At 68.5% G+C, this 57,671-nt stretch carries 42 protein-coding genes and 3 pseudogenes (1 of these 45 running past the window's edge); 35 read left to right on the top strand and 10 right to left on the bottom strand.

What is annotated here, in order from left to right; genetic code table 11:
- Positions 1-845, top strand: the 3' portion of a protein-coding gene (locus tag QHF83_RS32280) for a helix-turn-helix domain-containing protein (protein ID WP_282421848.1). Its footprint begins 16 nt before the window's first position; the window shows 845 of its 861 coding nt (coding positions 17-861); the start codon falls outside the window, past its left edge; its stop codon occupies positions 843-845.
- 371 nt (positions 846-1,216) lie between these two features.
- Here QHF83_RS32280 and QHF83_RS32275 read toward each other — a convergent pair whose 3' ends face one another.
- Positions 1,217-2,413 carry a ferritin-like domain-containing protein gene (locus QHF83_RS32275; protein WP_282421847.1) on the bottom strand — a complete coding sequence of 399 codons (1,197 nt, stop codon included), beginning with the start codon at positions 2,411-2,413 and terminating at the stop codon, positions 1,217-1,219.
- Positions 2,414-2,440: 27 nt separating this feature from the next.
- On the opposite strand from QHF83_RS32275, the gene QHF83_RS32270 reads away from it, so the two are divergent.
- The 7 genes from QHF83_RS32270 (at position 2,441) to QHF83_RS32240 (ending at position 12,515) form a co-directional block, all read left to right on the top strand.
- The gene (locus tag QHF83_RS32270; protein ID WP_282421846.1) at positions 2,441-3,205 is read left to right on the top strand and encodes a glutathione S-transferase; all 765 of its coding nucleotides are present in this window, start codon (positions 2,441-2,443) and stop codon (positions 3,203-3,205) included.
- Positions 3,206-3,417: 212 nt separating this feature from the next.
- Positions 3,418-4,764: a restriction endonuclease gene (locus QHF83_RS32265; protein ID WP_282421845.1), complete on the top strand. Its 1,347-nt coding sequence runs from the start codon at positions 3,418-3,420 to the stop codon at positions 4,762-4,764.
- A 476-nt stretch (positions 4,765-5,240) separates the two neighbouring features.
- A complete protein-coding gene (locus tag QHF83_RS32260; RefSeq protein ID WP_282421844.1) occupies positions 5,241-7,964 on the top strand; it encodes a bifunctional serine/threonine-protein kinase/ABC transporter substrate-binding protein in 2,724 nt (907 codons plus the stop codon).
- A 63-nt stretch (positions 7,965-8,027) separates the two neighbouring features.
- On the top strand, positions 8,028-9,695 hold the full coding sequence (locus tag QHF83_RS32255) for a hypothetical protein (protein ID WP_282421843.1): 1,668 nt from the start codon (positions 8,028-8,030) through the stop codon (positions 9,693-9,695).
- Between the two features lie 18 nt (positions 9,696-9,713).
- Positions 9,714-10,778, top strand: coding sequence for an Ig-like domain-containing protein (locus tag QHF83_RS32250; RefSeq protein WP_282421842.1), 1,065 nt, complete (start codon positions 9,714-9,716; stop codon positions 10,776-10,778).
- An 80-nt stretch (positions 10,779-10,858) separates the two neighbouring features.
- Positions 10,859-11,743 carry a phytanoyl-CoA dioxygenase family protein gene (locus QHF83_RS32245; protein WP_282421841.1) on the top strand — a complete coding sequence of 295 codons (885 nt, stop codon included), beginning with the start codon at positions 10,859-10,861 and terminating at the stop codon, positions 11,741-11,743.
- A 7-nt stretch (positions 11,744-11,750) separates the two neighbouring features.
- Positions 11,751-12,515 (top strand): hypothetical protein, encoded by a 765-nt coding sequence (locus tag QHF83_RS32240; protein WP_282421840.1) that lies wholly within the window; start codon positions 11,751-11,753, stop codon positions 12,513-12,515.
- A gap of 3 nt (positions 12,516-12,518) precedes the next feature.
- Here QHF83_RS32240 and QHF83_RS32235 read toward each other — a convergent pair whose 3' ends face one another.
- The 6 genes and pseudogenes from QHF83_RS32235 to QHF83_RS32210 all read right to left on the bottom strand — a co-directional run bounded on the left by QHF83_RS32235 (position 12,519) and on the right by QHF83_RS32210 (position 18,966).
- Positions 12,519-13,094: a cytochrome C gene (locus QHF83_RS32235; protein ID WP_282421839.1), complete on the bottom strand. Its 576-nt coding sequence runs from the start codon at positions 13,092-13,094 to the stop codon at positions 12,519-12,521.
- A 468-nt stretch (positions 13,095-13,562) separates the two neighbouring features.
- Positions 13,563-14,825 carry a c-type cytochrome gene (locus QHF83_RS32230; RefSeq protein WP_282421838.1) on the bottom strand — a complete coding sequence of 421 codons (1,263 nt, stop codon included), beginning with the start codon at positions 14,823-14,825 and terminating at the stop codon, positions 13,563-13,565.
- A gap of 21 nt (positions 14,826-14,846) precedes the next feature.
- Complete coding sequence (locus tag QHF83_RS32225; protein ID WP_282421837.1) at positions 14,847-15,506, bottom strand: hypothetical protein; 660 nt, start codon at positions 15,504-15,506, stop codon at positions 14,847-14,849.
- Positions 15,507-15,690: 184 nt separating this feature from the next.
- Complete coding sequence (locus tag QHF83_RS32220; protein WP_282421836.1) at positions 15,691-17,109, bottom strand: tetratricopeptide repeat protein; 1,419 nt, start codon at positions 17,107-17,109, stop codon at positions 15,691-15,693.
- 83 nt (positions 17,110-17,192) lie between these two features.
- A pseudogene (locus QHF83_RS32215) lies at positions 17,193-17,420 on the bottom strand (SDR family NAD(P)-dependent oxidoreductase); the annotation flags it as partial.
- Positions 17,421-17,448: 28 nt separating this feature from the next.
- Positions 17,449-18,966 (bottom strand): NAD(P)/FAD-dependent oxidoreductase, encoded by a 1,518-nt coding sequence (locus QHF83_RS32210; RefSeq protein WP_282421834.1) that lies wholly within the window; start codon positions 18,964-18,966, stop codon positions 17,449-17,451.
- Positions 18,967-19,101: 135 nt separating this feature from the next.
- Here QHF83_RS32210 and QHF83_RS32205 point away from each other — a divergent pair, with 135 nt between their 5' ends.
- The 12 genes and pseudogenes from QHF83_RS32205 (at position 19,102) to QHF83_RS32155 (ending at position 31,477) form a co-directional block, all read left to right on the top strand.
- Complete coding sequence (locus QHF83_RS32205; protein ID WP_348980488.1) at positions 19,102-20,373, top strand: PucR family transcriptional regulator; 1,272 nt, start codon at positions 19,102-19,104, stop codon at positions 20,371-20,373.
- 824 nt (positions 20,374-21,197) lie between these two features.
- On the top strand, positions 21,198-22,394 hold the full coding sequence (locus QHF83_RS32200; RefSeq protein WP_282421832.1) for an efflux RND transporter periplasmic adaptor subunit: 1,197 nt from the start codon (positions 21,198-21,200) through the stop codon (positions 22,392-22,394).
- A 35-nt stretch (positions 22,395-22,429) separates the two neighbouring features.
- On the top strand, positions 22,430-25,573 hold the full coding sequence (locus tag QHF83_RS32195; RefSeq protein WP_282421831.1) for a multidrug efflux RND transporter permease subunit: 3,144 nt from the start codon (positions 22,430-22,432) through the stop codon (positions 25,571-25,573).
- 292 nt (positions 25,574-25,865) lie between these two features.
- A complete protein-coding gene (locus tag QHF83_RS32190; protein WP_282421830.1) occupies positions 25,866-26,135 on the top strand; it encodes a response regulator transcription factor in 270 nt (89 codons plus the stop codon).
- Positions 26,096-26,179, top strand: a pseudogene (locus QHF83_RS53550) (DNA-binding response regulator); the annotation flags it as partial. The gene QHF83_RS32190 and the pseudogene QHF83_RS53550, both read left to right, overlap by 40 nt.
- 84 nt (positions 26,180-26,263) lie before the next feature.
- The gene (locus QHF83_RS32185; protein WP_282421829.1) at positions 26,264-26,506 is read left to right on the top strand and encodes a response regulator transcription factor; all 243 of its coding nucleotides are present in this window, start codon (positions 26,264-26,266) and stop codon (positions 26,504-26,506) included.
- 29 nt (positions 26,507-26,535) lie between these two features.
- Positions 26,536-27,501 carry a two-component regulator propeller domain-containing protein gene (locus tag QHF83_RS32180; protein ID WP_282421828.1) on the top strand — a complete coding sequence of 322 codons (966 nt, stop codon included), beginning with the start codon at positions 26,536-26,538 and terminating at the stop codon, positions 27,499-27,501.
- Positions 27,502-28,392, top strand: coding sequence for a hypothetical protein (locus QHF83_RS32175; RefSeq protein ID WP_282421827.1), 891 nt, complete (start codon positions 27,502-27,504; stop codon positions 28,390-28,392). It begins immediately after the preceding gene.
- A gap of 47 nt (positions 28,393-28,439) precedes the next feature.
- Positions 28,440-29,567, top strand: coding sequence for a triple tyrosine motif-containing protein (locus QHF83_RS32170; RefSeq protein WP_282421826.1), 1,128 nt, complete (start codon positions 28,440-28,442; stop codon positions 29,565-29,567).
- A 92-nt stretch (positions 29,568-29,659) separates the two neighbouring features.
- Complete coding sequence (locus QHF83_RS32165; RefSeq protein ID WP_282421825.1) at positions 29,660-30,076, top strand: heme-binding protein; 417 nt, start codon at positions 29,660-29,662, stop codon at positions 30,074-30,076.
- Between the two features lie 61 nt (positions 30,077-30,137).
- A complete protein-coding gene (locus QHF83_RS32160; RefSeq protein ID WP_282421824.1) occupies positions 30,138-30,941 on the top strand; it encodes an SDR family oxidoreductase in 804 nt (267 codons plus the stop codon).
- A gap of 83 nt (positions 30,942-31,024) precedes the next feature.
- Positions 31,025-31,477 carry a nuclear transport factor 2 family protein gene (locus QHF83_RS32155; RefSeq protein ID WP_348980491.1) on the top strand — a complete coding sequence of 151 codons (453 nt, stop codon included), beginning with the start codon at positions 31,025-31,027 and terminating at the stop codon, positions 31,475-31,477.
- A gap of 249 nt (positions 31,478-31,726) precedes the next feature.
- Here the strand turns inward: QHF83_RS32155 and QHF83_RS32150 are convergent, their stop codons facing one another.
- Positions 31,727-32,695, bottom strand: a complete 969-nt coding sequence (locus tag QHF83_RS32150) for a YegS/Rv2252/BmrU family lipid kinase (protein WP_282421822.1) — start codon at positions 32,693-32,695, stop codon at positions 31,727-31,729.
- 499 nt (positions 32,696-33,194) lie between these two features.
- Here QHF83_RS32150 and QHF83_RS32145 point away from each other — a divergent pair, with 499 nt between their 5' ends.
- The 6 genes and pseudogenes from QHF83_RS32145 (at position 33,195) to QHF83_RS32125 (ending at position 43,858) form a co-directional block, all read left to right on the top strand.
- Positions 33,195-33,623, top strand: coding sequence for a hypothetical protein (locus QHF83_RS32145; RefSeq protein WP_282421821.1), 429 nt, complete (start codon positions 33,195-33,197; stop codon positions 33,621-33,623).
- A 774-nt stretch (positions 33,624-34,397) separates the two neighbouring features.
- The gene (locus QHF83_RS32140) at positions 34,398-36,755 is read left to right on the top strand and encodes a hypothetical protein (protein WP_282421820.1); all 2,358 of its coding nucleotides are present in this window, start codon (positions 34,398-34,400) and stop codon (positions 36,753-36,755) included.
- Positions 36,756-37,033: 278 nt separating this feature from the next.
- On the top strand, positions 37,034-37,348 hold the full coding sequence (locus tag QHF83_RS32135) for a hypothetical protein (RefSeq protein WP_282421819.1): 315 nt from the start codon (positions 37,034-37,036) through the stop codon (positions 37,346-37,348).
- Positions 37,349-37,594: 246 nt separating this feature from the next.
- Positions 37,595-42,334: a protein kinase gene (locus tag QHF83_RS32130; RefSeq protein WP_282421818.1), complete on the top strand. Its 4,740-nt coding sequence runs from the start codon at positions 37,595-37,597 to the stop codon at positions 42,332-42,334.
- 313 nt (positions 42,335-42,647) lie between these two features.
- Positions 42,648-42,890, top strand: a pseudogene (locus QHF83_RS53545) (S8 family serine peptidase); the annotation flags it as partial.
- A 65-nt stretch (positions 42,891-42,955) separates the two neighbouring features.
- Positions 42,956-43,858, top strand: coding sequence for a S8 family serine peptidase (locus QHF83_RS32125; protein WP_282421817.1), 903 nt, complete (start codon positions 42,956-42,958; stop codon positions 43,856-43,858).
- A gap of 339 nt (positions 43,859-44,197) precedes the next feature.
- On the opposite strand, the gene QHF83_RS32120 is transcribed toward QHF83_RS32125, so the two are convergent.
- Both QHF83_RS32120 and QHF83_RS32115 read right to left on the bottom strand, forming a co-directional pair.
- Positions 44,198-44,584, bottom strand: a complete 387-nt coding sequence (locus QHF83_RS32120) for a hypothetical protein (protein ID WP_282421816.1) — start codon at positions 44,582-44,584, stop codon at positions 44,198-44,200.
- Between the two features lie 1,011 nt (positions 44,585-45,595).
- Positions 45,596-47,524: a potassium transporter Kup gene (locus QHF83_RS32115; RefSeq protein WP_282421815.1), complete on the bottom strand. Its 1,929-nt coding sequence runs from the start codon at positions 47,522-47,524 to the stop codon at positions 45,596-45,598.
- Positions 47,525-47,648: 124 nt separating this feature from the next.
- Here QHF83_RS32115 and QHF83_RS32110 point away from each other — a divergent pair, with 124 nt between their 5' ends.
- The 9 genes from QHF83_RS32110 (at position 47,649) to QHF83_RS32070 (ending at position 57,535) form a co-directional block, all read left to right on the top strand.
- Positions 47,649-48,830, top strand: coding sequence for an outer membrane beta-barrel protein (locus QHF83_RS32110; RefSeq protein WP_282421814.1), 1,182 nt, complete (start codon positions 47,649-47,651; stop codon positions 48,828-48,830).
- 2 nt (positions 48,831-48,832) lie between these two features.
- On the top strand, positions 48,833-49,081 hold the full coding sequence (locus QHF83_RS32105) for a hypothetical protein (protein WP_282421813.1): 249 nt from the start codon (positions 48,833-48,835) through the stop codon (positions 49,079-49,081).
- A gap of 88 nt (positions 49,082-49,169) precedes the next feature.
- Positions 49,170-49,262, top strand: coding sequence for a K(+)-transporting ATPase subunit F (gene kdpF, locus QHF83_RS32100; RefSeq protein WP_282421812.1), 93 nt, complete (start codon positions 49,170-49,172; stop codon positions 49,260-49,262).
- Positions 49,259-51,004: a potassium-transporting ATPase subunit KdpA gene (gene kdpA / locus QHF83_RS32095; RefSeq protein ID WP_282421811.1), complete on the top strand. Its 1,746-nt coding sequence runs from the start codon at positions 49,259-49,261 to the stop codon at positions 51,002-51,004. Before kdpF ends, kdpA begins: the two co-directional genes overlap by 4 nt.
- Positions 51,005-51,017: 13 nt before the next feature.
- Positions 51,018-53,093 (top strand): potassium-transporting ATPase subunit KdpB, encoded by a 2,076-nt coding sequence (gene kdpB / locus QHF83_RS32090; RefSeq protein WP_282421810.1) that lies wholly within the window; start codon positions 51,018-51,020, stop codon positions 53,091-53,093.
- 12 nt (positions 53,094-53,105) lie between these two features.
- Positions 53,106-53,687 carry a potassium-transporting ATPase subunit KdpC gene (gene kdpC / locus QHF83_RS32085; protein WP_282421809.1) on the top strand — a complete coding sequence of 194 codons (582 nt, stop codon included), beginning with the start codon at positions 53,106-53,108 and terminating at the stop codon, positions 53,685-53,687.
- On the top strand, positions 53,684-56,389 hold the full coding sequence (locus QHF83_RS32080) for a sensor histidine kinase KdpD (protein WP_282421808.1): 2,706 nt from the start codon (positions 53,684-53,686) through the stop codon (positions 56,387-56,389). The genes kdpC and QHF83_RS32080 overlap by 4 nt, the downstream gene beginning before the upstream one ends.
- The gene (locus QHF83_RS32075) at positions 56,386-57,105 is read left to right on the top strand and encodes a response regulator (protein ID WP_282421807.1); all 720 of its coding nucleotides are present in this window, start codon (positions 56,386-56,388) and stop codon (positions 57,103-57,105) included. Before QHF83_RS32080 ends, QHF83_RS32075 begins: the two co-directional genes overlap by 4 nt.
- Positions 57,106-57,244: 139 nt before the next feature.
- The gene (locus QHF83_RS32070) at positions 57,245-57,535 is read left to right on the top strand and encodes a hypothetical protein (RefSeq protein WP_282421806.1); all 291 of its coding nucleotides are present in this window, start codon (positions 57,245-57,247) and stop codon (positions 57,533-57,535) included.
- The last annotated feature ends 136 nt before the right edge of the window (positions 57,536-57,671 follow it).

Genomic DNA, 57,671 nt, shown 5'->3' with positions numbered 1-57,671 from the left:
GGGAGGTTACGGGGCACGGCGGCGCGTTCGTCGCCCATCGGGCCGTCACCTGCGCCGAGAAGGCCCCGTCACGGCCCGCCACGCACGAGCATGCCGTCCTCTGCTTTTACGTCGGTGGCTCGGCGATCGTGGAGCAACGCGGGCGCCACACGCTCGGCGCAGGGGACGTGCTCGTGATCCCCGCGGGCGAGCCGCATCGCGTGCTCACCACCGAGAGCGCGGAGCTCTGGGGGCTCGGTCTCTGCGTTCCTTGCCTGCCTTCGCAAGAGCTCAAGCCGCTCCTCGCGCCGTTCGAGCGCGTGCGCGGCGGCGGGTCCGCCGTCGTGACCGTCCCTTCGGACCGGCACGAGCACCTCGTCGGTCTCTTCCGCGAGCTCGGCCGAGAGACGAGCGCCCCCCCGAGCCCCGCAGGCAAGCTCGTCGTGCAGAGCCTCGTCGCGCTCATCCTGGCCGAGGTGTTACGCGCGCAGCCGTTTCCCTCGCCCGGGACCACGTCCTCGAACCCGCCGCTCGTGGCAGAGGCGCTCGATTACATCGAGAAGCATTGCATGCAGCCGATCTCGCTCGCGGATGTGGCCGCGGCCGTGCGGCGCTCGCCCGCGCACGTGACGACGGCGCTCCGGCGCGCGACGGGAAAGACGGCGGGCGAGTGGATCGCAGCAGGTCGCGTCGCCGAGGCCGAGCGGCTGCTCATCTCGTCGGACGAGCGAATCGACATCGTCGCCGAGCGAGTCGGTTATGCAGACCCGACTCATTTCATCCGCGTCTTTCGCCGCGCGCGCGGCATGACGCCCGCGGCCTTCCGGGCGGCGCATCGCCGGGGTTTCACCCCGGACCCCGTCTGATTAACGATGGGGCTACGCTCGGCAAGCCGAGCTACGCCCCAAACCCCGGGGTTGTCCACCCCTGGACCCGGACCAGCGCAAGCGCTGGACCCGGGGTCGATGAACTGCGCAATGCGCAGTTCATCGAACGGGCCAGGTCAAGACCGGCGACGGGCTTGCCAGTCGAAACCGCAGCGTTGACGTGTCTGCTCGCGGGTAGGGCAGCGCTGCGGTCTTGGCTGGCAACGCGGCTTCGGGTCTTGCCCCGGGCCCGTCCGAGAAACCGCGCATCGCGCGGTTTCTCGGCCTTCGGTCCAGGCCGTGCCTGGTCCGGGGTGCAGGGGGCGGACAGCCCCCTGCTGGGGTGCGGGGCAACGCCCCGCTCTCCCCTCTCAGGCCGCTTCCACGAGCGCGCGGCCGAGCGGCAACACGACGTCGTCCATGGCGCGGACGAACGCGGCGCGGGCGTCGCCTCGCGGGACGTGGCCGTGCGCTGCGGCCACGTCGGCTGGGAGCGGCGGCTCTGGGGGCGGCGGAGGCAGACGGGCTGCGGCGTCGTGGAAGGCTTGCGCGACGGCGTCACGTACGGGTGCTCCGCCTGCGGCGATCGCGAAGGCGAGGACCCGGAACGCGAGTTCTGCGTGGCGCGACTCGTCCTCTGCGATGCCTGTGAGCACCTGACGCACGGCTGGGTCCGATGCGCGCTCGGCTTGCTCGGATGCGAGTACCGCTGCGAGCGTCTCGCCCACTGCGCCCTCGACCACCGTCGACACGGCGAGCTCCACGAGGCCCTCGCCCAGCGGCAACGACAGCGCCTCGGGCAACCCTCGCGGCGCGAGGGGAGCGCCTCGATAGGCTGCTGCGAGCGAAAGCGACAGCCGCGCGTGACGCACTTCGTCGAGGGCTGCCTCGTGCGCGGCTCGGACGAGTGATTCGTCGGCACCGTGTGCGAGCAACGCCAGGGCGAGACGCGAGAACGCGGCGACCGAGGCGTGCTCGAACAGACCGTCTCGGATCCAGCGCTCTGCGAGGGCCTCGCGTGCGTCGGCCGAGAGGCCTTCGACGTTCGGCGCGAGGGGCTCCTCGGACCAACCACGCCGCGCGGCCTCGACGGGCGCGATGGCGGGACCGTCTTCGGCGAGGAGCGGCCTGCCGACGGCACACACGAGCTCGATCGTGACATCGTAGCAACAGAGGCCATTGCCGCTCGGATCGGGCTTCGGGCCGACGTCGACCGAGTGCAGGCAGGAGCAGAAATCGAGGCTCTGCGCGATGGAGGGGTACGCCCCCTCCGCCGTCGGGCACGACGGGCTCACGTCCGACGGGATGCACGCGAGGAACGATGTGACCTCCCCCGTGCCGCCCTCGCATGCTGCGGGGCCCGTCGAGCTCGACGTCTCGGGGCCCGTCGACGAACTCACGTCCGACGACGAACCCGTGCCGCCCGCGCCGCCCGTTCCTGTGGTCTCGCTGTCGACGACCACCTTCGCGCCGCAGCCGACGAACGCGACGGGCGCGGCGAGCGTGACACCGAGCGCGGCTGCGACGCGCTGCGCGAGCTTCTTCCGAAAGATAAGCGAAACGTCCATCGCTGCATGATACATGACGAGGACCAGATGCCATCCCCTCTGCTCGTCACGATCACGTTCAGCCACTACTGCGAGAAGGCTCGGTGGACGCTCGATCGCGCGGGCATCACGTACCGCGAATCGGGCCACCTTCCCGCGTTCCACATGCTCGCCGTGCGCCGCGCGGGCGGTCGTCGCAGCGCGCCCGCGCTCATCACGGACGAGGGCGCGCTCAACGACTCGACGGACATCGCCAGGTGGGCCGATCGCCGCGCGCCCGGCGCGCATCTGTACGGGAAAAACGACGCCGAGCGCCGGGAGATCGAGGCGCTCGAGGACCACTTCGACGAGAACTTCGGGCCGCACACCCGGCGCTTCATGTACTTCCACATGCTGCGCGACCGCGACCTCGTGCTCCGCCTCTCGGCCATGCAACCTGCGCCTGCGCTGGAGAAACGCCTGCTCCCGATCGTCTTCCCGGTCGTCCGCCCCGCGATGCGCCGGGCCATGCGCATCACGCCCGAGGGCGCCGAGCGCTCGCTCCGCAAAGTCGAGGCGGCGTTCGCCGAGGTCGGCAAGAAGCTCGAGGACGGTCGCCGTTACCTGGTCGGCGACGCGCTCACCATGGCGGACATCACGTTCGCGAGCCTCGCGGCGGTGGTCCTCGCCCCTCCGCAGTACGGCGCCCCCCTCTGCTCGATCGACGATCTCCCCCGGGAGCCCGTGGCCCACATGCGCGCCTGGCAGGAGCTGCCCGCGGGGAAGTTCGTCGCGAGGCTGTTCCGGGAAGACCGGGCCCCGCCGCGCCCTTGAACCGCGAATAGACGCGCGTCCGTATTCTCGGGACGAAATACTCCGATATCGTCATTCCCGTGTTGCGCGACGCGTTAGTCCCGCGTGCGTCGGAGTGGCAAAAATGCGCGCTCGTTCGTCGGATCCCGGACCGTCCTGACTGACAATCCGCACCACCCGTACCGGCGGGCATGGTAACGTCCGAATGCAAACGCTCTCTGGGGGGAGCTTTCATGCCACGCCGTTACCTCGTCATCCGCACCGATCGCACCCAGCGCGCATTCCTCACCCGCGAGCTCGAACAGGGCCGCCTGCGCCAGGGTTTTGGCTGGCGACGCGAGCACGATTTGCGGCTGCTGCGTGATCAAGTGCGCGCGGGAAAAAAGCTCACCGAGGAGGAGGCGAGCGTCTGGCGAAACAGGCGCCTGCTCGACACCGAGCCCGACGGCCTGAAGCCGGGCAACGTGCTCATCCTGCCGAACCTGCCCGAGCCAGGCCGCTGGGTGCTCGCGCGCGTGAAAGGCGGATACGATTTCGCGCCGATCGTCGCGCCGGGGCGAGAAGGCCCGGATTACGGTCATATCGTCGCCGTGGATCCGATCCGCACGCCGGGCGGGAAGATCGGCAGCATCGACGCGGAGAACACGCACGTCGACGCAGAGCTCCGCGCGACGATGCGAAACCTGTCGAGGATGTGGTCGATCGACGCGCTCGGCACCGCCGTGGAAGCGCTCGTCCACGCGATCGAGTCCGGCAAGGATACGTGGACGCCCGAGCCGGAGACCCAAAAAGCCGAAGGGTTCTTCACGGCCGTACGCGACGCGGCGTGGAAGCACATCCAGACGAAATACAAGGGCGCAGAGCTCGAGCACCTCGTGCACCACCTGTTCGTGTGCATCTACGAGGGCGGGCGCGTCGAGCAGTGGGGCGGGGCCGGGGAGAGGGGCACGGATCTCATCGTCTACACGCGGGATCCGCTGGGGATCGAATACAAGGTCGCCGTGCAGATCAAGCAAAACGACGGGCTCCACGACGACGAGCGCGCGCTCCGTCAGATCGAGCAAGCCAAGGAGCTGCACAAGATCGACGCCGGCGTCATCGTGACGACCGCCGAGGTGACGAGCGGAGCATTCGAGGAAAAATGCGCCGCACTCGAAGGCAGGCTCGGCATCGACATTCGCGTGATCGCGAGGGGCGAGCTCATCGAGCTCGTGATGAAGTACCTCGGGAAGGCCCAGATGACGGTCCGCGAGGCACTCAGCGATCTCCTCCGCGCGAGCACGGAGACGCCCGAGCCGCGAGAACACACGCCGGTCACGGATCGAGTCTACGACGAGCTGCAACGTCTACCCGAGCTCGAACGCCAGATCGCCGGGACGAAGGTGGCGCACCAGAACCGCGGCGGCGGCGTTCATTTGATCCGGATCGAATTGCCCCAGGAAATGCTGAGCGCCGTGGTCGAGCCCATCGCGCAGAGCATCGTGTCCTGTCTGCGCCGCATGGTCCCGAGCGCGAAATGTCAGCGAGGCAAATCCGGCACGAAATGGATGGTCGTGGATACCCTCCTCGAGCTCGCTTGACCGCAGCGTAGCGCCGGGGTTTCACCCCGGACCCCGACCAGGGGTTGTCCACCCCTGGACCCGGACCAGCGCAAGCGCTGGACTCGGGGTGGAAGAACTGCGCGATGCGCAGTTCTTCCAACGGGCCGGTTGGACCGCGTCGCCCATCGAAAGGGCAGCGCGGCTGTCTTGTCTTGCCTCGGCCTGTTCGATGAACTGCGCATCGCGCAGTTCATCGACAAACGGTCCAGCGCTTGCGCTGGTCCGGGTCCAGGGGCGGATAGCCCCGGTGGGGCCTGGGGCAACGCCCCAGCGAAACGGCTCCCAGATGAAAACCGCTGCCGCCAGGCGGTAACATTCCGCTGTTCACGTTCGTACACTTTTGAGGACCAAGGTCCTCCCTCCCCCGTGGATCCGACCGCGACCGACTCGACGTAGCGCATCGCGGCGAACCCCCCGTTCCGGAAATTCCCTGATCGGGTATCCTCCTTTCCGCCATGCCCCCGCCCTCTGCCCGCGAGCACGCCGCACGTCGTGTCGGCAAAACGCTCCGGGAGAAGTACCGCATCGAGCGCGTGCTCGGCGTGGGCGGCATGGCCACGGTCTACCTCGCCGTTCACCGCAACGGTCACCGGGTCGCCGTCAAGATCCTCCACCCCGAACTCTCCGCCAGCGTCACCCAGCGCGACCGCTTCGTCCGCGAAGGCTACGTCGCGAACCGGATCGAGCACCCCGGCGCCGTGCGCGTCCTCGACGACGACGTCTCCGACGACGGATGCCCGTTCCTCGTGATGGAGCTGCTCGAAGGCGAGACCCTCGACCAGCGGCGGAGGCGCGCAGGCGGGAAGCTCGCTTGCCGCGAGGTCCTCGTCATCGGCCACGCGCTCTGCGACGCGCTCGCGGCCGCGCACGACAAGGGCATCGTGCATCGCGACATCAAGCCGGAAAACGTGTTCATCACGTCCGACGGCATCCTCAAGATCCTCGACTTCGGCATCGCGCGCGTCGCCGACGAGGAAGGGGGCCCCGGCGGCGGCGTCGCCGGCACCCCCGCGTACATGCCGCCCGAGCAGGCCCTCGGGGATCGAGGCGCCATCGACGCGCGCACCGACCTCTGGGCCGCGGGCGCGACGATGTTCACGCTCATCACGGGCAGGCTCGTGCACGACGCGAGCCGCGCGACGGAGCTGCTCACGAGCACCGCGACCAAGCCCGCGCCGCGCCTCATCGACGTCGCGCCCGAGGTCCCGCGCGAGATCGCACGCGTCATCGACGAAGCCCTCGCGTACTCGCGGCACGACAGGTTCGAGGACGCGCGCGAGATGCGCGACGCGATCGGCATGGCCCACATGGCGGAGTACGGCGAGCCGCTCTCCGTCGTCGGACCTCGCAACAGCGGCAGCTCCCTCGCGTTCGCGCCGTCGTCGTCGAAGCGCATCTCGCTCCAGCCCGCCTCGGGACGCGTCGTCACGTCGCGGCCGCGGGCCGAGCTCGTGGAGACCGTGCTCGACGTACCCCCGCCGAACGAAGGCTCGCCGCGCCCGCCCTCGCTCGCGCCGGCGGCCGCGCCCGTCGACGGCGCGCCGCAGAACACGGTGAGCGAGCCTCTCTCCTCGCGGCCCACCGAGCAGCACCCTTCCCGGGCGCGCGCCGTGCTCATGATGTCGGCGGGCCTCGGCATGATCGCCACGCTCCTCGTGCTCTTCGTGGCCCGCGCGAAACACCTCGTGCTGACCGACGTGCCGCCGAGCCCTCCGAACCCCGCGCCGCGCCCCGCGTGCGTGACGAACGCCGACTGCGCGATCCCGGGCGGCGACAAGCACGCGATCTGCCGCAAGGACCGCGGCGCCTGCGTCACGCTCGAGACCGATCAGTGCCGCGTCCTCGCCGACGACCGCGACGTCGGGAACGACGCCACGATCTGGATCGGCGCGATGTACCCGCACGACGAGAAGAAGGGCACGCCGTACGGCCGGCAAGCCGCGCGCGCCGTGGACCTCGCCCGGCGCGATTTCGCGAGCCTCACCGGCGGCCTGCCGCCCGCGAGCGGCGCGGGAAAACCTCGCCCGATCGGCATCGTCCTCTGCGACGACACCGAGGCGGCCGAGCGCGCGGCCTCGCACCTCGTCGACGACATCGGCGTGCCCGCGGTCCTCGGCTTCGCGCGCAGCAAGGAGGTCCTCGACCTCGCGAGCTCCCACTTCCTGCCGAAGGGCGTGCTCGCGCTCGCCTCGAACACGGCCTCGATGCTCACGGAGATCTCGCACGCGCCGGACGAAGCGCGCCTCGTCTTGCGCGTGACCACGAGCGCGACCATGTCCACGCCCGCGAAGGCCGCGTTCCTCGAGAACGTGCTCGAGCCGGAGATCCGCAAGCGCCCCGGGATCCTTCGCCCGGACGAGGCCTTACGCGTCGCCATCGTCCGCGTCGACAACGCCTCCGGCGTGAGCCACGCGGACAAACTCGTCTCGGCCTTGCGCTGGAACGGCAAGAGCGCCCATGAGAACGGCGACGATCTGCGCCAGTTCGTGGTGAAGGACGAGCTCTCCGGATCGCAGACGGGCGACGCGGTCGCGCCCTTGATCGAGTCGATCGGCGCGTTCGCGCCGCACGTCGTCTTCGAGGCCGGCGCGGGCGCGCAGTTCTTCGTCGAGCTCGAGCGACGCTGGCCGAAGAACCTCCGCTTCCGGCCGCATTACGTCATGTCGGGTTCGCTCGCCTCGGACGACTTCTTGAAGCTCGTCGCCGAGCGCCCGGACGCCTCGCGGAGGCTGCTCAGCGTCGACGCCGCGATGAACCCCGCGCTCGCGAAGTTCGTCGTGCACCACAACGAAATCTTCCCCGACAAGGTCACGCCGTACGACTCGACGAGCGCGCCGTACGACGCGTTTTACGCCGTCGCGTACGCCGCGCTCGCGCTGGGCGACGAGCCCATCACGGGCCGGGGGCTCGCGCGCGCCGTGCGCCGCCTCGTGCCCCCGGGCGAGCCGGTCGAGGTCGGCCAGGGCGGGATCTACACGGCGCTCAAGGTCCTACGCGGCGGTAAAAATATCGACCTGACGGGCGCGCAGACCTCGCTCGACTTCGATCCGGAGACCGGCGACGCGACCGTTGATTTCGCCGTGTATTGCCTCGATCCGAAGCGCCGCGTCGCGGCCGAGTCGGGCCTCGTCTACCGCGCGAAGACCGGCAAGCTCGAAGGCGCGATGCGCTGTCCTTGACGGATGCGGCAAGGCGTTGCGCCTGTGGGCCGAGTGCGGATACCGTGCGGATCTCCCCGCACCATGCGAACGCCCGCCGCCCTCTTCGCCTCGCTCCCTTCGGCCCTCGCCCTCTCGCTCGCGCTCTTCTCGGGCGACGCGCACGCGCAAACCACCGAGGCGTGGACGGATCCGGACCCGAAGGGCCAGGGGACGCGATACGCGCTCGACAAGTTCGGCTTCCGCGCCGGCGCCGAGTATCGCGCGAACCTGCTCTACGTGAACCCGATCGCGCTGAACAGCGAGTCGAACCGGCGCGTGAGCTGGATCGAGCACCGCCTGCGCCTCGACGTCGGCGTCGACTACCTCGACAAGGTGCGCCTCTACGCCTCGGCCGACATGCTCGACGGCGTGCTCTGGGGCGACAACGGCACGCTCGCCGACGGCCCCAAGCCGAACTTCGGGACGAACATCAACGCCCGGAGCCCCAACGTCACCACGCCCTGCGTCGGCCTGCGCGGGTCCGACCCTTTGAACGCCGACGATTACGGCTACACGCTCTGCTCGCAGGAGCAGATCCGCTTCCGCAAGGCCTACGGCGACGTCGTGCTCCCGATCGGGCTGCTCCGCGTGGGCCGCCAGTCCGCGAACAACGGCATGGGCATCCAGGCCGCGGACGGCGACGGCAGGACGAACCGCTTCGGCTTCAGCCGGCAAGGCAACCTCGTCGATCGTGTCCTCTTCGCGACCAAGCCCCTCGAGGCCTTCAAGCCCAAGGAGGAGCGCGACACCTCGGAGAACCGCGGGGTCATCCTCGCGCTCGCCTACGATCGCTGGGTCACCGACAGCGTGCAGCTCTTCGCCGACGATGTGCAGCAGGTCGACGTCGCCGTCCGTTACCTCGCGCCGAACCTCGGCCCCGCCCGCGACGTCTTCGTCGGCGGCTACTACGTGCATCGCTGGGACGACGCGAACAGCTCCAGCATCAACAGCTTCGGCCTGAAGGCGATGGGGCGCATCGGCGACTTCCACCTCACCGCCGAGGGCGCGATGAACGTCGGCTCGACCCGCGAGATCGCCCTGGCGAACAGCTACATCTCGAACGATCCCGTCGTCGATCAGCGCATCCTCCAGGGCGGCGCGCGCGCGGTCGTCCGCTACGACAAGCCCCTCTACACCGCGTACCTCGAGTTCGATTACGCCTCGGGTGACGCCGATCCGAACAACCGCACGCCGCTCACGCAGTTCGTCTTCGCCGAGGACGCGAACGTGGGCCTCTTGCTCTTCGAGCACGTCCTCGCCTTCCAGACCGCGCGCGTCGCGGCCGCGGGCACCGAGCTCTTGAATCGCCTCGGCGCCCCGAGTTTTCCCTCGGACTCGGTGTACAACCGCGGCGCCTTCACGAACGCGATCGCGATCTTCCCGCAGTTCGACATCCGCCCGATCCGCGGCCTCACGCTGCGCGGCGGCGCGCTCTTCGCGTTCGCGGCCGAGCCCGTCGTCGATCCGGTGAACTCGCTCCTCGCCCGCGACGGCCTCACGATCGAGGACGACCTCGTCAACTTCGCCGGCGGCAAGCCCGGCCGTTACTACGGCACCGAGCTCGACGGGCGCATCTCCTACCGCTACCTCGATCACTTCCTCTTCGACTTCGAGGCCGCGGTGCTCTTCCCCGGCGACGCCCTCCGGAACGAGGACGGCTACGCGGTGCGCAGCGTCCTCCTCCAGGGTCGCACCACGTTTTTCTTCTAGATCGCGCGGAGCACGGACATGCGACGTCTTCCTCTCTCGCTCCTCTTGCTCTCGCTCGTGGCCCCGCTCGGCGCCGGCTGCGAGCTCTACGATGGTCCCCCGCAGCCGCGCATCGTGGGCGCCGAAGACGGCGTGCTCGAAGACGCGACGGCGCCGATCGTCCTCGCGTTCTCCGAGCCCGTCGATCCCGCGACGCTCCACGTCTCCATCGTTCGCCTCGAGACCGACGTGGAGGGCAACCTCCTCGACGAGGACACCGATCCCGAGAGCACGCCCGAGGAGTTCTTCTCGTTCTCGACGGCCCTCACCACGGGCGGCACGGCCGAGCTCGTGGACGCGAACGCGACGCTCGTGATCAAGCCGAGCGCGCCCTTGCCCGTCGGACCCAAGCTCGCGCTCGTGATCGAGGACGGCCTCAGCGACGTCGCGGGCAACCTCACGACGGTCCGCAAGCGCCTGCTCTTCGGCTATTCGTTCAAGCTCGAGTGCGACAAACCCTCGACGATCTTCCCGACCGGAAAGTACTTCCTGCTCGCGGACATCGAGAAGCCGCTGCAGACGCAGGTCCAGCTCTGGGCCTCGTTCCACGTCGACCCCGCGACGGGGCGCGTGCGCGGGCAAGCCACGAACGCCGATCGCGACAAGACCCAGGTTTGTCCGATGTCGTGCAAGAGCAGCGAGGTCTGCCGACTCCTGCCCGAGCCCCAGTGCGTCGCGCCCTCCGAGCGCGCGGGCACGCCGGACGAGCACTCGGATTACGTGCCGTATGGCACGCCGCCGACCGGATATTCGTTCACGATCGACGGCTGCGCCGTGGACCAGCCCGGGGGCAAGGTCGTGTTCGCCACCGCGCCCACGGACGTCGTGGTGCAGGTCCCGCCGGTCACCCTGCGCAACGTCACGCTCACGGCCGAGTTCGCCCCGGACGCGAACGGCGTGCTCCGCGGCACGGGCACGCTGGCGGCGGACACGGTGCTCATCGGCACGACGGCGAGCGGCAAGGGCGAAGGAAACCTCTTCGGCCGGCTCGTCTCCGCGGACGAGGCGCCCCCGGACATCCCGGAGCCGCCGCCCGCCCCCTGAAGGGCGGATCGTACCGTGTCCGATTCGTGGCACGGCCCGCGCAGAGCGCCGGCCGGGAAATTTGGTAGAGAGCCGAGACCATGACCACGACGACCATCGAAGCTCCCGACGCCCCGGTGAAACCGACGAGCGCGGCCGCGATGCCGCCGATGAACCGCTGCATCGACATGCCGCGCTTCGAGCTCGGCGAGCGGCTGACGCCCGAGCAGGTCGAGTTCCTCGACACGTTCGGGTTCATCCGCTTCAAGGGCTTCCTGCCGCGCGCCGAGGTGGCGAAGCTCGTGGAAGAGGTCGAGGCCATCGACGCGCGCCTCGTGGCCGAGGGGCGGACGGTCATCAACGGCGTGCCGCTCATCGTCGGCAAGCGCAAGGACGGCCGCGCCTTCGTGCAGCGCATGTGCTTTTCGTCGCTCTTCGGCGAGCGGCTGCACGCGTTCCTGCAGGATCCGCGCTTCAAGGCGATCCTGGAGATCGCGGGCCCCGGGTATCGCATCGGCGAACGGGAGCGGGACGGGCTCGTCATCAACCATTACCGCCGCGAGGAGGGATCGAGCTACAAGCGGCTCGGCTGGCACACGGACAGCCTGCGCGATCTCTTCTATTTCGAGATGCCGCGGCGCTACCTGAACGTCGGGTTTTACCTGGACGACTCGCCCATCGAGAAGGGCGGGGTGCGGCTGATTCCGTTCTCGCACCAGCAGGGGCTCTGGCCGATGCTGACGCGGAAGGCGCATTTCATGGATACGGACGCGGATCCGGCCGAATATGCGCTCGTGGCCGAGGCGGGGGATCTGACGATCCACGACGGCCGCATCTGGCATCGGGTCGCGGAGGCGAGCGCGACGGGCGACGCGAGCCAGCGGCGCGTGATGTACGTGCCCCTGATGGAGGGGCCGGAGAAATTGAAGGACGAGAACAGCCCGACGCCGGTCTACTTCCGGTTGCGGCGATTCGCGCGGTTCTGAGGCGCGCATGACGCCGCGGCGCACGGATTCCCCGATCCAGCTCCTCGCCCGCGCGGCGGGGAGCCCCGCGGCGATGGCCGGGAAGATCGCCCGTTTCGGCGGGAACCTCGCGGCGTACGGCAAGGGCCGCGACCTCGACGCGCGCCTCTCGCGGCTCCTCGAGGCGGGCGTCATCGAAGCAGCGCCGACGCGGATCCAGCTCATCGTGGGCGCGATCGACATGCTGCGGTTCTGGATCTCGCCCGCCTCGTCCGAGTATTACCAGCGCGTCGGCATCGACTACACGTTCCACCAGATCCTGCGTTTCCTCGAGGAGCCGGCCTCGCTCGCGGATCCGGTCGGCTTTTTCAGCACCCGGGACAACGTGATCGGCCACCTCATGCAGGTCGTGCACGCGAACCCGCGGTACGATCTGGAGCTGCTCACGATGTGGGACGACGGCCTCGCCGAGCTCGAAGGGCAGGTCGAATCGATGATCGCCGGAACGCACCCGCGTGGTGAGGCCATCGCGGCGATCGTGGAGGAGCCCGATTATCACGCGCGGCTGCTCGATTACGTACGTGTCTTTCGCGAGGACCCGGCCGCGCCCCCTCCCCTGCGCGCGAACGTGGAAGGAAACGCTCGCTGGGAGGATCTCGAGCGCACGTTCGGCTCGCTCCGGACCTCGATGCGGTACTTTTGCCGGTTGCCGGCGGATCCACTCGCGGCAGCGCGGCACCTCTTCACGGTGAAGGAATTCCCGCGGCACCTCGGGGAGCCGAGGCCGGGCTGAAGCTCATTGCCCCGGGCCGGTGCACGTGCCCGGCTGCGCGGTCGGGATGGCGCGCAGGTATTCGTACATGGCGACGAGATCCTCGTCGGCCATGACCCTGTAAAGGGGCCAGGGCATGATCTGGAGGGTCCGGTTCGGGTCGTCCGGATCCTTCCCCGTGCGCATGGCCGAGGTGAATTGCTCGCGCGTGAGCCCGCCGGGCAAACCATTCGTGTCCGGCGCGAGGCTCGGCGCCGTTATGTTCTGGCCCAGAGGCCCGAAGGACACGCCACCCGCGAGGTAATGCGCGGCGTCGAGGCGGCCGCGACCGCCGGTGAACGGGGATTCGCCGGGCGAATACGTCGGACAACTATGGCAATCGACGCACGCGGACGCGGCGTTCACGTAATAACTCCCGAGCCCGACGACGGCCCAGTCCGCGTTCTCCAGCTTGAGCGGCACGGGGGCGATGTTCAGCCCGATCTCGGCCCGTGCATCGAGCGGCGCGGGCGCCTCTCCCGGCTCTCCGGTTCCCGTCACCTCGACGCACGAGACGAGCAGCCCCGAAAAGCCGAGCATGATGAACGTTCGCCGATGCATGGATGAACGCCTCCCCCGGATCCGCGCCAGACGCGCCGTCCGCATCCGCCCATGCAAGCGGGGCGCCCGTCCGCCCGTGCGCACGCGGCACGTGATGCCGCTGGCCCCCCGGGGTCCGTCAACGGGGGCCGCCGCGCCGGGGCGCTGCCCCGGACCCCGCGGGGGCTATCCGCCCCTCGACCCGGACCAGGGCAAGCCCTGGACCTCAGGGGGAAAACCTGCGCTCCGCGCAGGTTTTCCCACGGGCCGGTAGGACCGCCCCGCCCGTCGAGACGTCAGCGCTGCTGCCTTGGTTGGCAGGGCCGTCGCCGGTCTTGAACCCCCGGCTCGTTCGATGAACTGCGCGGAGCGCAGTTCATCGACCCCGGGTCCAGCGCTTGCGCTGGTCCGGGTCCAGGGGCGGACAGCCCCTGGTGGGGCCTGGGGCAACGCCCCAGCGCAGCGCCCCCACGTCTCGCAATCGAGGGATCATTGCGGCCTGCCCTGCGCGATCCAGGTCTCGACGAGCTGGATGTCCTCGGGCGTGACGGGCGGCAGCGCGAGTGGCATTCCGCGGACGACCGGGTCGGTTTGTCCTGCCTCCTCGCGATACCGGGCGAGCATGGCATACACGAGGCGCGGCGTGCCGTCGGGCATCGGCGAGAAGATGCTGCGGCGCTCGCCCTTGTCGTCGACGTAGCCGGCCTGGATGCCCTCGTATTCGGCGAGGTTCAGGCCGCGGGGCCGATAGCCGAAGCCGCCCGTGTTTCCCGGTCCGCCGTCGCCGATCGCGTAATCGGGTTCGGCGTGGCAATGCCAGCAGGTGTTGCGGAAGACGCGGCGGCTGACCTCCTCGTACGTCACCTTGCGGTCGAGCACGGGCAAGCGCGGCGGAATGATCTTGGCGATCTTCGGGGCGAGATCGGCGCGCAGGAGGAAGGCCGCGAGGTCGCGCTCCTCGTCGGGCGAGAGCGGCGTCTTCGGCATGAGCGTGTCGGGCTTTTGCGCCTTCGGGTCGGCGAGCCAGCGGACGAGCTCGCCGGGGGCCATGCGATCGCGGACGTACCGCAGATCCGGCGCGAGCGCGCGGGCCATGCGCTCGCCTTTCCCTTCGAGGTCGGCCACGCCGGCCGGGAGCGCGGCGCGCGGGGCGCCGGTGTATTCGTGGCACTGGCGACAGCCCTTCGCCTCGAAGAGCGCGCTTCCCTTCTCGATGCTCGCGCCTTCGAGCGCGACTGCCGGGGCCGGCGTCGCCGTGGACGTGAGCCACGCGGCGACGTCACGCGCCTCCTCCAGGGTGATCTCGAGGCGCGGCATCGTCGTATCGAGGTGCGGGCGGACGTCGTGCGGCTCGAGCAGGAACTTCTCGATGAAGCCGCGACGCAATCGGCCGCCGAGGTTCGCGAGCGACGGGGTCTCGCGGAAATGGACGATGGTCTTTTGCCACTTCGAGAGCGTGCTCGCCGAGGCCTGGTACGTGCCGGCGTGAATCTCCTGGTGGCAGCGGACGCAATCCTGATCGAGCTTGGGTTGTTCGAGGCCGGTGCCCTCGTGGCAGCGGTTGCACTCGAACTTGGCGACGAGGGTTTTTCCCTTTGCGGGATCGCCGGGCGGCGGTTCGGGGGCTTGGGCTTGCGCGAGCGTGGTCGTGCTCGCGGAGGGAGCGGGCGGAGGTGCCTCCGCGCGCTCGTCCTTGCGACAGCCAAGGAGGAGGAGGACCAGACCGACGACAAGGACGAGCGCGCGGGGCACGGATGAAATCCTTTCGAGCGGCTAGCTCTGGCCTCCCTGGCTCGTGGGGACCTGGCAGATCGCGCTGTCCTTGGCCATCGTGTTGCAGCGCTGGACGGCGGCGTCGCGGGCGGTCTGGTTGCCCGCCTCGTGCTGGAGGCGGCCAAGGGCGGCGTAGCCCTGCGGCGTGGCCATGAGGTCGCGGTCGGCGAGGCCCTGGAGCAAGCTGCGCGCCTCGTCCTTGCGTCCGTCGACCTTGGCGAGCGCCTCGCCGAGATCCGTGTCGACGGAAGGATCGTTCTTGCGCTGCTCGCGGAGCCGCTCGAGCGCCGCGACGGCCCAGGCGACGTTCTTGGCGCGCTGCTCGGGCGTCTTGCCGCGCCAGGTCGGGTCGAGGTCGATGCCGCCGTCGGCGCGGACGAGGGCGACGGCGAGGGTGCGCTGCGCGCGCTGGAGCATGCCGTCCTTGCCCGGGTTGATGCTGCGGATCTCGGGGAACATGCGCACGATCGACTGGGCCGAGGCCACGATCTTGCCGTCACGCATGGTCTTCTCGGCGCTCGCGAGGCCCTGGATGCGGTGGTCGATCTCGGGGATGAAGACGTCGCCGCAAGCCGCCGCGTCGTTCGAGACGGCCGGAATGGCGGCGAGGGCAGCGAGACCGAGGGCAAAACGAACGGCGAGACCCTTGATGGTGAGCATCGTAACCTCCTCTGGCAGAACGAGCGGTTCAACCCGGGTATCGGGGCGGGTGGTTCTTCTGTGACAGCGGCCGGCGAAAAAAGTTTTGCGAGAAATTCGACGGCGGCGAGCGTGGGGTTCGGGGCGAAGGGCGGCCCCGAGCGTTGAACGACAAACGCCGTTCGGGGGCGGGATCTTTCAGGGGTCAGGCCGAAGGAAGCGAGGCGAGCGAGAGGCGGGCGACGGCGGCGAAGAGGAGGTTTCCGTCGAGGTCGATGGCGTCGCGGTAGAGGCGAATGCGCTCGGCCGGATCGTCGACGAGGTTGCCGAGCTTGACGAGGAGCTGGGTGCGGACGTCGGGCTCCTCGGCGATGTCGAGGCCGCGGCGATAGGCAGCGCGCGCTTCGAGGGATTTGCGCTGCGCCGCGAGGGCGTCGCCGAGGGCGACGTGGAGCAAACCGAGGTCGGTCTTCGCGAGGGCCTCGCGGGCGCGGCGGATTTTTTCGGTGGGGTCGAGGTCGGGGCGATCGAACTCGGTGACCACGGCGAAGAGGCCCGGGTCGAGGGTGCCGGCGGAAACCCGCTCGGCGAGGTAGCGGTAGGCGCGGCAGCGGAACCAGCCGGGGGCGAGTTCTTCGGTTTTGCGGAAGAGCTCCGCGGCCTCGGTCGCGCGGCCCATGAAGAGGCACGTGACGCCGGCCTGGTAGACCGGTGAGGGGTCGTGTCGATCGGCGACGGCGGCGCGGCGGAAGGCTTCGAGGGCGCGGACGAACTCACCGGCGGCGCCGAGGCGCTCGCCTTCCTCGGTGGCGATGGACGCGGCACGGAGCTCGGGGCGGTTGCGCTCGTAGATGAACTGGACGGAGCCCTGGAGGCCGCCGAGCTCGTCGATCTCGGCGGGCTTGCCGTCGACGAGGGCGACGACGCGGCACCGCGGCTCGCCGGCCCGGACGCGCTCGGCGCGGCGGCGGAAGGCGCGAGCCTCGTCGGCGTCGGCGAGTCGGTCGAGGACGGAGGCGATTCGCTCGGCGGTGGCGGCAGCCTCGGCTATGTCGCCGAGGTAGCGGCGGACCTCGAAGAGGGAGAAGAGGGCAGCGAGGGCGCCCTGGTCGTCGCCCGACTCTTCACAGAGGGCGAGGGTCTGCTCGAAGGGGGCGCGGGCCTCGGCGACGCGGCCGGTGTGGAAGAGGCACTCGCCGAGGCGGCCCGTGAGCATGGCCTGATGGCCGCTCTTGTGGCCAGAGGCCTCGGCGAGGGCGGCGCGGGCCTTGGCTTCGGCCTCGGCATAACGGCCCTCGGCGGTGAGGGCGTCGATGTCGGCCAGGGCCTGTTCGAGGCGCCGGAGGAGGGCCTGGGTGTCCTCGGGGACGGTGGTGAGGGCGGCGAAGAGTTCGGGGCGGCCTCGCATGGCGGCCATGTGCTGGGCGACGGAGGTCATGCCCTGGATGTACCAACGCAGCCGGGGGCCTTCGCGATACGGCTCGGGGACGGTGCGCCAGCCGGGGAAGGCGTCGCAGATGGCTTGCTCGTGCGCCTCGCAGAGGGAGGAGAGGCGGTCGAGGTCGCCTTCGTCGACAGCGTCGAAGAGGGCCTCGCGGAGGGCGTCGGAGGAGAGCGGCTGCATCAGGCGGGAAGGTAGTCGAGGGGGGACGGGAGCGGAAGCGGGAGCGCGTGCACGAGGCGGGGGCGGAGGCGCGCGCGCGCGAGCTCCCTGGCGTACGCGCCGAACGCGTCGCGGTTGCTGACGTCGAGAAGAGCCGCGTGGACCTCGGCGTGCAGCGAGGTGACCTTCTCGACCGTCTCGGCGAGCCCGGCTTCGTTCACGTCGGACAGCGCGAGGCGTGCGCCGCGCTTCGCGAGCTCGATGGCGAGCGCGTGGCCAATGCCGGAGCCTGCGCCGGTCACGACGGCGACCTTGCCGCGGAGGGTGCTCATCTCGTTTCTCCCATGGATTGCAGGATGCTCATACCGTCAGCTTCGGCTCGGACGCGATGGCGGGGCGGACATGGGAGAAAAACCGCAGGTTCTGGTCCTCCACCGAGTCCTCCCGCAACAGCTTGGTGTCGGAGTGGTAGTCCATCGACATCAGCCACGGGGCTCGGTCGCCCTGGCGTGGCAATTCGTGGATCGACCGCTGCACGTAGCCGGCGGCGAAGTCGAGCAACGGCCGGGTCGGCATCGTCGGATCGCGGGGCTCGGGACGGCAGATGGTGTGGCCGTGTTCGTCCATGTACCGGAGCAGGCGGCAGAAGTGCTCGCACAGCAGGCCGATTTTGAGCGTCCAGGAGGAGTTGGTGTAGCCGATGGCGAATGCGAAGTTCGGGACGCCGTCGAGCATCATGCCCTTGAAAGCCACCTTGTCCGAGAGGTGCACCGGCGCGCCGTCCACGGTCAGCGCAATGCCGCCGCACACCTGGAGCTTCAACCCGGTGGCGGTCACGATGATGTCGGCTTCGAGCTCCCGGCCCGACTTCAGCTCGATGCCCCGCTCGGTGAAGGTCTCGATCGCGTCGGTGACCACCGACGCGCGGCCGCCGCGAATGGCCTTGAAGAGGTCCGCGTCCGGGACCGCGCACAGCCGCTGGTCCCACGGGTCGTAAGGAGGGTTGAAGTGCTCGTCGACCGGATACCCCTTCGGAAGCTGCTTTGCGTTGATGTACCGGATCAGGCGCCGAGCCGTACGCGGGTAACTCTGACAGAATCGCCAGATCGCGCGCTGCATCGCAATGTTCTTCCGCCGCGTGAACCGATAGGCCTGGTCTCGAGGGAGGATCCTCCGCAGAAGGTTTGCAATGGCATCCTCGGAGGGCTGGGGCAGGATATAGGTGGGCGTGCGTTGCAGCATCGTCACGTGCGCGGCCGTCTCGGCCATGGCCGGCACCAGGGTGACGGCGGTCGCGCCGCTTCCGATGACGACGACGCGCTTGCCGGCGTAGTCGAGGTCCTCGGGCCAGTGCTGCGGATGGACGATTCGTCCCCCGAATCGCTCGGTGCCCTCGAACCGAGGCGTGTATCCCTCGTCGTAGCGGTAGTAGCCGCCGGCGCAGAAGAGCCACCGGCACGTGATCGTCAGGCGCTCGCCGGTGTCGGAGCGCTCGATGTCGACCACCCACCGTGCGTCGTCGCTGGACCAGGCTGCGGCGAGCACCTTGTGGTGGAATCGGACCTTGCGATCGATCCCATTCTCGGCTGCGGTCTCGCGCAGGTAAGCGAGGATGGCGTCCGCACCGGCGATCGCTTTGTCGCTCTCCCAGGGCTTGAAGGCATAGCCGAACGTGTGCAGGTCCGAGTCGGAGCGGATGCCGGGATAGCGGAATAGATCCCACGTGCCGCCGAGAGCGCCGCGGGCCTCGAGGATCGCGTACGACTTCGACGGGTGCTCCCTCTGCAGGTAATAGGCCGCGCCGATGCCCGAGATGCCAGCGCCGACGATCAACACCTCGACGTGTTCGGGGACGGCTGTGACGCGCTTCGTGGACATCGTGTGCTCCATGGCTCGGCCGGGAAAAAGCCGCCTGGGTCGATGCCCAGGGCGGTGCAACGACACGAACATGGAGAAAAAGCCCTTGTGCTGCAAGGTGCATACCGCACCAAACTTCACTAGGCTTGGTGCAGGATGCACCCTCCGGATGACGAGCCAGTCGCGTGGCCGTGGCCGCGCCCATCGAAGCGTGTGCGCGAGTTGATCCGGCGCGGCGCCGAGATGGCCCTGAACGCGCCACCGGAGTGGCTCGAGGAGGTCGACAGGGCGACGCTGTCGATCAGGAACATGAAGGTCGTCGCCGATGACCCGGTGCTCGCGGCGGCCATGCGCAGAACGAACCGCGCGAACCTCCTCCACTGGGCGGCGGCGAACCTGCGTGACCCGGGAGCTCCGGTCGCGCCCAACCTCCACGCCGAATCGCTCCGCACCGCCCGCGACCTCGTGCGTCGCGGGGTGACCGAGTCCTCGCTGCACGCCTACCGCACCGGGCAAAACGCGGCCTGGCTCCGGTGGATGTCGGTGGCCTTCGAGCTGACCTCCGATCCGGACGAGCTGCGCGAGCTGCTCGATATCTCGGCCCGCTCCATCTCCTCGTTCATCGACGCGACGATCGCGAGCATCTCCGCCCAGATGGATGCGGAGCGTGACGAGCTGACCCGCGGCACCCACGCCGAGCGCCGCGAGGTCGTGGCGCTCCTCCTGAACGGCGCGCCCATCAGCCCCCAGAATGCCTCCCAGCGGCTCGGCTACCAGCTCGACCAGACGCACCGAGCGGCCATCGTCTGGAGCGACGAGACAGAGTCCGACCTCGGCTCCCTCGAAAACGCGGCCGACGCCCTGGCCCGCGCCGCCAGCGCGGAGCGGCCCCTGGTCGTCGTGGCCAGCGCGGCGACGCTGTGGGTCTGGGTGTCAGAAACGGCCGAACCAGACCTCGAGCGACTGCGCGCTGCGACACGAGCGCTGCCAGGCGTCCGCATCGCGCTCGGATCCAGAAGTCGCGGAATCGAGGGCTTTCGTCGGAGCCACCTCGACGCCCTCACCACCCAGCGCATGGTCGCCCGCCTGCGTTCCGATCAGCGCATCGTCAGCTTCGATAGGGTCCGACTCGTCGCGTTGGTCACCCACGACCCAGAAGGCGCGGACCAGTTCGTCAAGTACACCCTGGGTGACTTCGAAACTGCCAGCCCGGAGCTAAGGCGCTCCCTGCTGACGTTCCTCGAAGAAGGGTGCAACGCCTCCCGCACAGCGGCGCGCCTCCGCACCCACCGCAATACCCTGCTCCGCCGGCTGGCGCGTGCCGAAGAACTCCTCCCGCGACCTCTAGAGCATAACCGCGTGCACGTTGCCGTCGCACTCGAGGTGCTTTACTGGCGATCGAGCGGGCGGGACGCGCAGTCGACCTGACACACGAGCGCGCCAACATTACCAGTGGAGAGGTCAGCGTCGCTGCCGTGGTGGGTAGGGTCGCTCCTGGTGTCGCGAGGAACTGCGCATCGTGCAGCTCCTCGACAAACGGTCCAGCACCAAAGCCGAACCCCTCGGAGCATTTCGGCTTCTCTCTCTCGCTCCTTACCTATGGACTCCTCCTCGCTGCGCGGGGCCGTTGCCGTGGGAATCGTGCTTCATCGTTGGTCCACTCCAACGGGAGCCTCCTCTCGGCTTGGGCGAGTGTACAACATGACCGGCAGGCGAACCGCTTTCGTCCTGACCGGCGCGTGGTCCATGTGTCAGGTGCATGGTCAAGGTAAATGTTGTAAACAGCTCTTTGGGTTCGAATCCGAGCTCGCGAAGTTCTACCCCATAGCTTGTTTTTCGCCGTGAACCCTTGCGCCTCATATTGTTCCGTGGTACCCCTCGCTCCGTTTTGAACGAGATGGATCCGTAAGCCAAGGAAGGTCATGTGGGGCGCCACGATGGAGGAGCCGTACATGTCTCTCGTTCTGGCTCCGAGGTTCCCCTCCCTTCACCACGGCGGTATGACAAGGAACGGCATCGCTGCGCCCCCGTTGCGCTTTGGCGTGAAAAAGGGCGAATTCCCGTACTGACGTGACCCCGTGCGCGGGAGACGTCGGGGCGCTCACGGGCCTCGGACCATTGCCGCCTCTGCGCGCGAACCCCACGGAGATGTTCCGCGATCGGAGCAGGCAGGAGCCCACGCGCGTTCGTTCAGCGCGTCCGTCGGGCGGCCATTTCGGACAAACTCCGCGAAAGACCGATAGAGCAACGACATGCGACACCTTCGTCTCCCCTTTTTGTGCGCGGCGCTCCTCACGGCCTGCGCGTCCGCCGAGACGAGCACGCCGCCGCCTCCGCAGCCGCCCCCCGAAGTCTCGGTCGTATCCGTGACGCCGCACGCCGTGGTGCTCGAGGACGTCCTTCCAGGCCGCGTCGTGCCGGTGCGGGTCGCCGACGTCCGGCCGCTCGTGTCCGGCATCGTGCGCGAGCGGCTCTTCAACGAGGGCGACACCGTCAAGGCGGGGCAGGCTCTCTATCGCATCGACCCCACGGTCTTCCGGGCCGAGGTCGCGAGCGCCGCCGCGACGACGGAACGGCAACGCGCTGCCCTCGCGATCGCGACGCGGGAGGCCGAGCGCGCGCAGCGCCTCGAAACAGGCGGCGCCATCGCGGGCCAGGCGGCCGATAACGCGCGCAGCACGGTCGACATCGCGCGGGCCGACCTCGCCATCGCGGAGGCCTCGCTCGCGCGGAGCAGGGTCAGCCTGCGTTACGCCACCGTCACGGCCCCCATCAGCGGACGTATCGGTCTCTCGCGCGTCACCGAGGGGGCGCTCGTGGGGACCGCCGATCCGATCCCGATGGTCACGATCCAGCAGCTCGACCAAGTGTACGTGGACATCCGTCAGCCGGTGATGCGCTACGAGGAGCTGCGCAAGCGCCTCGCGCGGGGCGAGCTCGAAACGAGCCAGGGCCTCCCGGTCACGTTGCTCTCGATGCGCGGCGAACCCTACGCAGAGCAAGGGCGACTGCTCTCGACCGATGTGAACGTCGACCCGTCGACGAGCGAGCTGACGTTGCGCGTGCTCGTCGAGAACAAAGATCTCCACCTTCTGCCGGGGATGTTCGTCCGCGCGCGCATCCCCGTCGGCCGGGAGCCTCAGGCGATCACGGTGCCGCAGCAGGCCGTGCTCCACGATCCCGCGCTCGGGGAGAGCGTGCTCGTGGTCGACCCCGGCGACCGCGTCGTGGCGCGTTCCGTGACGACGGGTCGCATCGTCGAGGGACAGCAGATCGTCCGCGCCGGGCTCGCGCCGGGCGACCGCGTCATCGTCGAGGGACAAGAGCAGCTCACGCCCGGCATGTCGGTGCGTCCCTCGACCTGGAAGCCGCCGCCGAACCGGCCGAGCGCGCCCTCCGAAGCTCCGGCGGCGACGGCCGCGCCGAGCTCCTCGCCACCCAACCCCTGACGCGGCGCGCATGCCCGCAAGCGAATAACGAGATCATGCCGCGTTTCTTCATCGAGCGCCCGGTCTTCGCGTGGGTCGTCTCCCTCTTCATCGTTTTGCTCGGCGTGCTCGCGCTCGGGCGCCTGCCGGTCGAGCGCTACCCGACCGTCGCGCCCCCGAGCGTGAACGTGACGGCCGTGTACCCCGGCGCGACGCCCTCCACGATGAGCGAGAGCGTCCTCGCGCCCATCGAGCGCGAAATCTCGGGCGTGCCGCATCTGCTCTATTTCGAGTCGTCCTCGGACACCTCGGGCGTCGCGCAGATCACGGTCACGTTCGAGCCGGGGACCGATCCCGAGCTGGCCCAGGTCGCGGTCCAGAATCGTCTGCGCACCGTGGAGCCTCGACTGCCGCAGATGGTCCGGCAGATCGGCCTCGCCGTCGAGTCCTCGACCTCGAACTTTCTCTGCATCGTCGATCTGCGCTCGCCCGATGGCCGCTACGACGAACAGACGCTCGGCGACTTCCTCTCGCGGGGCCTCGTCGAAGAGCTGAAGCGCGTCCGCGGCGTGGGCAGCGTGCAGGTCTTCGCCGCCCCGCGCGCCTTGCGCGTGTGGCTCGACCCCGCGCAGCTCACGGCGCTCGAGGTGTCGGTCGAGGACGTGGCGAATGCGATCCGCGCGCAAAACGCGCAGGTTTCGCCGGGCCGGGTGGGCGACGCGCCGACGGTCCCGGGACAACGCGTGACGATTCCCCTCGTCGTGCGGGGCGAGCTCGAGACGCCCGAGGAGTTCGGCGCCATCGTGCTGCGCGCACGACCGGACGGTTCACGCGTCCTTTTATCGGACGTGGCCCGCATCGAGCTCGGCGCGCAGAGCTACCGCACCTCGACGCGAACGGACGGCTCCCCCTCGGCCGGCGCGGGCGTGATGCTCTCGCCCGGGGCGAACGCGGTGGAGACGGCCGCGCTCATTCGCGCGCGCGTCGCCGAGCTCGCCGAGGGTTTTCCGGACGGGATCGAGGTCGGCATTCCGTACGACACGGCGCCTTTCGTTCGCATTTCGATCGAGAAGGTCTTCAAGACCTTCTTCGAGGCCATGGCGCTCGTGTTCGTGGTGATGTTCGTCTTCCTGCAGAACCTCCGCTACACGCTGGTGCCCGCCATCGTCGCGCCGATCGCTCTGCTCGGCACGTTCGCCGTCATGTATGCGACGGGGTATTCGATCAACGTCCTGACGATGTTCGGGATGGTGCTCGCGATCGGCATCATCGTCGACGATGCGATCGTCGTGGTCGAGAACGTCGAGCGCATCATGGCGACCGAGCGCCTCTCGCCAAAGGAGGCGACGAAGAAGGCGATGAAGGAGATCACCGGCGCGGTCATCGGAATCACGCTGGTGCTGTCGGCCGTGTTCATTCCGATGGCGTTCGCGTCGGGCTCGGTCGGGACGATCTACCGACAGTTCAGCCTCTCGATGGCGGTGTCGATCCTGCTCTCGGCGTTCCTCGCGCTCTCGCTGACGCCCGCCCTCTGCGCGACCGTCTTGAAGCCGGTGTCCGCGCACCACGATGCAAACCGCGGCGTGTTCGGGCCTTTCAATCGCGGCTTCGCGTGGCTCACCGAACGGTACGGCCGGGGCGTCGGGCGTGTGGTGAAGCGGAGCTGGACCGCGCTCGTCTCGCTCGTCGCCATCGCCGCCGGCGCGGCATGGCTCTTCCGCGCGTTGCCTGGCTCGTTCCTGCCCCAAGAGGATCAGGGCTACTGGATCTCGAGCGTCGCGCTGCCTTCGGATGCGACGGCCGAACGTACCGATCAGGTGATCCGCTCGTACGAAGCCTATGTGCGCGAGCGACCTGGCGTGCGTGCGGTGGTGGCCATCCAAGGCTTTGGCTTCTCCGGCTCGGGCCCGAACGCAGCGCTCATGTTCACGATCCTCAAAGACTGGGACGCGCGCCAAGGCGCAACGGCCCAGGGAGAGGTGCAAGCCGCGAATGAGCGTTTCGCGGGCCTCCGCGACGGAATGATGTTCAACGTCCTCCCACCCTCCATCGATTCTCTCGGCACGAGCTCCGGGTTCGCGATGCGCCTCGTCGATCGACGCAACCAGGGGCAAGCTCGTCTGCTCGCAGCACGAAATCAGCTCCTCGCCGCTGCCGCGAAGAGCCACGTGGTGCAGGGGGTCTATCCGGAGGGTTTGCCCGATGGTGCGTCGGTGCGCGTGGAGATTGATCGTCAGAGCGCAGAGGCGTTCGGCGTGTCGTTCGCGTCGATCAACGCGACGCTCTCGGCGGCGCTCGGCTCGATGTACGTCAATGACTTTCCCAACGCGGGGCGCCTGCAGCAGGTGATCCTCCAAGCGGAGCCCGCGGTGCGGATGCAGCTCGACGACGTGTTCGCGCTGCCGGTGCGCAACCAAGAAGGTCGCATGGTCCCGCTCTCCGCCGTGGCCACACCTCGGTGGGAGCGGAGCCCGCTCCAGCTCGTTCGCTACAATGGGTATCCCGCCATGCGTCTCTCCGGCACCGCAGCGAGCGGCTTCAGCAGCGGAGAAGCGATGGCCGAGATGGAGCGTCTCGTTTCGCAGCTCCCCCCGGGCTACGGCGTCGAATGGACGGGGCTCTCGTATCAGGAGCGTCTCTCGGGTAACGAAGCGCCCGCGCTCCTCGCGCTCTCCCTGCTCGTGGTGTTCCTCGTGCTCGCCGCGCTTTACGAGAGCTGGTCGATCCCCGTGTCCGTCATGCTCGTGGTTCCCCTCGGTTTGCTGGGCGCGCTCTTGGCGGTGAAGCTGCGCGGCATGCCGAACGATGTCTTCTTCAAGGTCGGCCTGATCACGCTCATCGGGCTTTCCGCGAAGAACGCCATCCTCATCGTGGAGTTCGCCAAGCAGCTCGAAGAGGAAGGGCGCGGGACGGCGAGCGCGGCCATCGAGGCAGCACGATTGCGCTTGCGTCCGATCCTCATGACGTCACTTGCATTCACACTCGGCGTCGTCCCCCTCGCGATCGCAAGTGGCGCCAGCGCGGAAACGCAGCGCGCACTCGGTACCGGCGTCCTCGGCGGGATGATCAGCGCGACGGTGCTTGCACTCGTGCTCGTCCCCGCGTTCTACGTCGTCGTGAGAAGCGTGGTGAAGCGGCTCTCGCCCGAAGCCGCTGGCCGCCGCCCGGAGGCTGCGCCGGCCATTCAACCGACCGAGTGATCGGCTGGTCTCCGCCTTGGAGGGTGGGCGCCAGCATCCGTGTTGTCCTTTACCGGCGCCAATGCATACGTGTACTCGCAGTGCAAGAGAATTCGATGGCGCTCTCGACTTTCCGCGCGAGGCCGACGTATGATGGCGTCATGCCGTAGCCGGGGATACGGCCGCGGCGGCGGGTGGCGGGGCGAAGGCTCCTGCGCGAGGGTGAAATGGGCAGGTTATTTGCCTTATCAGCCGGCGGATCGATGATCCATAATTGCGCCCCTCCCCCCGGGTACAGCGAAGTTGGAGCAGGATGGACGGACCGCATGGTGATCCGAAGTGCATCTCGATTCTCAGCGTCGAGGATCACCCGGTATTTCGTGAAGGCCTGAGCACGATCATCGGATCGCAGCGCGACATGCGGCTCGTCGCGCAAGCCTCGACCGCCGAAGAAGCGCTCGACGCGTTCCGGCGGCACCGGCCCGACGTCACGCTGATGGACGTCCGCCTCCCCGGCGAGACGGCATCGATGCGCTCGTCGCCATCCGCGGCGAATTCCCGCGCGCCCGCATCCTCGTGCTGAGCACCTCCGACAGCGACGGAGACATTCGCCGCGCCCTGCGATCCGGGGCGGCCGGATACCTCCTGAAAAGCGCGCCGCGACACGAGCTGCTGGCCGCGGTGCGCGCGGTCCACGGTGGAGCGAGACACGTGCCGCCCGACGTCGCGGTGCGCCTGGCCGAGCACCTGGGCCAGGACGATCCCACGCCGCGCGAGCTCGAAGTGCTCGCCCTGATTCGCGAGGGCTACCGCAACAAACAGATCGCCGATCGGCTGTCGATCTCGGAAACGACCGTGAACTTCCACATCAAAAACCTCGTGGAAAAACTCGGCGCCAACGATCGAACCCACGCCGTCGCGATTGCGATCCGTCGCGGTTTGCTTCCCGTGTAATCGTGGGCTCCTTCCGCTGTCGTGACCGCGTGCTGCGAGCGGGGGCGATCGTCTCGTGGCTCGTGTTGTTCGGGTCTCCCGCGTCGGCGTCGCAGCCGGCGCCAGCGCTCGACCTCTATCAGCGCCTCGACGAGATGCACCACACGGCGTGGACCGGGAAGGATGGCCTCACCGGCAAACCGGACAGCCTCGCCCAGACCGCGGACGGCTATTTGTGGATCGGCACGAGCAACGGCCTGTATCGCTTCGACGGCGTCGCGTTCGAGCGCTACCAGCCCGAAGCCGGTGCGCTTCCGGCCGCCTCGGTGAATGCGCTGCTCGCCACGCGCGACGGTGGGCTCTGGGTCGGCTACACGCGCGGAGGTGCCAGCTTCATCGCCGCGGACGGGCGGCTCACCAATTACTCCGTCGAGCATGGCCTGCCCGTCGGAAACATTCGAGACTTCGCGCAGGATCAAGACGGCACGATGTGGGTCGCCGCGACGGGCGGCCTCGCGCGGCTCGAATCCGGCCGTTGGCATTCGGTGCGGAAGGACTGGAATTATCCCTGCCTATCTGCGTGGAAGCTGCTCGTGCAGAGGGATGGGACGCTGTGGGTAGGGGGCGCGAGCCCAAACAAGCTCCTGTTCCTGCCCAAGGGAACACGGAAGTTCCACGACCCGGGTGTGAATCTCGAGGCCCGCGCGCTCGCCCAAATCGGCGACACGGTATTCGTCACCGACGGGGGGAAGACGGTGCATCGCGTACGGCGTGGGACCGACGGCTCGGCGGAGTCGGACGTGTTCGGGGATGTCATCACCAGCGCGATGGCCCGGGATCACGACGGCGGACTGTGGTTCGCGGGGCATGGCCTCACGCGGCTTCGTGTCGACGGTCCGGCGGCGGAGCTCGCCTCGAACCCAGTTCCATCCGCGCCCGAGCGGTTCACGATCGAACAGGGATTGTCCGCACGAGTCGCCTACGACGTGCTCGTGGATCGCGAACAGAACGTGTGAGTGGCGACCGAGGCCGGCCTCGATCGATTCCGCCGGCGCAACCTCTCATGGAAGGCCGAGCCACGGATCGAGGACGGCGCCGCGCTCGTCACCGACAGCAACGGCGAAGTCTGGGTCGTCTCCTGGCTTGCTCCTTCGATCACGCGGGCCAGCGACGGCACTGCCATTCGCAACGCCCCTCCATCCCTGCTCGGTGGACTATCCGACCATGACGGGTCCATTTGGATCTACAAGGACGGGACGTTCCTGCATTGGCTCGACGGACGCTTCGTGCCCGTGCCGCCGCCCGACGAGGTCGTCAAACGCGGATACACCTTCAGCGTCATGGCGGCCGCCAAAGATCGCGCCGGCCGGCTGTGGGCATCGGTCAACGGCATTGGCCAGTTCTATCGAAAGGATGACCAATGGACGTTCGTCCCGGTCCTGCCCGAACCGGATCGCCTCGACTGGACCGCTTCCAAAGTCCACGCGGACGCTGCCGATCGCGTGTGGCTGGCCTATCGCGACGAACTGGCGATGGTCGATCAAGGGAAGGCGCGCGTGTTCAAGAAGGCCGATGGCCCTGGACGTCGGGCCGATCCTCTCGATTGCGAGCCACGATCGCGACGTGTGGGTGGGAGGCGAGAACGGACTTGCGTTCCTGCGCGCCGACCGCTTCCACGCGGCGCGGACGTCTCCCGAGACCGACCTCGGCGCGATCGCCGATATCGTCACCACGCGGGATGGCCTCTGGTTGGGCGCCGCGAGCGGCATCGTGCACATTCCAGACGCCGAGGTCCACCGGCTCCTTGCCGATCCCACGCACCGCGTGCGCTACGAGCTGTTCGACCTGGTGAGCGATTTGCCGGAGGCGCTGCGCGTCGACCGCCGCGCCTCGACTGCGGCAGCTGATGGCCACGGGGGGCGTGTGGGTTGTCACGACCGCCGGCCTTGCCCACGTGGATCCGCGTCGAATCGTCCGGAACACGATGCCGCCGCCCGTGGTCATCCGCGCCGTGAACGCGGACGACAGAGCCTATGCGCCGCGCGGCGACGTGTCGTTGCCGCCGCTCACGCGAACGCTGCGCATCGACTATACGGCGCTCAGTTTGACCATCCCGGAGCGCGTCCGCTTCCGTTATCGGCTCGAAGGCTGGGAGACGGATTGGCACGACGCGAGCACGCGGCGCACGGCCTTCTACACCGACCTCTCGCCGGGGCGCTACGCGTTCCGCGTCCTGGCTTGCAACAACGACGGCGTGTGGAACGAGACCGGCGCAACGCTCGCATTCATCGTGGCGCCTGCGTGGTATCAGACGATATGGTTCCAGGCGCTCGTGGCGATGGGGCTCGTACTATCGGTCGTCGCCCTCTATCGGATGCGTGTGCGCCAGGTGTCGGCGGCGCTCAGTGCCCGATTCGACGAGCGGCTCGCCGAACGCACCCGCCTCGCGCGCGAGCTGCACGACACGCTGCTGCAGACCGTGCAGGGCAGCAAGATGGTCGCGGACGATGCGCTGGAGGACACGGCCGACGCGGAGCGATTGCGCCGCGCGATCGAGCGATTGTCGGCGTGGCTCGGCCGCGCCGTCGTCGAAGGGCGGGCGGCGCTCAACTCGCTGCGCACCTCGACGGTGGAAGGCAATGATCTCGCCGAGTCATTCAGGACGGCCGACGACGATCCGGCGAAGCCGCCGGCGATGACCGTGTCGGTCGTGGTCCATGGGGAACCGCGCGAATTGCATCCGATCGTTCGCGACGAGATTTATCGCATCGGTTACGAGGCGATGCGCAACGCCTACACGCATTCAGGGGCGACGCGGCTCGAGGTCGAGCTTTCGTACGGGCACGATTTCACCCTGCGCATCACGGACGACGGCACCGGCATCGATCCGGCGGTCGCGGGATCCGGCAAGCGCGGACGGTTCGGGCTGCCGGGCATGCGCGAGCGTGCGGCGAACATCGGCGGCGCGCTCACCATCGACAGTTCTTCCGCGGGAACGCGCATCACGCTCGCCGTGCCTGGCCGCAGCGTGTTCCGGCGCGCAGCTCCTCCCACCCACCTGTCTCCTCCCTCCCACCTGTAGAAAAACACAGGTCCGCGCCTGCAGCGATTGAGGTGCCCAGCGATCCGGCGGCGCCTTATCCTCGCGGGTGTCGGCACGAGGGAGAACACACGATGTCATTGACAGCAGATCGAGCGCGCGCGGTGATTGCCGCCGCGGAAACGAAGGCGTGGGAAATAGGCGTCCCCGTGGTCGTGGCGGTCCTCGACGCGGGCGTGCACCTGAAGGCGTTCGCCCGCATGGACGGCGCGCCGCTCGCGTCCATCGATATCGCGTTGAAGAAGGCGCGGACGTCCGCGTTGTTCAGGGCCCCTAGTGAAGCGGTGTGGGAATACTGCAAACCAGGCGCTCCGGCGCCGGGCCTGGAGCTCACCAATGGCGGTCTGGCGCCTTTTGGCGGAGGCGTCCCGCTCGAAGCCGGCGGCGAGCTGGTCGGCGCCGTCGGCGTGTCTGGCGGCGCGGTGGCTCAGGACCTCGAGATCGCAAAGGCCGCGGCGGCCGCGTTCCACTTCGAGCCGGAGCGCGCGTAGGCATCATCTTTCGACGAATCGACACGAAGACGAGAGCTACAGGCGAAGGAAGGAAAAAAGCATGTCCAAAACCATTTTGATCACGGGCGCCGGTTCCGGGTTTGGCGAAGGCGCCGCCATCGGCATGGCGAAGAACGGTCATCAGGTGATCGCGACCGCGCAGATCTCGCCGCAGGTGGCGGCGCTGCGACGCAAGGTCGACGAGCTCGGCTTGAAGAATCTCCGCGTCGAGAAGCTCGATCTGCTCGATCTCTACGACGTGGCGTATGCGCACACCTGGGACATCGACGTGCTGTTCAACAACGCCGGCATGGGCGAAGCGGGACCGGTCAGCGAGATTCCCGTCGATCTCGTGCGGCGCAACTTCGAGGTGAACGTGCATGCGCCGCTCGTCCTCACGCAGGGCTTCATCCGGAATTGGATCGCGCGGAAGAAACCGGGGAAGATCGTGTTCACGTCTTCGATGGGCGGGCTCTTCACGCCGCCCGGCTATGGCATCTACGTGTCGACGAAACACGCGCTCGAGGCGATCGCCGAGGCGATGCAGCAGGAGCTCAGGCCGTTCGGCATCAAGGTCCAGACGATCAACCCCGGCGCCTACCTCACCGGCTACAACGAGACGATGGCGGACACGCCGTTCCGGTGGCTGGACGACGCGCGCAATTTCACGAAGAAGGCCGAGATGCGCGCGACGTTCGACAGTCTGCTCGGCACGCCGCAGGGCCGCCTCGATCCCGCCGAGATGATCGCGCGGATGATCGAGATCGTGCCTTCCGACACGGGCAAGTTCCGCAATGTCGTGCCGCAGTTCGTCGAGGACATGCTCAAGCAGCATCAGCTCGACGCCTGGAACAACGAGATCTGACGGACCTCACTTTGACGGGTATCGAAGTGAGACTCGTGCGCAACCTGATGTTGGTCCCCATGGTCCTCACCATGACCGCGCCCATGCTGGCGGGAGATGTCGCGATGGCCGAAACGAATACCACGAGCACCACGGAATCACGCAACAAGGCGATCGTCGAGGCCAGCTTCAAGGCCTGGAAAGACGGCGCCGGCAGCCCCTTCGATCTCCTGACCGACGATGCGACGTGGACGATCGTAGGCAATTCGGTCGTCGCGAGGACGTACAAGAGCCGCGAGGAGTTCCTGCGTGAAGTCATCCGGCCTTTCAACGCGCGCATGCGCGAGCCGCTGAAGCCGGAGATTCGCCGCATCTACACCGATGGCGCCACCGTCATCGTCTTTTTCGACGCCAAGGGCATCGCGCGCGACGGCCAGCCGTATGTCAACACCTACGCGTGGTTTCTCGACATGCGTGACGGACGCGTGACGTCGGCGTCTGCGTTCTTCGACAGCCTGGCGTTCAATGCGTTCTGGGCGCGCGTGCCGCCGCAGTAACCGTTGCCGGCTCACGAGGACGCGTGCGGCGTCCATGCGATCCAGCCGCCACGCGACGCCCCCGAACTTGTCGCGGCTCTCTTCCTTGGCAGTATCGCTCCTGGTCTTACCTCGGCCTGTTCGATGAACTGCGCATCGCGCAGTTCATCGACCAAAGGTCCAGCGCTTGCGCAGGCCCCGGGTCCAGGGGCGGATAGCCCCTGGTGGGGCCTGGGGCAACGCCCCAGCGAAGCGCCTCCCCCGAGGAACTCACGCCTCCGACGTTTCGATTTCGACCTGCGCCTCCGGGCTCGTCGGGAGCTTGATTTCGGGGCCGATCTTTTCGGGCTCGACGAAAGGCGGCGCGAGGACCACGAGACTTGCTGGCCTGCATTCGATTGCGACGGGGGTTGTGCCTGCCGCCTCGCCGTCGATGAGCACGTGCTGCGCTGGGTCGGCGAGGATGCGCAGGCGGCGACAGGGGAAATAGCCGACCTCGTCGCGCGTCGCGGGCTCGCCGCGCGCGGCTGTGAGAAAAAGGTGAATGCCTGTGGCCACGGCTGCGTTGAGCGTGGTGGCCGCGACGACCGTCACGTCGAGCATCCCGTCGTCGCCGACGAGCGCTGAAGGGCCCTGCGCGAGCACTGTGCGAAGCGGCGCCATGTTTGCCACGGTGACGGCCACGGCGCGGCACCGGACGATTTGCTCGTCGGTTTCGAGCTCCACCTCGAACGGCGCGAGCGTGCTGAGCTTGCGCACCGCCGTCGCGACATAGGCGAGCACGCCCCAGCGATGTTTGTCCTCCCTCGCCGTATCGGCCACCGTCTCGGCGTGGAGGCCGACGGAGGCGTGTAGCACCATGCAGCGATTGCCGACGAGGGCGGTATCGATGACCCGGCGGTGGTCTGCGAGCAGCGTGTCGCACGCGGCGATCGGGTCCCCCGGGATGCCGAGGGCTGCGGCCAGCGAATTCGACGTACCACACGGCAAAATCCCGAGCGGCACCTCGCTCTGTGCGAGCACCCCTGCCACGGACGAGACCGTCCCGTCGCCCCCCGCTGCGATCAGCATCTCCGCGCCCGCGTCGAGCGCCTCCTGCGCGCACGCGGACGGGTCCTGGTCGGGGCCCGTCCGCATGACGTTCAGTTCGAAGCGGGGCGCGAGGATCGCGTGCACGCGGTCGAAGACGTCATCGGCGGCGCTGCCGGCGGCGGCGTTGTAGATGAGGCAGGCTTTCATTCCATCGACTTACCATCTCTCCTCCCTTCTTTGAAAGCGGAGCACAAACCGGATGTCGGTTGCCGCTCGCCCTGGGCCGAGGCTTTTGCACCACTCCGACCCCGGGTCCCCCCTTGGTCTCATGTTGACGCCGCTACGCTGGGGCGTTGCCCCAGGCCCCACCGGGGCTATCCGCCCCTGGACCCGGGGCCTGCGCAAGCGCTGGACCGTGCGTCGATGAACTGCGCGATGCGCAGTTCATCGAACAGGCCGAGGCAAGACCAGCTACGACCCTGCCCATCAAGACAGCCGCGCAGATCTTTCGACCGGCAATGCGGTCCAACCGGCCCGTTGGAAGAACTGCGCGGAGCGCAGTTCTTCCATCCCGGGTCCAGCGCTTGCGCTGGTTCGGGTCGAGGGGCGAACAGCCCCCGCGGGGCCCGGGGCAGAGCCCCGGCGCGGCGGCCCAAAGAAAAGACCAATGCTCAGGCCCTGGTTCGGGTCGAGGGCGGGGCTAGCCGTGCGTATTGGATGGTCTTATATCGAAATCGGGAGCTCGAAGCCCGAGATGTACGTGCATCCGCGCGGACGCTTCCGGCGCAAGCCTATGAACATCAACCATGGTATCTCCTTGCTGCTGCTGGCCGTGGCCATGCTCGGCTGCGCCTCGGATCAGGGCCGCGCGCCGGGCCCGCGCGCCTTGGACGCGCGACGCAACAACCTGCTCGTCCACTTCCCACACGCGCCGGACGCGCCGCCCACGCGCTGGCTAGGACTGATCGGCGCGTACGGTACCGACACGACCCACCGGTGGTACGTGTTCGAGCGCGACCAGCGCCTCTGGGTTCGCGATCCGCTCGGGAACGACGTGCCGCTCACCGAGATCAGCGACTCGACGTTTCAGTCGCCGGTGTCATCGATTCGAGGCGCGCCCGCAGCAGCGGGCTGAGGGAATGAAGGGTGCGAATTTCAGCGCCCTTTAGGCCGGGCCTGGCACTGGGAGCGAAATCAGCGCCGAGGGCAACGGTCCTGAAGGGCAACACGATGTCGGCGGAGACTCGCTTCCCGCCCAGCAAGAACCATTTCATCGCCGGGTGAGCGCTCTCCCTGATGTTGGCGGCGCCCACCTCACGCAACCTTCGGGCCATGGACACGCGCGGTCGCTTTTCTTACCAGGCTGCGTGTCGCTGCATGTAGGCCAATGGCCCCCGGTAAATCAATTAACCATCTCGATCCCGACTGCGGCTTCTGATAGCTTGACGTTACGCCTGAAACAGGAGCGCTTGAAGATGACGCGTACAGCATGGTTTGTCATGCTCGCAGCCCTCGTTTTCGGCTGCGGCAACGATGGCGAGCGCCCGATCACCGACTTCAACGGCGTTCCGTTCGGTGCGACGTGCAACAACGACAATGATTGTGGCGGACTGCAGAACTCATGCTGCACAGGGGGAAAGTGCTCTCCCGAGGGATGGTGCAGCCCAACGTGCGAGAGTGATCAGGATTGCCCGAGCGGTTTCTTTTGCATCGACCGAGACGGAAAACGCTGCTTCAATGAATGTGCGGACGACCGCGATTGTCCCACGGACTTCATCTGCGAAGATAAAAGCGGGCACAAGACGTGCCGGTACAAGTGAGAATTGCCTTTGCGGGACGAGGTCGTTCGTGCCCAGAGGGGCGCGCCGCGCCGCATCGAACGCACAGGCCCATGCTGGAGGAGGCACGCATGAAGCTCAGCAAACTCTTGTTCTCGGGGATTGCACTCTTCCCCGCGCTGGCGTTCACCACCGTCGCCGCGCGCGAAGCTCGCGCGGAGGAGCGGACCTTCCCCGCCGGGAGCCTGATCATCCCCATGGATCAGGCCTACCAAGCCGAGGGGATGTACCAGTCCTACGGGCTGCTCTTTCACCTCCTCCGCGAGGGCGTGCCCGTTCATTGGGTGATCGAGCCCGACAAGGTCTGGCACGGCGCCGCTTGCAACACCGCCGGCGACCTGTGCGCATGGGACTGCGCGGAGGAGGGCTCGGGGGTGAAATGCCCGTACCCCACGGCGAGCCCCGACTTCTTCGCGGGCGCCCAGGTGGTCTGGGGCAATCCCGTGAAAGGCGCCATGATCAAGAACCACGGCTACCGCGGCGGGCCGTTCGTCGTCGACGCGCCCTACCGCGACAAGGCGCTCGAGATCGTCAACGCCTGGAACGATCAAAGCCTGTGGGCCCAGAACCCATGGGCGGACCGCGCCACGTTCCAGGTCGTGACGGTCCACGAGGCGACCGCGCCCTTCACCGCCGATTCCAAGAAGGAGCTGCTCGCCGCGCCGACCATCGCCGTCTTCGCCGACGGCAACGAGGACATCGCGACGGCGTATCTGCGGGCCGCCGGGATCAAGCAATCGAATGGGGCGGAGTTCCCGGCGGCCAAGTGCGGCGCGGGCACCTGCGGCCCCGGCACGGCGAACCCGGACTTGCTCACCGTGCCCAGCATCATGGGGAACATGGGCACCTGCGATGCGCCGAACCAGAACCACAAGAATGGCGCCCTCTTCACGCCCGAGGGCCTGCCGGCCTACTGCCAGATCATGAGCATGCACTGGAACGTGGCCGACCGGGAGCTCGTGGAATGCGGCGGCGGGAACTGCCCGGCGACGCCGGAGGAATGCGCCGGCGAGCCCATTACCTACCACGGCCATGAGGTCGTCGCCGAGGTCCGCTCGTTCCTCCAGTACCCGACCCATTTCTTCGCCGAGTGCCAGGCGGTCAACGCGTACGAGAATGCGGTGCCCAACCCGGCGTGGCCCTATCTCGACGATCCCGGACGCATGGGCCATTTCCTCACGACGACCGGAAATCCGCCCCCCTGCCCCTGCAACCCCGGCCCCGACGAGGGCGACTTCCAGTGCGTGGTCGATGGCTGCGGCCCCGGCAAGGACTGCTGCCTGCCGAACGACGTCAAGGAGAGAGGCGCCGGCTTCCTCATCGCGGCCTCGCCGAGCCCCTTCAAGGTGCTGCGCCCCGATGTGCCGTACATGCAATTCGACGGCTTCTTCTCGCCAGAGGGCGGAAGCGAGCCGGCCTATAACCTGAGCACGTATCTCGGGACCACGTACAAGAACGATCGCGACGTGACGTTCATCACGGCCACGGACGGGCCCGGCAAGGAGGACGTCTGGATGTCCGGGTACATGGACGGGACGTGTGACGTCGATCCACCGCCGCCGCCTCCCAAGTTCACGGGCGACAAGGCGCCACAGAAGAGCTTCAACCCGGAGCCGAAGAACTTCAACCCGGAAGAGTCGTGCGGCGGCAAGGTGAGCTACCTGGGCGGCCATTCCTATACCGGGAAGGCGGGGCAGCGCCTCTTCTTGAATGCCCTCTTCGAGGCGGATTGCACGAGCGAAAGCGGGCAACCGCGCATGGGCCTATCGCTCACCGGCGAGCTCGTCGTGGCGGCGAAGAGCCTGCCCATCGAGCGCGGCTACGTGGTCGATTACAAAAACGAGGGGAGCGGGCCGGCGCTCGACGCGGTCCTCCGCGCGCTCAATGCCGCGAGCGGCCTCGAGGTCGTCGACGCCAAGATGGGCACCGTCTCGGCCGAGGGCGGGAGCTGGGAGCTCGGCGCCGTCAGCGGCACGATCTCGCAGCCGAATGATCCCGCGGCGTCGGGCTCACGCGATGCGACCCTGAAGTTCACCCAGTTCGGCGAACACGTGCTCAATCTGGACATCCGCTACAGGGTCGGCGTGTCGACCCTTTCGAGCACGATGAACGTCGCGATCCGCGTGCTCCTCGACACCGACGCCGACGGCGTGCCCGACGAGACCGATCCTTCGCCGAACGACCCCGCGCAATGCGGCGACTCCGACATGGATGAATGCGACGATTGCAAGAGCGGCACGTTCGATCCCGCCAATGACGGGTGTGGACCTTCCGGCAACGGCGGGAGCGGCTCGTCGGGCGGCGCCTCGTCGGATCCGGCCGGCTGCGGCTGCCGTATCGGCGCGGCCAGCGCGAGCCCGGCCTTGCTGCTCGCGTTTTCACTCCTGGGCCTGGGCCTCGGCCGAAGGGCCCGGCGCCGCCCGCGCTGAACAGCAGAAGCGGAAGCGGAGGCGGCAAGCGGCCTCGTTTCCCACAGCGTCCGGCCTCGCCCACCGCCATCCCACGCCGTCTCGATCTCGCTTTCCCCCTCGCCTCCTCCCCTTCCCCGTCCCCGCGAACCGCCTTCCCTCGCCTCCCGCCTCCGCCTCACGCCGCCGTGACCCGCCCGCGGCCCTCTCCTCCGCCCGATCCACCCCGCCGTGGATCGCCCATTCCGCCCTCGGAACCTCGATCCATCACCGCTTCGCTTGCTCCACAGGTGATTGCCATGAGAATCCAGCTTGACCACGAAGAGGTCCCCGTTGGCCATGGCGGTGAGCGGGCCGCCCCCGAAATCGACCACGCCGTTCATCTGCCCTGTGAGCAGGATGTTCCTTTCCCCATCGATCGCGACGTCGTTGCCCCTCTGATACTGGTTGCCGCCGAAGTGCTTGCTCCAGAGGTGGTCACCGTCGGGGTCGAGCTTCACGACGAAGACGTCTCCCGGCCCCGAGCACGACATTGCCTGCGGCGTCCACCGCCCCACCGGGGCTATCCGCCCCTGGACCCGGACCAGCGCAAGCGCTGGACTCAGCGTCGATGAACTGCGCGATGCGCAGTTCATCGAGCAGGCCGAGGCAAGACCGGCGAGCGCCCCTGCCCATCTCGGGCGATGAGAGCGGAAGAAGATACGCGATGACGAGTTCGAGGATGGGAACGCTGACGCTGAGGGCCGAAATTTCGGCCTCGGGAGAAGAGAACGGGCGCGAAGAACGCCTTGCGCGTGCGACACCGTTGCAGCTATTTCGACCGATGCCATCCGTGGTCGTGTTCATCGAGCCGGTGCCATATGAAGTCTCCTGATGAGGTAGGGCGTGGCGCGCGCCCGCTATCAGGAGCGAGCGTCACCGCGGATTTCGCTCGGCGCGAGACGGCAGGACGCCCGTCGCAGGTTGCTTCGTCATCCTTCACGTCCGGCGAGCGAGACGCGTCCCCCGAGGCCTCCCTTCCGTTCGACGGCTTTCTCAAGCACTACGAGATCATCCGCAAGCTCGGCGAAGGCGGCATGGGAATCGTGCTGCTCGCGCGGGACATCAAGCTCGGGCGCCTCGTCGCCATCAAGCTCCTCCAGGACAGCGGACAGGCGACGTCACGCCTGCTCGCCGAGGCGCGAGCGACGGCGCGCTGCAGGCACGAGAACATCGTGGTGATCCACGACGTCGACGAGACCAACGGGCATCCGTACATGGTCCTCGAATACCTCGAGGGCCGCACGCTGCGGGATGTCCTGTCCTCGGGCGCCCGAGGATCGAGCCGCGTGCTCCCGAGGGGCCTCGCGCTCGACATCGTGATCTCGGTCCTCCGCGCGCTCGTCGCCGCGCACGAACGCGACGTCGTGCATCGCGACCTCAAGCCCGAGAACATCATGATCCTCGACGCCGGCGGGGTCAAAGTGCTCGATTTCGGGCTGGCGAGGCCAGGCGATGGCCTGCATCCGAGTGTCGGCGGCACGCTCGCGTACATGGCGCCCGAGCAATGGCTCGGCGAGAAGGTCGACGCGCGAGCCGATCTCTGGGCGGTCGGCGTGATCCTGTACGAGCTCGTCGCAGGCGCGCATCCGCTCGCGCCGCTCACGCGGGAGCGGGTCGAGAACGTCGCCGACCTGGATGCGGCCATGCCCAGGCTCCGCGACGTCCTGCCCGAGCTTTCGGCGCTCTCGGACGTCGTCGACCGCTGCTTGCGCAAGCGAAAGGAGGAGCGATTCGCATCGGCGGACGAGCTGCTCGCCGCGCTCACGCCCCTGCGCGAAGGCGGAAAGGCCCTCGTGCTCGCCGAGGGCGGGCAGCCGTTCGCGGGGCTCTCGGCGTTCCAGGAGGCGGACGCGGGCCGCTTCTTCGGCCGCGAGCGGCATATCGCGGCCCTCGTGGGGCGGCTCCGTCGTCAGCGCCTCGTCACGGTGGCGGGCCCCTCCGGCGCAGGCAAATCGTCATTTCTGCGCGCCGGCGTGATTCCGGCCTTGAGGCACTCCGGCGAGGATTGGGACGTGCTCGTCCTGCGCCCGGGCCGCGCCCCCGTGTCAGCGCTCGGCGAGGCGCTCGGAGAGGTGCTCGCCGAAGGCAGAACGGACGGCCCCGCGGCCTCGGGCAATCTCCGCGCCGAGCCGGGCTTGCTCGGCGCCCGCCTTCGCGCGCATTGCCGCGCGCGCGGGCCCGGCAGCCGCTCGCTCGTCTTCGTCGATCAATTCGAGGAGCTGTATACGCTCGTCCCCGATCCGGCCGAGCGCGCCGCGTTCCTTCAATGCATCCTCGGCGTGGCGGACGATGCCTCGTCGCCGCTGCGGGTCATCGTGGCCATGCGCTCGGATTTCCTCGACCGCGTCGCGGAGGATCCCCATTTCCTGGCCGAGGTGACCCAGGGCCTCTTCCTCCTGCCGCCCATGGGGCGCGAGGGCCTGCGGGAAGCCCTGGTGCGCCCGGTGGAGGCGGCCGCGCATCGCTTCGAGGACGAGGCGATGATCACCGACATCCTGGACGAGCTGTCGCGCGCCAAGACCCCGCTGCCGCTCCTGCAATTCTCGGCCGCGGAGTTATGGGAGGCGCGGGATCGGGACGCGAAAGCCTTGACGCGAGCGAGCTACGATCGACTCGGCGGAGTGGTCGGTTCGCTGTCGACACACGCGGACGCAGTCTTCGCGGCGCTCTCGCGACCCAACCAGCGCCTCTGTCAGGCCGTCTTCCTGCGCCTGGTCACGCCCGAGCGGACGCGCGCGATCGTGAGTTCGTCCGAGCTCGCCTCCCTCGCCGAAGATCCCGCCGCCGTGGAGGCGCTCGTCCAGCATCTCTGCGGCGCGAGGCTCTTGCTCCTCGAAGTCGGCGGCCTTCCGGGCGCGGTGACGGTGGAGCTCGTCCACGAGTCGCTCATCGAGCGCTGGCCGAGGCTCGCGCGGTGGCTCGACGAGAGCACGGCAGACGCCCAGTTCATGGCCCGATTGCGCGCCGCAGCCTCGCAATGGCAGGCGGGCGGAGAGGCGTCCGGCTTGCTGTGGCGGGACCGCGCCGCCGAGGAGGCGCGGACGTGGTACGAGCGAAGGCGCGCGAACCCCGCGGCGGAGCGAGGCTTGCCGCTCGGCCGCGCGGAAGAGCGGTACCTGCTCGCCGTGATCGACCTCCAGGAGCGCGCGCGGCGGAGGCGACAGCGCTCGATCGCCGGGGCGTTCGTGGTCCTCGGCGCCGTGTCGGTCATCGTGTTTTTCCTGGCCATGCGCGCCCAGGCCCAGGCCGCGCGTGTCAAGGAGCAGAACGCCGAGCTCGCGCACCAGGCGCTGCGGGGCCGCAACGCCACGCGGATGCTCGCGGCGCGCAGGCGAAAGGACGATCCCACGCTGGTGCTCGCGCTCGCACGGGAGGTCGAGCCCGAGGACATCCCCAAGGAGTGGGCCGAAATCGTGAGCGATGCGCTCTCCTCCGGCGTCGCGCGGTACGAGGTCTCGGGCCTCCACGGGGGCGAGCCGATCTACACGGCGGCCATCAGCCCGGATGGCGCGCACATCGTCACGGCGTCCGGGGACAAGACGGCGCAGATCTTGGCTGTCGGCGATTCCCAAGGGCTCGCCACGCTGCGCGGCCACGACGCGTTCGTCGCGTTCGCCGCTTGGAGCCCGGATGGCGCGCGCATCGTCACGGCGTCCGGGGACAAGACGGCCCGGATCTGGAACGCGGACGGCTCCGGAGAGCCTCTCGTGCTGCGGGGACACGACGACGCGCTCACTTCCGTGCGGATGAGCCCGGACGGGCAGCGCGTCGTGACGGCTTCGGAGGACGGGACCGCGAGGGTATTCCGCGTTGCGGACGGGAGGCAAATCGCCCTGCTCGAGCACGAGGCGAGCGTCACGAACGCCCGGTTCAGCCCGGATGGCAAGCGCATCGTGACGGCCTCGCTCGATGGTCTCGCGCGCGTGTGGAGCGCGGACGGCGGGGGATCGCCGCTGCTGCTCCGAGGGCACACGGACGCGGTCGTCGCGGCTTCCTGGAGCCCGGACGGCGCGCGCATCGCCACCGCGGGCAAGGACGCCACGGTGCGCGTCTGGGATGCCGCAGGCGGCGCCGAGCGCCTCACGCTGCGCGGCCACGAGGACAAGGTCATGAGCGTCGCGTGGAGCCGCGACGGCAAGCGCATTGCCTCGGCGTCGAAGGACAAGACCGCGCGCATCTGGAATGCCGACGGCGCGGGGCAACCCATCGTATTGCGTGGCCACAAGCACTGGGTCTACACGGCGGATTTCAGCCCGGATGGCCGCTACCTCCTCACGGCGTCGCTCGACAGGACGCTTCGGTTCTGGGATCTCGACGAGGTCGTCGCGCCGAGGGTGCTCGAGGGCCACACGGAGGTCGTCAACGCGATGGCGTGGAGCCCCGACGGCGCGCGGATCGTCACGGTTTCGCGGGACGAGACCGCGCGGGTATGGAGCGTGGATGGGAAGGGGAGCCCGGTCGTCCTGCGCGGTCATACCAAGGAGGTCCAGAGTGCGAGGTGGAGTCCCGACGGCACGCGAATCGTCACGGTGTCGCGGGACGGGACCGCGCGGGTATGGCGCCTCGACGACCCTTCTTCGCCCGTCGTCCTCGACTGCCACCTGGAAAGGGTCTGGACCGTCGATTGGAGCGCTCCGGGCGACCGTATCGTCACCGCTTCCCTCGATGGAACGCTGCGGTTGTGGGCGAGCGACGGCTCTGCGCTTTTGGCGGAGACGAGGACCCCGTTCGAACCCAAGAGCGTCGTCCAGGCGTCGTTCGATCCCGGGGGCACGCGGATCGTCGTGACGGATGGGACCGGGAACGTCTACCTCTGGAACGTCGACGAGGAGGGGGAGCTCGCCCTGCTGGGCCAGCAGGGCGCGAGGTTCGACCCCACGCATTGGAGCCCGGACGCGCAATGGAGCCCGGACGGCTCGCGTATCGTCACCTCGTTCGTGGACAGCGCCGCGCGAATATGGAACGTGCGCGACGCCGCGGCGCCCCCGCTCGTGCTTCGGGGACACGAATCGAACGTCACCTCCGCTTCATGGTCGCCCGACGGCGCGCGGATCGTCACGACGTCCAGCGACGGGACCGCACGTGTGTGGAGTGCCGATGGTTCTGGGCAGTCATGGGTCCTCCACGGGCATGGGGATACGGTCTCGTGGGCGAGCATGAGCCCCGACGGGACACGCATCGCGACCGCGTCGGCGGACACGACCGTGCGCGTCTTTCATGCCGACGGGTCCGGGCAGCCCTTCGTGCTCGGGGGCTCTCCCCTCGCCATCGTGCGCGCCGACTGGAGCCCCGACGGCAAGCACATCGCGCAACTCTCCGACGAGAAGGTCATCCGGGTATGGCGCGCCGTAGAGCCCTTCACCGGCCCCGACGATGCCCGACTCTGGAGGGCGACCTCGTATTGTATTCCCGTGCCGATCCGGCGAGAGCTGCTCCACGTCACCGAGGCCGAGGCTCAGAGGGACCATGAAGCGTGCGAGCGCCGCGTCGCGGAGGCACGCGCCGCCGAAAGAAATTCAGGCCACGCGTCGGCTCGTAATGGGTTGGTGCGGCCATGACGCGGAAGCCGTCTGCGAGCGGCGGGACGAGCGCGGAGAGCCCCCCGGGCATTGCATCACCCCGAGCCCCCGCCTGACGACGCCTGTAACAGGTCCTGTACAGGTCCTGTTACAGGTACAGGTCAGCGTACACGGACACGCACGAGGCTCGCACGACTCCTCCTCCTGGCATCACCTAATGCCTGGAGCCGTCGGTACAATTCGAACCGCTCCCGGCTCTCCGGCGCTCGCGCGCGCAGGAGCGATCTCATGTGGCTGGTACACATCGTGCACCGCGTGCGAGACGCCCCCTGCGTGAGATGTACGCCGGCCGATGACCTTCCTCCGTCGATTCTGGTCCGACGTCGAAGCGCTTTGGGAGCAAAGCCTCGGCGATCCCCGCGTGTGTGTCGCCGTCCTCGATGGAGACGTCGATACCCGCCATCCTTGTTTCGATGGCGCTCTCCTCACCGTCCCGGGTCGATCCTCGAGCGCCAAAGACGTCGAAGCGTCGAACCATGGCACGCACGTCGCAAGCCTGATCTTCGGCCAGCACGACGGCCCGTTGCGAGGCATCGCTCCGAAGTGCCGAGGGCTCGTCGTCCCCGTTTTCGGGTCGGAAGCGAATGGAGGCAGCGCTCCGTGCTCGCAAATCGATCTGGCCCGCTCATCGGCCAGGCGCTCGCCCACGGCGCCAACATCATCAACATCAGCGGGGGGGAGCTCGCCTCCTGGGGGGCCGGTGAGGCCGATCCTCTGCTCGCCAAGGCGATTCGCGATTGCGTCGAGAACAACGTCCTCGTGATCGCGGCCGCGGGCAATGATGGCTGCGCTTGCCAGCATGTGCCAGCCGCGTTGCCCGACGTGCTCGCCGTAGGCGCACTGCGCGAGGGCGGGCCCCCCATGGAGGCGAGCCATTGGGGGAGCGCCTATCGATCACAGGGGATCCTCGTCCCCGGTGAACACATCGTCGGCGCCGCGCCCGGAGGAGGGACGGTCGCGCGGACCGGCACGAGTTACGCCTCCCCCCTCGCCGCCGGGATCGCGGCGCTCTTCATGAGCCTGCAATGGAAGCACGGAGGACGCGTGGACGCGCAGGCCGTTCGCGCGGCCCTGTTACGGAGCGCTCGGCCGTGTATTCCGCGCAGCCTCGGCGGAGAGGCGCATTGTGAAAAATACCTGGCGGGCGTCATCGACGTCTCCCGGGCGCGAATGTCGTTGATGGATCACGCAGGAGAACAACCGATGCACGATTTCCAGCAAGAAAATCCGAATGAAGGCGACATCACCGGCGGCGCCGCGCGGGCGGCCGGCACCGCGCTCGGGGGCGCTCGGGTGCAGCCTTCCGAGTGTGGCTGCAAGGCCGGGAGCGCGGAGCAAAAAAACGGCAATGAGCCCGCGCTCGTGTACGCTCTCGGCGAGCTCGTGATCGATTTCCCGAGCGAGGCTCGTCGCGACTCGTTCACGCAGGCGATGGGCGCGGACACGACGCTGCTCAAGCACCTCGGCGCGAACAGCGATAGGAAATGGGCCCGGTGGTCGTGACTTCTTCACATGGTATCAACGCGCCGAAGCCCCGCCCCATCCTCCTCATGTCGATCCGAGAGTCGCGCCTGTTTCCAAAGGGTTTGTACAAGACGACAGCGGCCTGCGCCTCTTCTCCCTCGGGGAGCTCGACATGAAGCGGGACGGGGGTATCGACGGGCGCCTCTGGAGGCGGCGTATGAAGCGCAGCGGGAGCGCTCGTCTGCGCGGCCCCCGCCTCTTCCGCCGCCCATGATGGCGAGGTGGATACGAGCGCGGCGACGTAAAGAGAGGCGAGGACGAACGGGCGGCGCATAGGGCAAACCGGAATTTCGGGGCGCGGGCGCGGCAGCGGTAGGGTCAGTTCAGATCGAAGTACACGTCGAAGGTGCGGTTGTCGCGCTGGGTTCGCACATAAAGCTCCTCGAACACCGCGTGCCCGGGTAGGCTCACGTAGGCGCGTGGAGCGGGCGGCGCCGTTACGACCTCGGCAGGGAGCAGGGGGGCGTCACATAGGAGCACTCCCTCGAAGTTGCTTTTCCATCCGATTGACTTCTTGAGGAGGATGCAAGTGCGCCCATCGGCGAGCCGCGCCACGTGCACCTGGGCATCCGCGCTCGCCCCGGCAAGATCACCCGGGAGGGAAATCCCTTGCGTGGATTCGGTCGCGACGCTCTGCGCATGCACCCACTCGAGTACCCGCGCGTCCTGTGTGCTGCCCCCGCATCCCACACCAAAGAGGCTCATCAGCACCCCCAGGTAGTGCCCCCATTGCCGTTGCCGCCACGTGCGCATGATCAAATTCACGGGCGGCGACTGCACCAGACGCTGCGACGCAGCCTTCGAACCAGGAGGATGCGTCGTGACTCGTTGCGGCTTTCGCTGGTGCGTGAACACGTGAGACCTCTTCCTGCTCTTGGTTGCTTCGAGCGTACCACTTCTTGACGGGTACGTGCGAAGCGCGCCAACGGGGGCGATCCGTGGTCAGAGGGGGCGGGATCTCGTGGGTCTTGCCCCGGAGGCGGATGGGGCCCTTGATGGAGCCGTTTCGCTGGGGCGTCGCCCCAGGCCCCTCTGGTCAACGATGGGGCTATCCGCCCCTGGACCCGGACCAGCGCAAGCGCTGGACCCAGGGTCGATGAACTGCGCGATGCGCAGTTCATCGACCAGGCCGACTCGAGACAGCCGCGCTGCCCTTTGACTGGCAACGCGGTCCAACGGGCCCGTTGGAAGAACTGCGCGGAGCGCAGTTCTTCCACCCCGAGTCCAGGGCTTGCCCTGGTTCGGGTCGAGGGGCGAACAGCCCCCGCGGGGTCCGGGGCAGAGCCCCGGCGAAGCGCCTCCTCGTTTCCATTGCCGATTTCGTGCTCGTTTCGGGGGTTCCACACGTGTCAGGTGGTGGTCCTGTGCTCGCACGGTGCCTGCCACGCGTGGCGGTCGTGATGGCTGTTCGGGTCGGGCAGGTGACACGTGTGGCAGCGGGCGGATCCGTGCTCGTCGCTGCGTGGACACACGTGGCAGACCGCCCCGGTGCTCGGAAAGGGCGGGTGACACGCGCCAACGGTCCCGAGCGGGTGTGGCTCGGCGAGGTGACACGTGTGGAACATGGCGATCCTGGTCCGCGGGAGCGGGTGACACGCAGGACAGGCGCGCGGGGAGGGCGGGCAGGGCGGGTGACCGGTGTGGAGGGCGGTACCGGCCTGCTGGAAACACTGCGCGGAGCGCAGTCCTTCCACCGGCCGGTGCAATGCTCAGCCGTCACAGATCGATCTGCATCCCCAGCTCGACGACCCTGCCCGGGGGCAGCCCGAAGTAGGCCGTCGCTGGCCGGGCATTGCGCGAGATGAACGCGAAGAGATCCTTCCGCCACTTCATCATTCTCGATCGCCCCGTCGGCAAGAGCGTCTCGCGGCCGAGATAATAACTCGTCTCCCGCAGCTCCACGACGAGACCGTGGTCCTTGCACTGGGCGAGCACGGTCGGCACGTTCGGCGTCTGCATGAAGCCGTAGCGCGCCGTCACCCGGAAAAACCCGTGGCCCATGTCGACCACCGACACCCGCTCCTCGGGCGCGATCTCGGGGACGCGCTCGTTCACCACGGAGAGCAGCACGACCTGCTCGTGGAGCACCTTGTTGTGCTTGAGATGGTGCCGCAGCACGGGCGGCGTGCCCTGCGGGTTCGAGGCCATGAACACGGCCGTCCCCCGCACGCGGTGCGGCTTCGCCTCCTCCACGTCGCGCAGGAACGATTCGAGCGGAAGGACGTTCGCCTTGAAGGCCTCGCCGAGGATCCGCCGCCCTGTCTTCCACGTCGTCATCACCGCGTAGATCCCGGCGCCCATCACGATCGGGAACCAGCCGCCGTGGAAGAACTTCGCGGCGTTCGCGCCGAAGAACGCGAGGTCGATGCACAGGAAGAGCAGGACGGGCGGGAGCGCCTTCCAGAGCGGCCAGTTCCAGCGCTGCGTCACGACGACGAAATAGACCACCGTCGTGATGCCCATCGTCCCCGTCACGGCAATGCCGTACGCCGCGGCGAGCGAGGTCGAGTTCTGGAACCAGAGCACGAGGAAGACGCAGGCGACGCACAGCGCGCGGTTGATCTCGGGGATGAAGATCTGGCCCTCGGTCTCCTTCGACGTGTGGACGATGGTCACGCGCGGGAAATAGCCGAGCTGCACGGCCTGCTGCGTGAGCGAGAAGGCCCCGGAGATGAGCGCCTGCGAGGCGACGATGGTGGCCGCGGTCGCGATGGCGACGATCGGATAGAGGGCCCAGGAGGGGACGAGCGCATAAAACGGGTTCGACGCCGCGGACGGGTTCCGGAGGAGACAAGCGCCCTGGCCGAAGTAGTTGAGGAGCAGCGCCGGCCAGACGACCGCGAACCAGACCGTGCGAATCGGGCGGCGCCCGAAATGCCCCATGTCCGCATACAGCGCCTCCCCGCCGGTGATGCAGAGGACGACGGCGCCGAGCAGCAAGAAGCCGTGGCTCTTGTGCTCCAGGAAAAACCCGACCGCGTGGCGCGGGTCGATCGCCGCGAGCACCGAGGGCTCCTGCCAGATCCAGCGGACGCCGAGCGCCGCGATCGTGACGAACCAGATCAGCGTGATCGGGCCGAACACGTTGCCGATGCCCGCCGTGCCGCGCTTCTGCACGAAAAAGAGCGTCAAGAGGACCACGACGGTCAAGGGGACGACCGCGGGCTTCAGGGACGTCGTGGCGACTTCGAGGCCCTCCATCGCGGAGAGCACCGAAATGGCAGGGGTGATGACGCCGTCGCCATAAAGAAGCGCCGCGCCGAAGAGCACGAGGAGCACGAGCGCGCCCGCGGCGGAGCGCCCGTCCTTGCGGGCAGGGACGAGCGCGAGCAGCGCGAGGATGCCGCCGGAGCCCTGGTTGTCCGCTTTCAGGATGAACGTCAGGTACTTGACCGTGACGACCATCATCAAAGACCAGAAGACGAGCGAGAGAATGCCGAGGACGTTCGCGGGTGTCGGGTCGACCCGGTGCGCGCTCGCGGGGCTGAAGCATTCCTTGATGGCGTAAAGCGGGCTCGTGCCGATGTCGCCGAAGACGACGCCGAGCGCGCCGAGGAGAAGCGGTAAGCGGGCGGCGGGCGCCGCATGCGCCGCCGAGGGCGCATGCGCGCTGGTAGATGGCGCCTGAGAAGGAGTGACCGTCATGGGGCGCGAAGCGTAACCCCATCCGGAACGGCCCCAACGTCGCGCGCGCAATCTTGATACTTTCTTGATACCCGGGCGGCGGACCTTGACGTCTCCGTTACGCGGAACGCCCTATACACAGGGCATGCAGCTCGCCGGCATGACCCGTCATGGTTGCGCTCTCCTGGCCGCCACGCATCTGCTCCTCGGCTCCGTCCATGGGGCTCACGCGGACGAGGCACAGCCCCCCGCCACGTTCCAGCTCGGCGGATATGCGGAAGGCTTCTACCAGTGGAACTTCGGAGCGCCCTCGAATGGTATCACCCATTTCAGGGGGTTCGACAATCGCCACAACACGTTCACGCTCTCGAACGTCGCGCTCTCCGCGTCCTGGGACGTGGATCGGCTCGTGGGGCTCGTGGCGCTCCAGGTCGGCCACACGCCGAGCACGTATTATCTCGCCGAGCCGGCGCTCGCGGGCGCGAGCGGCACGAACGCCACGAGCGCGGAGCTCTGGAAGTACGTCCAGCAAGCCTATGCCGGGTATCGGTTCGACATCGGGCGCGGGCTCCTCGTCCAGGCCGGCCTCTTCCTCTCGCCGATCGGCCCCGAGGCGATGGCCGTTCGGGACAGCTGGAACTTTTCTCGCTCGAATCTGTTTTTCGGGCTTCCGTTTTACCACACGGGCGCGCGCGTCACGTATCCGCTGAGCGACGCCTGGGCCTTGACGCTCGCCTGTTACAACGGCTGGAACAGCGTCGTCGACAACAACGACGAGAAATCGCTGGCGGCGCAGGTGACGTACACGCGGCCGGACAAACTCGCGCTGTCGCTGCTCTATTTCACGGGCGTGGAGCGGCCCCGCGGCGCCCCCGAGGGCCGCGCGTGGCGGCACCTCGTGGACGCGCACGCGACCGTCCACCCGACGGACCGGCTCTCGCTCATCGCCCACCTCAATGGCGGGACGGAGCCCAATCATTTCGGGACGAGCGCCTGGATCGCGGGCGCGCTCTACGCGCGGGTCCGCGTCTCGGACAAGCTCTATCTCGCGGCGCGGGGCGACGCGTTCCACGAGCGCGTGCCCCGCCGCGAGGAGGGCGCAGCCGCGGCCCTCTTCTGGCCGGTCTCCTGGGTCGCGTCCGGCACGGCGACGGCGGACTTCCGGCCGCACGAGCGAGCCTCCTTCCGGCTCGAATATCGCCACGATCACGCGGCGGGGGACATGTATTTCGGCGGCGAGGTCACGGGCAACGGCGTGGACGCGCCGTTCGTCCCGAACCGCAATGCCCAGGACACCGTCACGCTCGGCGCGACGACGTGGTTTTGACGATGAATCCGTACCGAAACGACGAATCATCTGGAATCGATTCCGATCCCGACGAGAGCGCGGAACAGAGGAGCCTGCTCTGGACATGGCTCGGCCTCGGGCTCCTGCTCATCGTGTACGAGGCCGGCCAGCCGGCGCCCTTTGGCTCCGTGGGCACGCTCGGCGTGTTGATTTCGATCCTGGCCCTCCGGGGCCTCGTGGGCTCGTACGTCACGCGCCTCCGCCACGGCGGACGACGCGAGAGGAGTTGATGCATGGACGCCGTTTTCCTGGCCATCACGGCCGCGTTTTTCCTGATGTCGTGGGGCTTCGTGCGGCTCTGCGAGAAAGTCTGACGCCATGGCGACCTTGACGAACCTCGGCGGCGTCCTCGCCGCCCTTCTCTTCGCATACCTCCTGTTCGCGCTGCTCTATCCGGAGAAGCTGTCGTGATCGAAAACGCCCTTTTTCGATGCGGCCTCTATCTGCTCGTGCTCGTCGCGCTCGCCGTCCCGCTCGGCTCCTACATGGCGAGGGTCTACACGGGGGAAGCCAAGCTCGCCGCGCGTGTCTTCGGGCCGGTCGAGCGGCTCTTCTATCGCGCCGCGGGGATCCGCGAAGGCGAGGACATGCCTTTTCCTCGGTATGCCGCGGCCGTCCTCCTGTTCAATCTCGTCGGCCTCGTCGTCGTATACGGGCTCCAGCGATTGCAAGCCGTCCTTCCCCTGAACCCGGCCGGGTTCGGCGCGGTGTCCCCGGAGGTCTCCTGGAACACGGCCGTGAGCTTCGCGAGCAACACGAACTGGCAAGCGTACGCAGGGGAAACGACGCTGTCGCACCTGACGCAGATGCTCGGGCTCACCGTGCAGAACTTCGTCTCCGCGGCCACGGGCATGGCGGTGCTCGTCGCATTGGTGCGAGGTTTTACGCGGCGCACGGCCGACGGCATCGGGAACTTCTGGGTCGATCTCACGCGGAGCACGCTCTACGTGCTCTTGCCGCTCTCCGTCATCGTCGCGCTCGTGCTCGTCTCGCAGGGCGTCGTGCAGACGTTCGCCGGGAGCCACGTCGCGGACTTGCTCGATCCGACCTCGTCGAGCGACGGGGCCGCCGTCACCCGGCAAATCCTCGCGCTCGGGCCCGCCGCTTCGCAGGTCGCCATCAAGCAGCTCGGGACGAACGGCGGCGGTTTTTTCAATGCGAACTCGGCGCACCCGTTCGAGAACCCGAACGCCGTCACGAACCTCGTGGAGATGCTCTCGCTCCTGCTCGTCCCCGCCGCGCTCTGCTTCACGTTCGGCGCGATGGTGAAGGACAAACGGCAGGGCCACGCCGTCTTCGCCGCGATGCTCCTGATCTTCGTGCCCCTGCTCGTCGTCGCCACGGCCGCTGAGCAGCACGGAAATCCCGTCCTTTCGAGCCTCGGCGTCGATCAAGGCGCGAGCTTGCTCCAGCCGGGCGGGAACATGGAGGGCAAGGAAGCGAGGTTTGGAATCGTCGACAGCGCGCTCTGGGCGACCGCGACGACCGCGGCCTCGAATGGATCCGTCAATGCCATGCACGACAGCTTCACGCCGCTCGGCGGCCTCGTGCCGATGTGGCTCATGCAGCTCGGCGAGATCGTGTTCGGCGGCGCGGGCTCGGGGCTCTACGGGATGCTCATGTACGCGGTCATCGCCGTGTTCATCGCGGGGCTGATGGTCGGGCGCACGCCGGAGTACCTCGGCAAGAAGATCGAGGCGTTCGAGATGAAAATGGCCTCGCTCGTCATCCTGCTCCCGGCGGCGGCGGTGCTCGTCGGCACGGGCCTCGCGAGCGCCACGCCCGCGGGGACGTCGGCCCTCGGAAACCCCGGCGCCCATGGGTTCAGCGAGATGCTGTATGCATTCGCGTCCGGCGCGAACAACAACGGCTCCGCGTTCGGCGGGCTGACCGTGAGCGGGACGTTTTACGCGACGGCGATCGGCCTCTGCATGCTGATCGGTCGTTACTGGATCATCGTCCCCGTGCTCGCCATCGCGGGGTCTCTCGCGCGCAAAAAGCTCGTCCCCGCGAGCGCGGGGACGCTGCCCACGCACACGCCGCTCTTCGTGCTTTTGCTCGTCGGGACCATTCTGCTCGTCGGTGCGCTGACGTTCGTCCCGGCGCTCGCGCTCGGCCCGATCGTCGAGCATCTCTCCCTGTTTGCAAGGTGATTGGAGCCCCATCATGACGACCCGAACCCAGGCTCGTCCGCTCTTCGAGCGCGCCATCGTCGGCCGCGCGGCCGTGGATGCCTTCCGAAAGCTCGATCCACGGCGCATGATCAAGAACCCGGTCATGTTCGTCGTGGAGGTCGGCAGCGCCTTCACCACGGTGCTGTTCCTTCACGCGGCGATCACCGGACACGGCGAAGCGCCCGCGGGGTTCATCCTCGCCGTTTCGCTCTGGCTCTGGTTCACCGTCCTCTTCGCGAATTTCGCCGAGGCGATGGCCGAAGGGCGCGGCAAGGCGCAGGCCGATGCGCTCCGAAAAACGCGCAGGAACGTGAGCGCCAAGCGCCTGGATACACCTCGGCTCGACGCGCCGCGCGCCGAAGTGGACTCCTCGACGCTCCGCCGCGGTGACATCGTGCTCGTCGAAGCGGGAAATACCATTCCGAGCGACGGCGAGGTGCTCGAGGGTGTCGCGTCGGTCGACGAGAGCGCCATCACGGGCGAGAGCGCGCCGGTCATTCGCGAGAGCGGCGGGGACCGCAGCGCCGTCACCGGCGGGACACGCGTGCTCTCGGACTGGCTCATCGTGCGCATCACCGAGAACGCAGGCGAGACCTTCCTCGACCGCATGATCGCGATGGTCGAGGGGGCCAAGCGGAAGAAGACGCCGAACGAGATCGCGCTCGACATCCTGCTCGCGGCCTTGACCATCGTTTTTCTGCTCGCGACCGTGACGCTTCTGCCGTTCTCGAAATACGCCGTGCAGAGCTCCGGGCAAGGCGCGCCCGTGAGCCTCACCGTGCTCTGCGCGTTGCTCGTCTGCCTCATTCCCACGACGATCGGCGGTCTGCTCTCCGCGATCGGCATCGCGGGGATGGATCGAATGGTCCAGGCGAACGTGATCGCGACGTCGGGGCGCGCGGTCGAGGCGGCCGGAGACGTGACCGTGCTCCTGCTCGACAAGACGGGCACGATCACGCTCGGCAATCGTCAGGCGACGGCGTTTTTGCCCGCGCCCGGCATCCAGGAGGGCGAGCTCGCGGACGCGGCGCAGCTCTCGTCGCTCGCGGACGAGACGCCGGAGGGTCGCAGCATCGTGGTGCTGGCGAAGGAGCGCTTTTCGCTGCGCGGTCGGGACGTGCACGCGCTCGGCGCGACGTTCGTGCCCTTCACGGCGCAGACGCGGATGAGCGGGGTCGATCTCGATGGACTCCGCATCCGGAAAGGCGCGACCGATGCCATCACGCATTTCGTCGAGGCGCAGGGCGGGCGGGTCCCGGCCGAGGTGCGGCAGATCGTGGACGAGGTCGCGAAGCAGGGATCGACGCCGCTCGTCGTCTCCGAGGGAGCGCGGGTGCTCGGCGTGGTGCAGCTCAAGGACATCGTGAAGGGCGGGATCCAGGAGCGATTCGCACAGCTGCGCCGCATCGGCATTCGCACGGTGATGATCACCGGGGACAACCCCCTCACCGCCGCGGCGATCGCGGCCGAGGCGGGCGTGGACGATTTCCTCGCCGAGGCGACGCCCGAGCAAAAGCTCTCCATGATCCGCTCGTATCAGCGGGACGGGCACCTCGTCGCGATGACGGGCGACGGGACGAACGACGCCCCGGCGCTCGCGCAGGCGGACGTGGCCGTGGCCATGAACACGGGCACACAAGCCGCGAAGGAGGCCGGGAACATGGTGGATCTCGACTCCAATCCGACGAAGCTGCTCGCCATCGTGGAGATCGGAAAGCAGATGCTCATGACGCGCGGCGCGCTGACGACGTTCAGCATCGCGAACGACGTCTCGAAGTATTTCGCCATCATCCCGGCCGCGTTCGCCGCGACGTACCCCGCGCTCGGCGCGCTGAACGTGATGCGGCTGCATTCGCCGGCCACGGCCATCCTGTCGGCCGTGATCTTCAATGCGCTCGTCATCATCGCGCTCGTGCCCATCGCGCTCCGCGGCATTCGTTACCGGCCGGCGCCCGCGCCCGCGCTCCTCCGGCGGAATTTGCTGGTGTACGGCCTCGGCGGCGTGGTGCTGCCGTTCCCGTGCATCAAGCTCATCGACCTCGTGCTCGCGGCCCTCGGCGTCGGTTGAAAGGAATCGAAGATGAAATCGCTCCTCCGCCCCGCGATCACGCTGCTCGCCCTGTTCACGCTGCTCACGGGTGTGCTGTATCCGCTGCTCGTCACCGCGGTCGCTCGCGCGGCGTTTCCGGCGCAGGCGAATGGCAGCCTGATCCGCGAGGGAGAACGCGTGGTCGGCTCCGAGCTGATCGGGCAGCCGTTCGATGATGCGCGGTATTTCTGGGGGCGCCCGTCGGCGACGCCGAGCCACCCCTACAATGCAGCGGCGTCGAGCGGTTCGAACCTCGGTCCGACGAACCCGGCGCTGCGAGACGCCGTCGCGGCGCGAATCACGGCGCTCCGCGAGGCGGATCCGGGGAACACCGCGCCGATCCCCGTCGACCTCGTCACGGCCTCGGGCAGCGGCCTCGACCCGCACATCTCGCCAAACGCCGCCCATTTCCAGGCCGCCCGCGTCGCGCGCGCCCGTGGGCTCGACGAGGCGCGCGTCCGTGCCCTCGTCGACGCGCACGTGGAAGACCGCGCCCTCGGCGTCCTCGGCGAGCCGCGCGTGAACGTGTTACGCCTGAACCTCGCTCTCGATCACGCGGAAGCTCGTCCATGACCGATCCCGATAGCCGACCCGATCCCGACGCGCTCGTCCGCCGGGCGAACGAAGAAGAGGGACGCGAAAAACGCGCGCGGCTGCGTATCTTCTTCGGGTTCGCCCCCGGCGTCGGGAAGACGTTCCGCATGCTGCAGGTCGCGCGCGAGCGGGCGCTCGAGCAGAAGGTCGACGTCGTCGCCGGGATCGTCGAGACGCACGGGCGCGCGGAGACGAAAGCCCTGCTCGAGGGGCTCGACGTCTTGCCGCGGCGCGAGGTCGACTATCGCGGGCGCACCCTCGAGGAGCTCGATCTCGACGCCGCGCTCGCGCGCCGGCCCGGGCTCCTCCTGCTCGACGAGCTCGCCCACACGAACGTCCCCGGATCACGGCACGCGAAGCGCTGGCAAGACGCGATCGAGCTGCTCGACGCGGGCATCGACGTGTTCACGACCGTCAACGTGCAGCACGTGGAGAGCCTGAACGACGTCGTCGCGCAGATCACGGGCATCCAGGTCCGCGAGACGATCCCCGATTCGATCCTCGATCGCGCCGACGAGATCGAGCTCGTGGACATCGCGCCCGAGGAGCTGCTCGCGCGCCTGCGCGAAGGAAAGGTGTATCTGCCGGAGCAGGCGAAGCGCGCGGCGGCGCATTTCTTCCAGCGCGGCAACCTGCTCGCGCTGCGCGAGCTCGCGCTCCGGCGCACGGCCGAGCGCGTCGACGTGGACATGCGGGAGTATCGCGAGCAGCACGGCGTGATCACGCCGTGGCCGGCCGGCGAGCGCATCCTCGTGTGCATCAGCCCCGCGCCGAGCTCGGGGCGGCTCTTGCGCGCGGCGAGCCGCATGGCCGCGGGCCTGCGCGCGCCGTGGGTCGCCGCGTACGTCGCGTCGCCCGCGGCGAAGGCGCCGAGCGAGGCGGATCGAGCGCGGCTCGAATCCCATCTGCGCCTCGCGGAGACGCTCGGGGCCGCGGTGACGAGGCTCTCCGGCGCGAGCATCTCGGAGGCGCTCCTGCGTTACGCGCGCAAGCACAACGTCACGCGCATCATCATCGGAAAGCCGACCCATTCGCGCCTCCGCGACCGGCTGCGCGGCTCGCTGCTCGACGAGGTCGTGCGGGGAAGCGGGGACGTGGACGTGCACGTCATCAGCGGGAGCGAGAGCGCGGAGACGGCGCCGGCCCCGCCGGAATTGCCGAAGGAGCCGACGCAGCCCGTGGCGTACGCGTGGGCCGTTGTGCTCGTCGCGGCCACCACCGTGCTCGCGGAGGCCGTGCGCGCGATCTACGCGGTGCCCGATCTCGAAGTGCTCTACGTGCTGGCCGTGATGCTCGCGGCGGTGCGCCTCGGGCGCGGCCCCTCCATCCTCGCGGCGGCCCTGGCGGTGGCCGGTTACGATTACTTCTTCGTCCCGCCGCTGCACACGTTCGACGTGGCCGACGCGCGGTATCTCCTGACGTTCGCCATGATGTTCAGCGTGAGCTTGCTCCTCAGCGAGCTGACGGCGCGCATCCGGCGCCAGGAGCAAGACGCGCGGCATCGCGAGGCGCGGACGGCCGCGCTCTACGATCTCAGCCGGGATCTCGCGGCGGCGGACGATTCCGGGGCCGTCGCCTCGGCCGTCGCGCGCCACGCCGAGCAGGTCTTCGAGGCGGCCGCGCACGTGCTGCAATCGACGGACGACGGCGCGCTCGGGGCGGTCGCGGTCGCGCCGGCCACGGCGAACCTCGATTCCGCCGATCTCGCGGTCGCCCGCTGGGCCTTCGAACACGCCCGTCCTTCGGGGCTCGGCACGGATACGCTCCCGGGCTCGAAGGTCGTCTGTGCTCCGCTCTCCGTCCGCGGAGCGCCGCTCGGCGTGCTCGTGCTCGCGCCGAAAGGAGCGGCTCCGCTCGGGGCCGAGCAGCGCGCGTTCCTCGACACGTTTCGCAGGCAGGCAGCGTTCGCCTTCGAGCGCGTGCGGCTCACGAGCGAGGCGAACGCCGCCGCCCTGCGCGCGAAGACGGAGGAAATGCGCAGCTCGCTGCTCTCGGCGGTCTCGCACGATCTCCGCACGCCGCTCTCGGCGATCACGGGCGCGGCCACGGCGCTGCGCGACGACAGGGGGCTCGGCGCGCACACCCGCGCCGAGCTGCTCGAGTCCATTTGCGAGGAGGCCGAGCGGCTCGAGAGGCTGGTCGCGAACCTGCTCGACATGACCCGCCTCGAAGCCGGCCCGGTGGCGCTGAAGCGCGAATGGGTGCCGCTCGAAGAGCTCGTGGGCTCCGCGTTGACGCGGCTCGAACGAAAGCTCGGGGACCGGCCCGTGAACGTCGCGTTCGCCGAAGGATTACCGCTCCTGTCCGTGGATCCCGTACTCTTCGAGCAGGTGTTCATCAACCTCTTCGAGAATGCAGCGCGGTACACGAGCCCCGGCTCCCCGATCGAGGTGCTCGCCCGCGGCGAGCACGGCGTGGTGATCGTCGAGGTGGCCGACGCGGGCCCCGGGCTCCCGCCGGGGAGCGAGTCGCAGGTCTTCGAGAAGTTTTTCCGCGGAGGGAACACGGGCGCGGGCGGCGCGGGGCTCGGGCTCGCGATCTGCAAGGCGATCGTCGAGGCGCACGGCGGCACGATCACCGCCGAGAATCGCGCCTCGGGCGGCGCGCGTTTTCGCATCCGCGTCCCGATCCCCGGCGTGGCCCCCACGGTCGCCGCGCACGCGCTGGAGGCCCGGCCATGACCGACGTCCGCCCGCTGGTCCTCATCGTCGAGGACGAACCACAGATGCGAAGGTTCATGCGCGCGACGCTCACGTCGCACGGCTATCGGCTCCTCGAAGCGGGCACCTCCACGGAGGCGCTGATGCTCGCGACCACGCACAATCCCGAGCTCTTGCTGCTCGATCTCGGCCTGCCGGACGGCGACGGAATCGACCTGACGCGCCGGATCCGCGAATGGGGCCGGATGCCCGTGATCGTGATCTCGGCGCGCGGGCGCGAGGACGACAAGGTGGCCGCGCTCGACGCGGGAGCGGACGATTACCTGACAAAACCCTTCGGCGTGAACGAGCTGCTCGCGCGGATGCGGGTCGCGCTGCGGCACGCGCGCGCGGGCGGGACGGAGAGCGGGGCGCAGACGATCGAGATCGGGGATGTCGTGATCGATCTCGTGCGGCGCGAGGTGAAAAAGGGTGGCCAGGAAGTGCACCTCACGCCGATCGAATACAAGCTCCTCGTGCTGCTCGCGCAGAACGCCGGCAAGGTGCTGACGCACCAGCACATCTTGAAGGAGGTCTGGGGGCCAGCGTACGCGAACCAGCCCCATTACGTCCGGGTGCACATGGCCGAGCTGCGCAAGAAGATCGAAGCGAACCCCGCGCGGCCGAAATTGCTCGTGACGGAGCCAGGGGTCGGGTATCGGCTGCGCGATCGAGGAGGGGACGACGCGGGGGCGTGACGCGGTCGGGGACCGGAAAATTTCCCCGCACCCAGGGAAAAATTCCCACCTGGGACGCTACGCGCGCGGGCGGGATCCCCGCGCTCCCCCCCGTGGCATGCTCTCTGCTTTTGCGAACGAGCGTTTGGAGGTCCTCCACGTGAAACCTTCCTTCACACGCGTGTTCGTGGTTTCCCTCGGATTGCTCCTCGTAGGGGCAGCTTGTACACCCGCGCCGAAATCGGTGCCGTGCTCGAACCAGGGCGACTGCGAGGGCAAAAACGCCGCGTTCCAGTACTGCCTCGAGAACCGCTGCGTCGAGTGCGTGAGCGACGCGAGCTGCGGCGTGGGCAATGCCTGTGTCGACGGCGTCTGCGAGCGCTCCTGCAGGGACGGTCGTGATTGCCTCGACGGATACGCCTGCACGAGCACCCGCTGCACACGTCTGTAGCCTCCTCCCCCTCTCGGGCCGCCGCGCCGGGGCGCTGCCCCGGACCCCGCGGGGGCTGTTCGCCCCTCGACCCGAACCAGCGCAAGCGCTGGACTCGGGGTGGAAGAACTGCGCTCCGCGCAGTTCTTCCAACGGC

Source organism: Polyangium sp. 15x6, from assembly GCF_029960785.1.
Lineage (GTDB): Bacteria > Myxococcota_A > Polyangia > Polyangiales > Polyangiaceae > Polyangium.
Note: the sequence above shows the minus strand (reverse complement) of the source record. Positions and strands in the feature narration are given on the sequence as shown.

Excerpts from the sequence above, each read along its gene's own strand:
- QHF83_RS32275 (WP_282421847.1), bottom strand. The coding sequence starts at position 2,413 with ATGGACGTTTCGCTTATCTTTCGGAAGAAGCTCGCGCAGCGCGTCGCA.
- QHF83_RS32270 (WP_282421846.1), top strand. The coding sequence starts at position 2,441 with ATGCCATCCCCTCTGCTCGTCACGATCACGTTCAGCCACTACTGCGAG.
- QHF83_RS32265 (WP_282421845.1), top strand. The coding sequence starts at position 3,418 with ATGCCACGCCGTTACCTCGTCATCCGCACCGATCGCACCCAGCGCGCA.
- QHF83_RS32260 (WP_282421844.1), top strand. The coding sequence starts at position 5,241 with ATGCCCCCGCCCTCTGCCCGCGAGCACGCCGCACGTCGTGTCGGCAAA.
- QHF83_RS32255 (WP_282421843.1), top strand. The coding sequence starts at position 8,028 with ATGCGAACGCCCGCCGCCCTCTTCGCCTCGCTCCCTTCGGCCCTCGCC.
- QHF83_RS32250 (WP_282421842.1), top strand. The coding sequence starts at position 9,714 with ATGCGACGTCTTCCTCTCTCGCTCCTCTTGCTCTCGCTCGTGGCCCCG.
- QHF83_RS32245 (WP_282421841.1), top strand. The coding sequence starts at position 10,859 with ATGACCACGACGACCATCGAAGCTCCCGACGCCCCGGTGAAACCGACG.
- QHF83_RS32240 (WP_282421840.1), top strand. The coding sequence starts at position 11,751 with ATGACGCCGCGGCGCACGGATTCCCCGATCCAGCTCCTCGCCCGCGCG.
- QHF83_RS32235 (WP_282421839.1), bottom strand. The coding sequence starts at position 13,094 with ATGCATCGGCGAACGTTCATCATGCTCGGCTTTTCGGGGCTGCTCGTC.
- QHF83_RS32225 (WP_282421837.1), bottom strand. The coding sequence starts at position 15,506 with ATGCTCACCATCAAGGGTCTCGCCGTTCGTTTTGCCCTCGGTCTCGCT.
- QHF83_RS32220 (WP_282421836.1), bottom strand. The coding sequence starts at position 17,109 with ATGCAGCCGCTCTCCTCCGACGCCCTCCGCGAGGCCCTCTTCGACGCT.
- QHF83_RS32210 (WP_282421834.1), bottom strand. The coding sequence starts at position 18,966 with ATGTCCACGAAGCGCGTCACAGCCGTCCCCGAACACGTCGAGGTGTTG.
- QHF83_RS32205 (WP_348980488.1), top strand. The coding sequence starts at position 19,102 with ATGCACCCTCCGGATGACGAGCCAGTCGCGTGGCCGTGGCCGCGCCCA.
- QHF83_RS32200 (WP_282421832.1), top strand. The coding sequence starts at position 21,198 with ATGCGACACCTTCGTCTCCCCTTTTTGTGCGCGGCGCTCCTCACGGCC.
- QHF83_RS32195 (WP_282421831.1), top strand. The coding sequence starts at position 22,430 with ATGCCGCGTTTCTTCATCGAGCGCCCGGTCTTCGCGTGGGTCGTCTCC.
- QHF83_RS32190 (WP_282421830.1), top strand. The coding sequence starts at position 25,866 with ATGGACGGACCGCATGGTGATCCGAAGTGCATCTCGATTCTCAGCGTC.
- QHF83_RS32165 (WP_282421825.1), top strand. The coding sequence starts at position 29,660 with ATGTCATTGACAGCAGATCGAGCGCGCGCGGTGATTGCCGCCGCGGAA.
- QHF83_RS32160 (WP_282421824.1), top strand. The coding sequence starts at position 30,138 with ATGTCCAAAACCATTTTGATCACGGGCGCCGGTTCCGGGTTTGGCGAA.
- QHF83_RS32155 (WP_348980491.1), top strand. The coding sequence starts at position 31,025 with ATGCTGGCGGGAGATGTCGCGATGGCCGAAACGAATACCACGAGCACC.
- QHF83_RS32150 (WP_282421822.1), bottom strand. The coding sequence starts at position 32,695 with ATGAAAGCCTGCCTCATCTACAACGCCGCCGCCGGCAGCGCCGCCGAT.
- QHF83_RS32140 (WP_282421820.1), top strand. The coding sequence starts at position 34,398 with ATGAAGCTCAGCAAACTCTTGTTCTCGGGGATTGCACTCTTCCCCGCG.
- QHF83_RS32135 (WP_282421819.1), top strand. The coding sequence starts at position 37,034 with ATGAGAATCCAGCTTGACCACGAAGAGGTCCCCGTTGGCCATGGCGGT.
- QHF83_RS32130 (WP_282421818.1), top strand. The coding sequence starts at position 37,595 with ATGAAGTCTCCTGATGAGGTAGGGCGTGGCGCGCGCCCGCTATCAGGA.
- QHF83_RS32120 (WP_282421816.1), bottom strand. The coding sequence starts at position 44,584 with ATGAGCCTCTTTGGTGTGGGATGCGGGGGCAGCACACAGGACGCGCGG.
- QHF83_RS32115 (WP_282421815.1), bottom strand. The coding sequence starts at position 47,524 with ATGACGGTCACTCCTTCTCAGGCGCCATCTACCAGCGCGCATGCGCCC.
- QHF83_RS32110 (WP_282421814.1), top strand. The coding sequence starts at position 47,649 with ATGCAGCTCGCCGGCATGACCCGTCATGGTTGCGCTCTCCTGGCCGCC.
- QHF83_RS32105 (WP_282421813.1), top strand. The coding sequence starts at position 48,833 with ATGAATCCGTACCGAAACGACGAATCATCTGGAATCGATTCCGATCCC.
- kdpF (WP_282421812.1), top strand. The coding sequence starts at position 49,170 with ATGGCGACCTTGACGAACCTCGGCGGCGTCCTCGCCGCCCTTCTCTTC.
- kdpB (WP_282421810.1), top strand. The coding sequence starts at position 51,018 with ATGACGACCCGAACCCAGGCTCGTCCGCTCTTCGAGCGCGCCATCGTC.
- kdpC (WP_282421809.1), top strand. The coding sequence starts at position 53,106 with ATGAAATCGCTCCTCCGCCCCGCGATCACGCTGCTCGCCCTGTTCACG.
- QHF83_RS32080 (WP_282421808.1), top strand. The coding sequence starts at position 53,684 with ATGACCGATCCCGATAGCCGACCCGATCCCGACGCGCTCGTCCGCCGG.
- QHF83_RS32075 (WP_282421807.1), top strand. The coding sequence starts at position 56,386 with ATGACCGACGTCCGCCCGCTGGTCCTCATCGTCGAGGACGAACCACAG.